Below are 55,081 nucleotides of genomic sequence, written 5' to 3' on the forward strand. Positions count from 1 at the left end.
GGGCGCGGACTTCGACCTGGCCGTACGGGACGTCGTCGCGATGGGCCGTGCTCCGCACAAGCGACTGCTCGACGGCGACACGGCCGAGGACGCGCTTCTCATCGAGTCGGCTCTCGCCTCGGTCGACGCGGCGCACCTCGCGGAACGCCCCTTCGACCGCCTCTCCGGCGGTGAACGCCAGCGGGTGCTCATCGCCCGCGCCCTCGCCCAGCAGCCCTCACTCCTGGTGCTCGACGAGCCCACCAACCACCTCGACATACGCCACCAGCTGGACGTCCTCGGCATCCTGCGGGAGCTCCCCGCCACGGTCCTGGTGGCCCTCCACGACCTCAACCTCGCCGCCTACTACTGCGATCGCCTCTACGTCCTGCGCGACGGCGAGGTGACCGCGTCAGGACCTCCGGCCGAGGTGCTCACGCCGAAGCTGCTGGAGGACGTGTACGGCGTGGCGAGCGAGGTGGTCGTCCATCCGCGCACCGGCGCGCCCCAGGTGACCTTCCTGCCCGAGCGTCACTCGGGCTCGTGATCGTGGGGCGCCGTCACGGGCCGCTCGGGCGCCGGGCGTGTCCGGCCGCCGTCATGGCCGGTCACCACCACGGCGAGGATGCCGACGACCACGGCGGCGGCGGCGAGCCTGCCGAGGGCCCGGACGGTCCAGCTCGGTGCCGTCCGTCCACCCGGTCCGCCGGGCGCACCCAGGCGCTCGGCCCGACGGGCGGGGCGCAGCAGCCGTAGCAGAAGCAGGGCGGCGACGGGCAGTTGCAGCAGCCACAGCACGGTCCGGGGCCATTCGCCGTACCAGACGTTGGTCCCGTACAGCAGCGTGTGCCAGACGCTCAGCACGTACACGACGATGACGAACCGGTGCAGTCGGCGCCAGGTCGTCGGGCCGATGCGGTGCCGGACGTAGAACAACAGACCGAGCGGAATGGCCAGGTACAGGGCGCCCTGACCGATCGGGATGGCCAGCTTCCCCGTCCCCGAGTCGTACCAGCCGGGCACGAAGCTGTCCGCGAAGGCCGCCCACAACCGCTCCGCCCACGCCAACCCGGTCTCGTACCGGACCAGTTCAGCGGCGAACATCAGCGCGTGCGCGCACATCAACGCCATCGTGGTCAAGCTGGTGGTGCGGTGCCACCGCTCCAGCACGGTCCGGGAAACGTGCAGGCGTCCGGGCCCCGGCCCCGACAGCAGGAGCCCGAGCATGACCGTGCCCCAGGCCCACAGCAGCCCCGACCAGCCGAACGCCTGGCTGAGGAGATACATCCAGTACGTGTTCGGGTCGTCCATGAACGGCATGACCGCGACCGTGGACGAGGCCCCGGAGCTCATCCGCGCGTACAGGAACGCGAACACGGCCGCCGTGACGCCCAGCGCGGCGGCGGCATCGGGAACGGCGGCTCGTAGGTCGGCCCGCAGCGGGACGCGACCACCGTTGCGGCGCGGCGCTTGTGTTGCGGGTCGTACACCCTCGGGGTCCGACGTGACTTCAGGCTGCATCCGCCGGCCTTTCGGGCGATGGTCACGAGCAAGATCCTGCGCCCCTCCAAGTGTGGCGGGAGGGACGGGAGTTGCCGAGGGGTGAATCGGCCAGAACGACCATCCGAGAACCTGGGCGCCGCCCGACCCGGGGACCACTCCACGTGATCCCTCGGCCGCCGGCGTCGCCCTCCTCGTGTGCATGCCCTGCTCGACGCCGCGTTCCTCGGTACGGATGTGTCACCATCGCTCCGGGCGCCTCGACCAGGTCCTGTCCTCCATGGTCGAAGGTTCCCCGTGCCGTTCAGACGGCATCCGGCCGGCAAGGACGCGCGTGCAGCGTCCCCTTACCCGTCACGCGGATGCCGACCAGCCCACCCGGGCGGACCTGAAGCGGGCCGGCGGCGCGGATGTCGACTGGTTCGTCCAGGCCGTCGACGGCGACCGCGACCATGGAGTCGTGGCCGAAGAAGCGGACGTCGGTCACGCGGCCTTGGGCCGTTGCCGCGGCCGGGTCGTCGACGAGGCGTAGTTGCTCGGGGCGCAGGAGGACAAGACCCTCGCTCAGGCCGGACGGGGCGGCCAGCGGAATGCGGCCGAGGGGCGTGGTGGCGGTCTCCCGGTCGGCCGTGCCGGGGACGAAGACGGTGTCGCCGACGAAGGCGGCCACCCAGGGGTCGGCGGGACGCCGGTAGAGGTCCTCAGGGGCGGCGCACTGCGCGACGCGGCCGTCGCGGACGACGGCGACGACATCGGCCGTGGACAGGGCTTCCTGCTGGTCGTGGGTGACGAGGAGGGCGGTCGCGCCGCTGGCCCGGAGCACGGCCCGCACCTCCGCCCGTACGGCTCCGCGCAGGCCGCTGTCGAGGGCGCTGAACGGTTCGTCCAGCAGGACGAGATGGGGCTCCGGCGCGAGGGCGCGGGCCAGGGCGACGCGCTGCTGCTGGCCGCCCGACAGCTCGTGCGGCATGCGGTCGCCGTAGCCACTCAGGCCGACGAGATCCAGCATCTCCTCCACGCGTCGGCCACGTGTCTTCCGGTCGGTGCCCGTGAGGCCGAAGGCCACGTTGCGGGCCACGTTCACGTGCGGGAAGAGCGCGCCCTCCTGGGGGACGATGCCGATGCGGCGGCGCTCGGGCGGGAGGTGGACGCCGGGTCCCGCGAGGGTGTTGCCTGCGACGGTGACGGTGCCCGCGTCGGCACGCAGGAAGCCGGCGATCACCCGGAGCAGTGTGGTCTTGCCGCAGCCGGAGGGGCCGAGGACCGCGGCGAGGGAGCCGCCGGGGACGGTGAGGTCGAGGCCGTCGAGGACGGTGGCTCCGGGGCCGTACGCCTTGACCACTCCGCTGACCTGGAGGTCGTTCGGGTCCGGGTCGCTCATGTGCGGTGCCTTCCGAGCAGGTACGAGGGGATGGCGGCGAGCAGGATGAGGGCGGCGGCGTACGGGGCCGCGGCGGCGAAGGAGCCGCTGCCCGTCTCCGTCCACAGTCGGGTGGCCAGGGTGTCCATGCCGGTGGGGCGCAGGAGGAGGGTGGCGGGGAGTTCCTTCATGCAGACGACGAAGGTGAGGGCGGCGCCCGCGGCGACGCCGGGCGCGGCGAGCGGGACGGTGACCTCGCGCAGCACGCCGAAGGGGGTGCGTCCGAGGGAGCGGGCGACGTCGTCCAGGACGGGTGGGGCCTGGAGGACGGCGGCACGGGTGGCGGCGACCGCGACCGGCAGGAAGAGCACGGCGTACGCGCAGATCAGCAGCGGGGTCTCCTGGTAGAGCGGCCGCACGTATCTGACCGCGAAGAAGACGAGGGCCAGGGCGACGGTGATGCCGGGGACGGCGTGGCCCGCGTACGCGGCCTGTTCGAGGAGGTGCGCGAGCCGGCCCTTGTGGCGGGCGGCGATGACGCCGACCGGGAGGGCGAGCAGGGTGGTGAGCGCGGCGCCCGCGGCGGCGACGCCGAGGGTGGTGAGCGCGGTGGTGGTGAGGGTGGCGGGGTCCCAGGTCGCGGAGGAGCCGACGGCGAGCCAGTAGCCGAGGGTGGCGAGCGGGAAGCCGACGGCCGCCGCGACGACGGCCGCGCACCAGGCGAGCGCGGGCGTCCGCAGTCGGCCGAGGGCGGCCGGGACCGCCCGGCGTGCGGTGCCCGTGCCTGTACGGGCGTAGCCGGCGCGGCCTCGGGTGCGGGTCTCGGCGGCGACGAGGAGGACCGTCATGAGGACGAGTACGGCGCTGAGTGCGGCGGCGGGGGTGCGGTCGAAGCTGGCCCGGTAGGACGTGTAGATGCCGCGGGTGAAGGTGTCGTACCGCATGAGGGACACGGCCCCGAAGTCGGAGAGCACGTACAGCGCGACGAGGAGTCCGCCACCGGCGGCGGCGGGGCGCAGCTGGGGCAGGGTCACGCTGAGGAACGTACGGAAGGGGCCGCGGCCGAGGGAACGGGCGACCTCCTCGTGTCCGGGGTCGGTGCCGCGCAGCGCGGCGGCGACCGGCAGGTACACGTACGGGAAGGTCGCGAGCGTCAGGGCGAGGGCGGAGCCGGTGAAGCCGGCGAGCGAGGGCGCGGCGGACAGCCAGGTGAACGCGGTGACGTAACTGGGAACGGCCAGCGGCAGTGTGACGAGCACGGACCAGGCGCGGGCGCCGGGCAGGGCCGTGCGGACGGTCAGCCAGGCCAGCGAGATGCCGAGTACCAGACAGGCGGCGACGACAGTCGCGGTCAGGCCGAGGCTGCGCAGGAGGAGTTGTCCGGTCCGCTCGTCGGCGATGACGTCCCAGGCGAACGCCGGGCCGCGTTCGAGGGCACGTACGGCGAGGTAGCCGAGCGGCAGGACCGCGACGGCGGCGGCGAGGCAGGCCGGGACGACGAGGACCCACGGCGGCCGGGCGGTGACGGCCTTCCGCCCGGCGGGCACGGGGGCACCTGCCGGGCGGGGTTCACGACGCGTCCGGACGGGGGCATCCGGTGAGGTCACGTCAGACCAGTCCGACGTCCTGGAGCATGGCCAGCGTCTCCTTGAGCGAGTCCAGCTTGCCGAGGTCGATCTTCGGCGGCTGGAGGGACTCCAGCGGCGGCACGCCCTCGGCCGGCTTCACCCCGGCGGCCAGCGGGTACTCCTTGGTCTCCTCGGCGAAGTACGTCTGCGCCTCGGTGGAGAGCAGGTAGTCGACGGCCTTCTGGGCGTACGCGGCCTGCTTGTCGTCCGTGCCCTTGAGGATGCCGGCGCCGGCGACGTTGACCAGGCCGCCGGGGTCGCCCTTGGGCAGGTAGTGCACCTTGGCCTTGAGCTTGTCGGCGCCCTTCTCGGCGGCTTGCTCGTACCAGTAGTAGTGGTTCACCAGGCCGAGCGAGACCTCGCCCTTGTCGACGGCCTCCAGCACCTTGAGGTTGCCCTCGTACACCTTGGGCTCGTTGGCCTTCAGACCCTTGAGCCAGGCGCGGGTGGCCTCGTCGCCCTCCAGGACGCGCATGCCCGTGACGAACGCCTGGAAGGAGGCGTTCGTCGGCACGAAGCCGATCTTGCCCTTCCACTCCGGCTTGACCAGCTCGTGGACGCTGTTCGGGGGCGCGGGGACCTGCTCGGGGTGGTACGCGAGCACCCGGACGCGGCCGCTGACGCCGGTCCAGTCGCCGGCCGAACCGCGGTGGGCGGGGGCGACCTTGTCGAGCGTGGCCTTCGGGAGCGGGGCCAGGCGCTGCTCCTTGGAGAGCGCGCCGAGGGCGCCCGCGTCCTGGGAGAGGAAGAGCCCGGCCTCGGTCTTGTCGCCTTCCTCCAGGAGCTGGGCGGAGAGCTCGGCGCTGTCGCCGTAGCGGACCTCGACATTGGTGCCGAGGTGCTTCTCCAGCTTCTCGATCAGCGGCTTCACGAGGTTCTCGTTACGCCCGGAGTAGATGACGAGCCCTGCCGGTTCGTCACTTCCACAACCAGCGAGCGGAAGGATCATGGCGGCCGCGGCGAGCGCGGTCAGGGTGCGGGCCAAGGGGCGGCGCATAGGGAGTGATGCCTTCCTTGCCGTGCCCGTGACCGCCGCGAGGGGGAAGCGCGCGAGGGGGACGGGCGACGAAGATCTACCGGGGAAACCCGTGAATATGGCATTGATAAGGTAAAGCTAACCTAATGGTCAAGCCGGACTTTGATAACGACTCGGCTGCGACATGGCAACCGGAGGCACCCCTCCCTCTTTCCGGTGAGGGAAGGCTTACCTACGATGCGCCGCGTGACACTCCTCCCCGCCCCGCCCACCGGCGGCCACGTACTCCCCTTCGCCCAGGACCTCGCGCAGCACGGCGACCGCACCGCCTTCGTGACCGCCGCGGGGGAGCTGTCCTACCGCGAACTGGCCGACCTGGTCGCGGCCACCATCCACCGGCTGGGCCCGGGGCGCCGCCTGGTGCTCCTGCCCGGCGCCAACACGGTCGACGCGCTCGTCGTCCATCTGGCCGCGCTCGCAGCCGGCCATCCCGTGCTGCTCGTCCCCGGCGACCATCCGGAGGCGGTGGAGAGCCTGATCGACGCGTACGACCCGGATGTCGTCGCACGTCCGGCCGAGGGCGACTGGGTGATCGAGGAGCGCCGGACCGGCTCCGCCCACGTCTTCCATCCCGACCTGGCGCTGCTCCTGAGCACCTCGGGCTCGACCGGCTCGCCGAAGCTGGTCCGGCTCTCGTACGAGAACCTCCAGGCGAACGCCGAGGCCATCGCCACGTACCTCGGGATCCGTGAAACCGACCGGGCTGCCACGACCCTGCCGATGCACTACTGCTACGGCCTCTCCGTCGTCCACAGCCACCTCGCGCGCGGCGCCGGCCTCGTGCTCACCGGTCTGTCGGTGGCGGACGCCTGCTTCTGGGACCTGTTCCGCTCGGCCCGCGGCACCGCCCTGGCCGGGGTGCCGTACACCTTCGACCTGCTCGACCGGGTCGGCTTCGCCGAGATGGACCTGCCTCATCTGCGGTACGTCACCCAGGCGGGCGGCCGCCTCGCGCCCGAGCGGGTCCGGCACTACGCCGAGCTGGGGATACGACGCGGCTGGGACCTGTTCGTCATGTACGGGCAGACGGAGGCGACCGCCCGGATGGCCTACCTGCCCCCGGAGCTCGCGGCCTCCCGCCCGGACGCCATCGGCATACCGGTTCCCGGCGGGTCGTTCTCCCTCGCACCGGTCGAAGAGGCCGTGGACGAGGGTGTCGGCGAACTCGTCTACACGGGGCCCAACGTCATGCTCGGCTACGCCGACTCCCCCGACGACCTCGCCCTCGGCCGGACCGTCGACGCCCTGCGCACCGGCGATCTCGCCCGGCGCACCGACGACGGTCTCTACGAGATCGTCGGCCGGCGCAGCCGCTTCCTGAAGATCCTCGGACTCCGCATCGATCCGCAGCGGGTGGAGTCGATGCTTCAAGGGCACGGGCTGAGTGCCCTGTGCGCCGGGGACGACAGTGTGCTCAGCGTCGCGGTCGAACGAAGACCCGGCTGGGACGTGCGGCGCATCCGGCGACGCGTGGTCGACGAATGCGCCCTGCCCCCGCGCGCGGTACGCGTCCACGTCGTTCCCGAACTCCCCCGGCTGCCTTCCGGCAAACCCGACTACCCCGCCGTCCGCGCCCTGGGCGAAAGACCGGTCGAGACCCCGGACGAAGGTGGCTCCGGCCCCCACGACCTGTGCGCCCTCTACGCGCGCGTGCTGGACCGGCCGGGCGTGACGCCGGACGACAGCTTCGTGGGCCTCGGCGGCGACTCCCTGTCGTACGTGGAGGTCTCCCTCCAGCTCGAACAACGCCTCGGCCGGCTGCCGGCGAACTGGCACGTGACCCCGATCGGGGAGCTGGCCGCCCCCGACGGCGTCTCCCCCAGCCGGCGCCGGGCCCGCCTGGAGACCAGCGTCGCCCTGCGCGCGGTGGCGATCGTGTGCGTCGTCGGCTCCCACGTCCGGCTCTTCGAGATCAGGGGCGGGGCCCATCTCCTGCTTGCCGTCGCCGGCTTCAACTTCGCCCGCTTCCTCCTCACGTCCGCCGAGCGCCGTGAGCGCGTCCGCCGTACGGCCCGGAGCATCGGGCGCATCGCGCTGCCGACCGTGGCCTGGACCGCGTTCGCGCTCCTGATCTCCGACGCCTACGACTGGACCAACCTCCTGCTGCTGCACAACGCGCTGGCCCCGGAGGTCATGGGGCCGGGCATCCACCTGTGGTTCGTCGAAGCCTTGGTCTACATCCTCCTTGTGACGCTCGCGCTGCTGGCCGTGCCCGCTGTCGACCGGGTGGAGCGGCGATACCCGTACGGGCTTCCGGCCGCCCTCGCCGTACTCGGTCTGCTCATGCGCTACGAGCTGATCGGCCTTCCCGAGCGATCGCAGATCACCGACGCGGTCACGGTCTTCTGGCTGTTCGCCCTCGGCTGGGCGGCCGCCACGTCCCGAACGGTGCCGCAGCGACTCCTGGTCACCCTGGCCGCCCTGGCCGCCCTGCCCGGCTTCTTCCCCGGAGAGCCGCTGCGTGAGGCGTTCGTCGCGATCGGCTTCGTCCTCCTGGTCTGGCTTGCGGCGCTTCCGAGCCACCGCCGTGTCAACCAGGCGGCGGGCGCCCTGGCCGCCGCCTCCCTCTCCATCTACCTGACCCACTGGCAGATCTACCCGATCCTCGACGACGTCTCCGAGCCCCTCTCCCTCCTCACCGCACTGCTCTTCGGCATCGGCTACTCGACGGCCGTCACACGCCTGACGCGGTGGGCCGGACAGCGCTTCAAGGCAGTTCGACACGCGGGGTGACACCGACCACAAGCCGTGCCACCCCGCGGGCGAACGACTCCTACGGCATCCCGCGCAGCCGACCGTCGGCCTGATGAGTGAGGACCGGCACTTCCCGTGCCACGCACCCGAGGAGACGCCTGGCCGCAGAGTGGCAACGCAGCTCAGCGCACCCTGCCCCGTGGTGTCAGCGCCACCGGCGGAAGCTCAGGAACAGGCAGCCGGCCCCCGGCGTAGCCGGAAGTCGCCAGGTACCAGGTCGCCTGACCGGCACGGCGCCGCACCACAGCGCGTCGCCGGGCGACGCCCCTGAAAATCGCCGGTCAGGAGCCCTTCGCGGCCGGTTCAGGATGGCGACACACTCCACGTGATGGGTCATGGAAAAACAGGTCACGGCGGGCCGAATTGCGAGAACCGCAGTTCAGGAGCGGTTTTTCGGTTCTGGAAGCAGGCCGTCACGTGCTCGAAGCGCCAAATGAGCGTCACGGGCGGATAAGCGGTAACGCCGCACGGCGGACGGCTACAAAGCAGTCCACCACCTGCCGCGCTCGCAGGCCAGGGGACAGTCCGAGGCACCCATACGTGGAACGAGCACGCGTCGTGGCCCGCCGCCTCACCGGAGAGAACACCATCTCCTGGCGCGACCCCGCAAAGCCGCATCAACCACAGATTCCGAAATGAAACAACGGGAGTAGACGACCTCTGAGAGGCCGCCCGGTGAGAAGCGTCCGCGTTACCCTGCCGGATATGAGTGAACAAGACTTCGCGGTGGCGGCGTGGGAGCGTATCGAGGGGTGGCTTGTCGAGCGCGCTCCGGCGTCGGCGGCGCTGTTGCGTCCACCGGCCAGCGATGCGGACGTCGATGCCGTGCAAGAGGCGATCGGGGTGGTGTTTCCGCCTGCTTTGCGGGCATGGTACAAGCTGCACGACGGTATAGATGATCCGGGGGCCGGCAAGAGTTGGTGGCCTGCCGGGTTTTTGCCGGGCGCTCAGGGCTGGTACCCGCTGGAGACACTGCGGGATGCCTATACGGTGCAGGTCCGGGACCAGGAGCGCGAGCCAGGACGTATTCCATTCTCCTGTGTGGTGGGCGATATGTGGCACGGGCTCTATGTCGACGCCCGGTTGGGGGAGCCGTCTTACGGAAGTGTTGGCCAGTGGTTCGTGGACCGTGAGCCGGAGCTTCTAGCGGATCCGGTTGCGGGGTGGCCGCTTCACGCGTGGCTTTCCCGGATCGCGGATGCGCTTGAGCAGGGCCGCTGCCTCGTCGGTCCGGATGGAAATCCTGACGAGGACACCTGGCCGGCCCTGACCGAATGCGGCGGCCTGGTGTGGGTGGCCCCTGATGAGGAGCCTCACTCGCCGCCGGGACGAGTGCTTCTGGGCGGCGGTCCCCTGTCGTAGGGAACGCGAGACGGCCCGGCAAGATGATGCTCTCGCCGGGCCGTCTCGCGTTCCCTACGCCTTGGGGACGGTGCAGGTCACCGTCGCCTTGCTGGCGTCGCAGTGTCCGAATTCGGGGAAGGACACCCAGTAGGGGTCCTTGTCGAGGAGCCGGTACTTACCGGAGAAGCCGGAGCTGAACGCGCCGCCCATCGAGGTGGAGTTGATCCACCCGGACATGGAGGACCGGCCGCAGACCTCGTTCCAGGTGGGGCCTGCGAGGCGCTCGTCGTCGTAGAGGCGCCATTCGCCCTGGGTGACGCGGGTGGCGTAGGTCTGTACGCAGGCGTCGCCCGAGGCGACCGGGTTCATGCCGCCGACGACGCCGCCGGGCATACCGCCGGAGTTGTAGCTGGAGGCGTAGGCGAACTCGTCGCACGACGGCTTGTCGCCGGCACTGATCTCCGGGACGGTCGTGGTCCGCGGGTTTCCGTACTTGGACGCCCAGCTTGTTCCGTCGCTGTTCTTCGGGCAGATGACGTCACGGTTCTTGTTCGGGTCGCGGCCGGGGGCGTTCTTGTCCGCCGAGGGCAGGAAGAACATCGGCTTGTTCGCGGACCGGCTGCCGGGGTGGTTGGGCAGCTTGGACTGGATCAGCCATGCGTGCGCGACCGCCTGCGGCGTCTCCTTGAAGTTCATCACCCAGGTGGGGACGTACTTGTGGAACGCGCAGCCCGGGGTGGTGGAGGAGATCTTGTCGCAGCGGATCTGCGCGTCGGCGGTCTCCCAGCGCGAAGCGGCCGGGTTCGCCACGGGCGAGTAGGCGGTGATCTTCGTGGACAGGTCGAGGGTGTCGGCCTTGTTCACAGCGTTCCAGGTGTGGTCGTTCTTCCCGATGGCCGTGTGCGAGAACGGGTCGGCCCCCAGCCACTCCAGGGCGCCGTCCCACGACTGCGGACCGTTCGAGCAGCGGTCTGGCATCATGCAGTCGAAGCGAACGTTCAGCGTCACCGATATGAACTTGGCATCGACCCGGATCGGGACGAGAACGAGTTGCTGAGTGAACGTCGCCGAGGTTCCCGACAGCTTCACTTCCTGGCCGACGGCCCAGGATGCGTTCAGGATCTCACCGGTGGGCTTGCCGTCCTTGACGACGATTCCCTCGTACTCGTAGGTGAATCCGCTGATGCACGCCTCGTAGCGCTTGATGTCCAGGTTGCGTGTGTCGCACCAGTCGACCAGGTGCGGAAGCCCTGCCGTAACCCCGAACCCTTTCTTTTTGAGGGCGTCGCGAGTCTTCTTGCTGTTGTCCGGGACCAGACGCGAACACGGCTGAATGTTCGTCTTCTTGTTCACCTGCCCGCAACTCCAGCCGTCCTTCTCGCTGTAGCCCTGCGGCCGGGTGACATTCTCGGGTGCGCTGTACCCGGTGGGCGGCACCTCCGGCGGCACCGGGTACACGTTGGGCTTGCCGATGGGCTGCGGTTCCTGGAAGTCGTCCGCGTTCAGCACGGGGGCGTTCTTGTCAGGCTCGGGGACCTTGATGTCGACCGCACGGCCACGGGTCTTGAACTTGCCCCACGCGGACCACTCCGTTTCGTACAGGCTTCCGTCATAGGCGGATGTACGGAACGCGTAGGTGGTGCCCGGCTTCAGGTTCCCATCCGGGACGGTGACCTTCGCTGTGCCACCGGAGTTGACGTAGCCCGAGACGAGGACGCCGTACGGCTGGTCCTTGATCATGATCTGTTTGTCGGGGTTGCCGAAAGCGTCCGTCGTGTAGACGGCGAAGGTCAGGTTGGCCTTGTCACCGTCCGGGTCCGTCACAGTATTGCTCAAGGTGGGCATGGTCCGATTGACCTGCCACACCCCGCCCGATTGCGTGGACGGCGGCCCCGGCCACCAGATTCTTCCCCGACACGGGCCGCCCTCCGGCCAGCGCGAGACTGGTCGTCTCCGGTCCGTGGACCTTCGGTGGCGCTCCCAGCGGATCAGGTTCCTTCGGTAAGCCGACAGCGGAAGCGGGTCCCACCCCGGCCAGAACGGTAAGGACGGCGCCGACTGCCATGCAGCGCAGCGCCATCCTTATGCGTGTGCGTCGCAACGATTCTCCTTGAAGGGTACGAATGTTCGACGCAAGCCCACCACGTGCAACTGCCGTGGAATAGCGGAAGGTTCGCCAGTCTGGACACGCCGCGCTTGTGCAGTCACACGACTCGTCTTTGACCGACCAGAGGGCGGTGTCCATGTTTCGTCGTCGACCGCATGAGCGTGTGCTGAGGCGCCACGGGGTGGAGGTCATGACGACCGACCCCTATCCCGACGTCCCGGATTCGGACGGGGTGGACGGGGTGGACGGGGTGTTGATGGTGCGTCTCGCGGAGGACCAGGAAACCGGCATCCACGTCTGGCTGTTGGCCTGCCCCTGGCTAGACGCAGGCCGGCGGGAGTAGCTGTGTGGGTGCGCGTGGTCGAGGCTGGACCGGCTGATCGAGCACGGGCCGGATCCGGACGGCTGGGGCCGGCGTAGCGATGGCGGGCTCCAGCTGGTGGAGGTGCCCACCTTCGACGGCTGAGCTTGGCTGAACTCCTCCCGGCCCTGAAGCGCCGGGGTTCCATCGGCCCGCCTGGCGCGGGCCCTGGTGGGTTCCTGTTTCATCTTCGCCCGCCCCGCCCACCCCGTGACGGCGGCGCTGCTCGGAGCCGTACCGGTCGAATGACCGTACGGAGCGTGGCCCGGCCCCGCGCCGGTAAGGCCGGGGTGGGGCCACGCCTTCCGTCAGACGACGTCGACGCGTGCCCTGGTGACGGCGGCGGCGAGGTCGTCGAGGACCTTGGTGAAGCGCTGGTAGGTGAAGGGCGTCTCGGTCTGCCAGTCGGTGACCTGGCCGGCCTTGACGGCGGCAGCTCCCTTCCAGGTGGGGTAGGTGTTCATCTGCTGGTGGGTGAGGCCGCCTTCGGGCCGGGCGTCCTCCAGCACGAGGTCGGCCTTGTAGCGGCCGGCCTGCTCCCAGCTGAGGGACTCGAAGCCGGCCTCGGGCTTGGCGGGCTTGACGATGTCCAGGCCGAGCTGCTGGAAGTACTTCACGTCGCCGTGGAAGGCGGGGTCGGCGACGAAGAAGTTCTCCTTGGTTCCCGAGACGACGGCCACGGTCAGGCCCTTCTTCGCCTCGGCGGCCTTCTTGACCTTGTCCGCCGCCGCTTCGAAGTCCGCCTTGGCCTTCTTGATCTCGGCGCTGTCGGGGTCCGCGCCGAGGGCGACGGCCAGTTCGCCGAAGCGCTTGACGGCGTCGGGCACGGAGACGCCCATGAGCTGGATGACCGCGACGGGGGCGACTTCCTCGACCTTCTTCATGATGTCTTCGGGGATGTACCAGACCATGGGGCCGTACGCGACGGTGACGACGAGCTCCGGCTGCAGGGAGATGAACTTCTCCATTTGGAACTCGCCGAAGGCGGTGCCGACCGAGGTGGTCCTGGACAGGTCGACGTTGCCGATCTGCGGACTCGGCTTGCCGTCCGGGGTCTTCTGGGGACCGAAGAGGCCGACGGGCTGGATGCCGAAGTCCCACAGTGCCGCGGCCGGATGGGACTGGGCGACGATTCTCTCCGGCCGCTTGGGCAGATCGATCTTCTTGCCCCGGTCGTCGGTGAAGGTCCACGGACCGCTCGGGGCGGGCTTGTTCCCGGGGGCCTTGGCGTCGCTCCCGGGCTTGTCGGCACCGCCGCACGCGGCCAGCAGGGGCGCTGCGGCCGCGATACCGGCGAGGGAGAGAAAACGGCGGCGGTCGACGAGAGACATGGGTGGGCCTTCCAGGTGAGGTGCAGCCGCGGTGGTCCGCGGAGAACGGGGTACGGGGACGGGGTACGGGGAGAACGGGGTACGGGAAGCGGGCTGCCGACGGTCTCGTCAGCCGGATGCCGCCGCCGGTTCCGCGTCACGGCCGAGCGTGTGGTGCCTGCCGAAGGGGATGACGTGCGGGCCGCCGCCGGCCGGATCCTCGACGACCGTGCAGGCGAGCCCGAACACGTCGTTCACCAGTTCCTCGGTGATGACGTCGGCGGGCGCTCCTTCGGCGACGATTCGCCCCTGTTTGAGGGCGATGACGTGGTCGGCGTACCGGCAGGCGTGGTTGAGGTCGTGCAGGACCAGGACGATGGTGCGGCCCTGGTCGCGGTTGAGGTCGACCACGAGGTCGAGGATCTCGATCTGGTGCGCGAGGTCCAGGTGGTTGGTGGGCTCGTCGAGAAGAAGCACGGGGGTCGCCTGGGCGAGGGCCATGGCGATCCAGGCGCGCTGCCGCTGGCCGCCGGAGAGTTCGTCGACGCCCTGGTCGGCCTGCTCCGTCAGGCCCGTCGCTCCGAGGGCCGCGTGGACCGCGTCCTCGTCCTCCGGCGACCACTGACGCCACCACGACTGGTACGGGCTGCGCCCTCGCTTGACGAGGTCGAGAACGGTGATGCCTTCGGGGGCGACCGGGGACTGCGGCAGCATGCCGAGCCGGCGTGCCAGCTCCTTGCCGCGCAGGGAGTGGATGAGGTCGCCGTCGAGGTACACGGAACCCCGCTCGGGTGTCAGGAGGCGGGCGAGTCCCTTGAGGAGCGTGGACTTGCCGCAGGCGTTGGCTCCGATGACGGCCGTGATCCTGGAGGCCGGGATCGTCACGTCGAGGCCGTCGACGACGCGTCGGCCGTCGTAGGCGAGGGTCAGGCCCTCGGCCGCCAGGCCCCGGGCGGTGGGCTCCTGGGGTCTTGTGTCCATCGTCAGCCTCCTGAGCCGGTGCGGTTGGACCTGCCGAGCAGCCAGAGCAGGCACGGCGCTCCGAGGGCGCCGCACACGACACCCACGGGAAGTTCGGTGCCCTCGATCAGCTGCCGGCCGACGACGTCACCGAGGAGGGTGACCAGGGATCCCACCAGAGCGGACGGGACGAGGGCGGGGCCGGGCGACTTCACCAGGCGCAGCGCGATCTGCGGGGCGATCAGTGCGACGAAGGCGATCGGTCCGGCGGCGGCGCAGCCGAACGACACCAGTGCCGCACCGGCGAGGAGCAGTGCGATACGAGCGGTCTGGACGGGCAGTCCCAGGGCCTTGGCGGTTTCGTCGCCGAGCTGGAGGCCCTTGAGCCAGGGCCCCAGCAGCAGCACGCACGGGAGGAGGACCGCGAGGGCGAGGGCGAGCGGCCCCACATGGGTCCAGTCGCGGGCGTTGAGGCTTCCGGTGAGCCACATCAGGGCCTGCTGCGCCTGGTAGACGCCCGCCTTCAGCAGCAGATAGCTCGTGGCGCTGGTGCAGAGGGCGGCGACGCCGATGCCCACGAGCACGATGCGGTAGCCGGTGGTGCCGCCCTTCCAGGCCAGTGCGTAGATGACGGCCGTGGCGCCGAGTCCGCCGGCGAGTGCGAACGTCTGCAGTCCGATCCCCGAGCCCACGCCGATCAGCAGGCCGGCGGTGGCCGCCGTTCCGGCGCCTGCGGAGATGCCGATGACGTCCGGGCTGGCGAGCGGGTTACGGGTCAGGGTCTGGAAGACGGCCCCGGCCAGGCCGAAGGCAGCCCCACACATCAGGCCGACCAGTGCCCTGGGCAGGCGGAGACTGTGGACGACCATGTGCGTGGGCCCCTCGCCTCCTCCGGTCAGGGCGGCGACCACGTCGGCGAGCGGGAGGTCGAGCTCTCCGGAGGCGACTTCCACGACGAAGGCGAAGGCGACCGCCACGGCGAGCAGCAGCGTGACGAGGAGCGACCGGGGCCGGATGATCCAGGAGGCCCGGGTCCGCGGCACGCGGACGACCACGCCGCCGGCCGGCCGGTGACGCTTGCGCTCCGGCGTCGCGGTGAGGACGGTGGGCATGGCTACAGCTCCCGCAGTCGGCGACGGCGCACGGACAGGATGAAGAACGGGGCGCCGACGGCGGTGACGACGATGCCGACGTGGAGTTCGTCGGGCCGGGCGACGAGCCGGCCGGCGAGGTCCGCGGCGAGCAGCAGGCAGGGGCCCGTCAACGCGGAGTAGACCGCGATCCAGCGGTGGTCGGGTCCGGTGATGCGGCGGGCGAGGTGCGGGATGACCAGCCCCACGAATGCGATGGGCCCGCACAGAGCGACGGCGCCGCCGGCGAGCAGGGTGACGGCCGCCGCACCACGCAGTCGCACCATGCCGATGTTCTGGCCGAGGGAGGTGGCGATGCCGTCGCCCAGCGCCAGCTTGTTGAGGGCGGGAGCGGTGAGGCCGGCCAGGACGGCGCCCGCGGCGATGAACGGGGCGATGTCGGCGAGTACTTCGGTGGGCTGGCCGGTGAGCGAACCGACGGCCCAGAACCGGAAGTCGCCCAGCGCCGCCGCGTCGAACAGCAGGACGGCGTTCACGAGCGACAGCAGGAGGGCGGAGACCGCGGCGCCGGCGAGGGCGAGTTTGGCCGGGGTGGCGCCGCCCTTGCCCGATGAGCCGAGCGCGTACACGACGGCGATGGTCGACAGGGCACCGAGGAAGGCGAACCACACGTAGCCGTGGGCGGCGGTGATGCCGAGCAGACCGGTTCCCACGACGACGCCGAGGGAGGCCCCGGCGCTCACCCCGAGGAGCCCGGGATCGGCGAGGGGATTACGGGTGAGGCCCTGCATGAGGGCGCCGGACACACCGAGGGCGGCTCCCGCGACCAGCCCGAAAGCGGTTCTGGGCAGGCGCATTTGGTGGATGATCCCGGCTTCTTCGCTGCCGTCGGGGCTGAACAGCAGCCCGAGCACACGATCGGGAGCGATCGAGGTGGTGCCGAGCGCGAAGGATGCCGCACTCAGCAGCGCGAGGACCCCGAGGCAGACCGGGACGGCGACCACGTGGGTGGCCTTCCGACGCCGGGCCGTCGCGATCTGTGAAGGGCGCGCCGCGTTCCGGCTCGGCGAATCGGGATGCACGAACAAAGTTAGCCATACCTAAGTAGTCATCTTCAAGACATGGCCGGGTGCCGTTGCCTCTCCGTGACCATGGGTCATGAACGCGACGAGCTGCGCTCATACGGGACGCGTATCCGGGATCTCGACGGGGAGCGTGCCACGCGTGGGGCCGGGGATGGCGGGCGGGGACCTGCCGGGACGCATCGGTGCGTACACCCTGGAGCGGGAACCGGGTGCGGGCGGTATGGGGACGGTGCACCTGGCGCGCTCCCGCCGTCGGCGGCGCACCGCTGCTCGGTGAGGGCGCGGACACGGGAGCTGGCAGCTGCGCCGCCGACCACGATCGCGGCGATCTGGGAGGCCACGCGTCCGCCTTAACCGCGTGCAGGCCGACAAGGCGTACGCCTCCCGCAGAAACCGCGCCTACCTGCGCCGCCGCGGGATCCGCTGCACCTTCCCGGACAGGGCCAACCAGGCCCGCAACCGCCGGAAGCTCGGTTCCCACGGCGGCCGGCCGCCGCGCTTCGACCCGATCGACTACCGCGAGCGCCACGCGGTCGAGTGAGGGATCAACCGCCTCAGCGCCATCGCGCTGTCGGCACGCGATACGACGGCTCTCCATCCGCTCATGATGCGGACCTCCTTCGGGCCTCGACCATGAGAAGAAAACCCCAGGTCAACGCACCCGACCTCGCGCCTTCAGAGGGGTGGCGGGGACCTCCGGGGCGTCCAGCCGGTCGCCGTCGTAGCCCTTGACCTCGCCGAAGCGGTCGCCCGTCATCCAGTCCTCGCGGGCCTGGCGGATCTCCTCGTCCGTGCGGGCGACGAAGTTCCACCACATGACGAGCTCCTCCTCGAACGGCTCACCGCCCAGCAGCATCACGGCCGCGTCCGATTCGGCGCGCAGGGGGAGGGAGGTGCGGCCGCAGCCGAGGTAGAGCATGGAGCCGGGGAGGACCGGTACGCCGTCGACGTGGGTCTCGCCCGACATGGCGAGGACCGCGTACTCGAAGTCCGGCTCAAGCGGCAGATTCGTTTCGGCGCCGCGCGTCAGGGCCAGGTCCGCGCCGATCAGGGGGGTGTACGTGGTGCCGGGCGAGCGGGTGCCGTCGAGTTCGCCGAGCATCACCGTGGCGGTGAGGCCGGGGGCGGTGACGAGGGGCAGGTCGGCGTGGTGCTGGAAGTGGGGTTCCACGTGCCGGTGCGCCTCGGGCAGGGCCACCCACAGCTGGGCACCGTGCAGGAAGCGGGCGTGGGGCCGGGGGCTCTCCTCGGAGTGCGAGATGGCGCGCCCCGAGGTCATCAGGCCCAGCTCGCGCGGGCGGATCGTCTGCAGGCTGCCGGTGCTGTCGCGGTGCAGCACCTCGCCCTCGTGGAGCCAGCTGACGGTCTGGAGACCCATGTGGGGGTGCGGGGGCACCTGCATGCCGGGTTCGTCGGCGATGTCGTCCGGGCCGTAGTGGTCCACGAAGGCCCAGGCGCCGACCATGCGGCGGCCGAGGTTGGGAAGCAGTCGTCGCACTTCGGTGGATTCGCCGAGTGGGACCGTGCGGGGGCTCAGGAGTTCCCGTACCGGCTCCGCGACGACGAATCCCCGGCCGCCGCAGAGCGAGGGAGCGGCCTGACGATCAAGATTGCTCATACCGCTCAACCTAGCGAACCCGTCGGTCGCCGAGCAGCGTTATGAGCGGTGACCATACGTCAGGTGGAGGGCGGTCAACGGCACGGACCGCACACCACCCGGATGGGCAGGGCAATAACGATGATGGACCGGGCATATGACGCACCATATGAGAAATCACCTGCCCGAGCTCCGGGCCGCCGCCCAGCGCATCGGCCGCCGCCGGTTCCTCACCGTCGCGGGGGCAGCCGCCGCGTTGGCCTTCACCACCCATCTGCCCGCCGCCGGTGCCGCGGGCGCCGCCGAGCTGGACGCCAGGAAGATCACCAAGGATCCCTTCACCCTGGGTGTCGCCTCCGGTGATCCGCTGCCGGGCTCCGTCCTGCTGTGGACGCGCCTGGCGCCGGCTCCGTACGAAGCGGACGGCGGCCTGCCCGCCGAGCGGGTGGAGGTGGAGTGGGAGGTGGCCTACGACGAGGGCTTCGCCTTCGTCGTCGAACGCGGGACCGCCACCGCGCATCCGGAGTTCGCCCACAGTGTGCACGTGGAGGTGCCGGGCCTGATGTCGGACCGGCACTACTACTACCGCTTCCGGGCCGGCACCTGGATCAGCCCGGTGGGCCGTACGCGTACGGCGCCGGGGGACTTCGACTTCGGCTCCCAGCTGTCGTTCGCGGCCGTCGCGTGCCAGGCGTACTTCGACGGCTACTACACGGCGTACCGGCACCTCGCGCGCGAGGAGGTGGACTTCGTGGTCCACCTGGGGGACTACATCTACGAGTACCCCGTCGACGCGGCCGGCGGCCACCGCCGCTACACCGACCGGCAGCTGCCCGCGCACTTCAACCGGGAGACGGTCACCCTGGAGGACTACCGCCTGCGGTACGCCCTCTACAAGACCGACCCGGACCTGACGGCCGCGCACGCCGCACACCCCTTCGTCGTCACCTGGGATGACCACGAGACCGAGAACAACTACGCGGGCGCCATCCCCGAGAACGACGTACCGCCCGCCGAGTTCCTGCTGCGCCGGGCCGCCGCCTACCGCGCGTACTGGGAACACCAGCCCCTCCGGGCCCCGCAGCAGCCGACCGGGGCCGACATGCGGCTCTACCGGCGCCTGCACTTCGGCGACCTCGCCCAGTTCGACATCCTCGACACCCGCCAGTACCGCTCCAACCAGGCCTACGGCGACGGCTGGCAGACCCCCGGCCCCGAGTCCGAGGACCCCGCCCGCACCATGACCGGCGCGGAGCAGGAACGCTGGCTCCTCGACGGCTGGAAGGACTCCGGCGCCATCTGGAACGTCGTACCGCAGCAGGTCACCTTCGCCCAGCGGCGCAACGTCCCCGGACCTGGCTACAAGCTGTCCATGGACACCTGGGACGGCTACCCCGCCTCCCGCAAGCGCATCCTCGACGGGGCCCAGGCCGCCGGGGTGAAGAACCTGATGGTGCTGTCCGGCGACGCGCACGACGCGTACGCCTTCGACCTCAAGGCCGACTTCAACACCCCCACCTCGCGCACGGTCGGTACGGAGATCGGCACGACGTCCCTCACCAGTGGACGGGATGGCGTCGACAGGCCGTCCAACTGGGCCGCCCTCACCCAGGCCAACCCGCACATGAAGTTCTACAACGGCCGCCGCGGCTACACGCTGATCACGCTCGGGCCCTACGACGCCCGGATCAGCTTCAAGACCGTCTCGGCGGTCACCACGCCCACCGGGACGCTCGCCACGGCCGGCTCCTTCGTCACCCTGCGGGACAGCCCCGGCCTGCTGCCGGCCTGAGGCCGGCGGCGTTCGCCCGTTCGGACGCATCCGCGGGGCGGGGCGCCCCGCCCGGCCGTGCAATGGGGGCATGGGCGTCCACCTCCACTCGTACCGCGCCGCGGCGCGTTCCGCCGCGCTCCTGCTGTGCGCGGCCGGCGCCCTCGCCCTCTCCGGATGCGCGGGCGTGCGCATGACCCCCGCGGAGGAGGAACGCGCCGCCACCGACACGCTGTGCGAGGACCTCGGCGGGCTCCGCATGGACGCCGGGAAGCTTGCCGACCTCGGTCTGACGACGACGCGGCTCGACGACGTCAGGGACCTGAGGGACGACGTGGCGTACGCCCTCGACACCGTCACGCACAGCGCGCAACGGGTCGGGAAGGCGAAGGCCGACGCGGTGACGGAGGCGTACGACGGCCTCGCCCGGGCCATCGACGCCCTGCCGCGCGACACCACCGGCGCCCAGGCCGCCGAGCGGATCAGGCCGCAGCTGGAGGCGCTGGACCAGGCGATCGCCGCCTCGCAGGCCTCCGTCAAGTGCTGAGCGTGTACGACGCCACCGCACGGGCAGGGGGAATAGCGCAGGCCCCGGGCACCGTTGTGCGGGGACAGCCATACCGACGGATACCGGGAAGAGGTAGGCACATGAGCACGGTGGAGCTCACCAAGGACAACTTCGACCAGGTCGTCAGTGACAACGATTTCGTTCTGATCGACTTCTGGGCGGAGTGGTGCGGGCCGTGCCGGCAGTTCGCCCCGGTGTTCGAGAAGGCGTCCGAGCGCCACCCGGACCTGGTGTTCGCCAAGGTGGACACGGAGGCGCAGACGGAGCTGGCGGCGGCGTTCGAGATCCGGTCGATCCCGACGCTGATGATCGTCCGGGACAACGTCGCGGTCTTCGCCCAGCCCGGGGCGCTGCCCGAGGCCGCCCTGGAGGACGTGATCGGGCAGGCCCGCAACCTGGACATGGACAAGGTGCGCGCGTCGATCGAGGAGGCCAAGGCGAAGGGGCAGGGCTGACCCCCTGACGTCCCCGACCCGCAAGGCTGACCCGCCCCTCCCCCGGGCCTGCCGCGCCGCCCCGCGTTCCTAGCGTTCCAGTACGAGGGCGAGGCCCTGGCCCACTCCGATGCACAGGGCCGCCAGACCGGTGCCGGAGCCCGCGGCGGCGAGCTGGTGCGCGACGGCCCCGGCCAGGCGGGCGCCGGAGGCGCCCAGGGGGTGGCCGATGGCGATGGCGCCCCCGCGCGGGTTGACGACGGCCGGATCGAGGTCCGGCCACTCGGCGAGGCAGCCGAGCGACTGCGCGGCGAACGCCTCGTTCAGCTCGAACGTGGTGAGGTCGGCGAAGGTCCGGCCGGCCTTGGTGAGCGCCCGCTGCACCGCCTCCACCGGGCCGAGCCCGAAGAGCTGCGGTTCGATGCCGGTGACGGCGGAGGTACGGATACGGGCCAGCGGTTCGCGCCCGCAGGCGCGCAGGCCCTCCTCGTCGACCAGCAGCAGGGCGGCGGCGCCGTCGTTGAGCGGCGAGGCGTTGCCCGCCGTGACCGTGCCGTCGGGACGGAACGACGGCTTCAGCTTGGCCAGTGCCTCCATGGACGTGGTGTCGCGGATGCACTCGTCGCGGGTCAGGTCGACGCCGTCGTACGGGACGACCTCCCCGTCGTACAGGCCCTTCGCCCAGGCCTCGGCGGCCTTCTGGTGGCTGGCGAGGGCGAAGGCGTCCTGCTGTTCGCGGGTGAGGGCGTGCTTGTCGGCGATCAGCTCGGCTCCCTCGCCGAGGGAGACGGTCCACTCGGCGGGCATCCTCGGGTTGGTCATGCGCCAGCCGAGGGTGGTCGAGTGGAGCTGCTGGTGCCCCGCGGGGAAGGCGCGCTCCGGCTTCTGCAGCACCCAGGGCGCGCGGGACATCGACTCGACGCCGCCCGCGAGGACCACGGAGGCGTCGCCGAGCGCGATGGCGCGGGCGGCCTGGATGACGGCTTCGAGGCCGGAGCCGCACAGGCGGTTGACGGTCACGCCGGGCACGGAGACGGGCAGTCCGGCCAGGAGCACGGCCATGCGGGCGACGTCACGGTTGTCCTCGCCCGCGCCGTTGGCGTCACCGACGTACACGTCGTCGATCCGGGCCGGGTCGAGGGCGGGCGTACGGTCCACGAGCGCCTTGACGACGTGGGCGGCGAGGTCGTCCGGTCGTACGGAGGAGAGGGCACCCCCGAACTTGCCGATCGGCGTGCGGACGGCGTCGACGATGTAGACGTCGCGGATGCTCATCGGGTTTCTCCCACGTCACCTCGGGCGTTCGCCAGGTGAAGTTCTCTTCAACGCTGGCCTCAGCCGAGTCTCCGTTCCGGACCGCCGCCGTGTCAACGCCGACCGCTCAAAAGTCCGTACGGGCGGACACGCGCGCCGAGAGCCCGTAGTCCAGCTCCGCGCCGTCCACGAGCAGGCCCTCGACCGTGCGGGTTTCCGGGTCGATGTCCGCCTCCATCCCCTCGCCGACGTAGTGCGGGTAGCCGGACACGCCCACCTCACCGGTGGCGCGCACCACGGCCGAGCGGAGGGCGACCTCTTCGAGGTGCGCCGCGTCACGGCCCTCGGCGTGCTCGGGGACCAGAAGGATCTCGAAGCGCTGCGGAACGGTGCTCATGCAGGCGACGCTAGAGACGTTCGGCGCCGCCCGCACGTCAGCCGTCGGCGGGGGCGGACGATGTTCCCGACCGGGCGCGGTTCAGGTGGACTCGCGAGGGATCAGCCGGGCCGCCATCAGGTCGTGCCGCTCGGGGGCGGCGTCCGGGTCGCGGACGATCCGGTCGACGAGCCCGGCCAGGCGCTGGCCGGTCTCCATGGCGATCCTGACCGTCGACAGCCGGGGCCGCAGCAGCTTGCCGAGGAGGAGGTCGTCGGCGCCGACGAGCGCCGCGTCGCCGGGGATCGCGACGCCCGCGTCCTGGAGGGCGCGCATCAGGAGCATGGCGTACTCGTCGTTGTACGCGAAGACGGCGTCGAGCCCCAGCTCGGGCCAGCGGGCGGCGAGGGCGGCGGCGGACTCCTCGGTGTAGGCGAGCGGGAGTGTGCGGACCTCGGCGCCGGCGCCCGCCACCGCGGCACGCACACCGTCGAGGCGCGGCCCGGAGAACATCTCCAGACCCGGCTCCTCGGGCACCACCACGCCGATGCGCCGGTAGCCGCGCTCCAGCAGGTGGGCACCCGCGCACGCGCCCACCTCCCGTTGGTCCATGGCCAGGGTGTGGGCGCCCTCGACGGATTCGGGACCCAGCGTGATGACGGCCCGGGCGCCCGAGCGCTTGAGGACGTCGACGCCGTACGGGGTCAGGGCTACCTCACCGAACGACACCACGGCGACCGGGCGCAGCTCCGCCCAGGCGCGGGCCGCCTCGTCACCGTCCAGGCCGGTGCTGCCGTACTGCACGACGGTGTAGTCCAGGCGGCGCAGGGCGGCCTGGAGCTCACTGAGGAAGCGGCTGTAGAGCGGGCCGACGGGGACGTGCGCGGTGGGCAGCAGCACGATCCGGGTATGGCCGGCGCGCAGGCTGCGGGCGGCGGCGTGCGGGACGTAGCCGAGTTCCTCGGCCGCCTGGCGCACGCGCAGGCGGGTCGGTTCGCTGATGCGGACCGCCGAGGTGTTGTTGAGCACGTACGAGACGGTGGCCCGGGAGACACCGGCCAGCCGCGCGACATCGGCGCTGGTCGGGACCGGGCGTTCGGCGGGCTGTCGGGGTGTCTGGCTCATCGCTCGCGTCATCTTTCCAGACCGGTCGGCGCGCGGGTCTGGCGGTTGGCCGGAAGAGGGTGCTAAACAGTGGGCCACACATCACTGACACGTGTCACCACGTCGATGTCATCAGGATAAATCCCCATCCTCTGGAGGGCATTGTGGCCCTTTCCCCGCCCCCGTCCCCGCCCCCGTCTTCCTCGCCGCCCCCCTCGTCGCCGTCTCCGTCTCCGTCTCCGTCCGCGGACGGCGTGCGCCGGGCGACACGCGGACTGCTGCCGCTGCTGCTCGTCGGGAACGCCGCGATGTACGCGCTGTACATCGGGGTGCCGGGCGTGCTGCTCGCCCTGCACATCGAGGCCATCGACCCCGCCGGGAAGGTGGCCAGCTTCGGCCTGGTGTCCGGCGTCTCGGCGGTCTTCGCGACCGTTTTCAACCCGGTCGCCGGGGCGCTGTCGGACCGCTCCGGCCGCCGCAACCCGTGGATCCTGGCCGGCGGGCTGCTGGCGGTGCCCGTGATGCTGCTGCTCGGCAGCGTCGACACGGTCCTGCTGGTGGCGATCGCCTGGTGTCTCGGCCAGGCGGTGATGAACGTCTACCAGGCCGCCCTCACCTCCGTCGTCCCCGACCGGGTGCCGCTGACCGCGCGGGGCCGGGCGTCGGCCGCCGTCGGGCTGGGACTGCCGGTCGGGACGACCGCCGGCGCCCTGCTCGGCGCGGCGTTCGCCGACGACCACCGCACCGGCTACCTGGTGTTCGGCGTGATCGTCGCGGCGGCGGCCGTGCTCTTCAGCGGGCTGGCGCGGGAGGAGCGGCTGCCCGCGCGTGCGCCGGTGCCGGTGCGGGCGCAGATCGCCGCGTTCGGCGGTGCGTTGCGGGCGCACGACTTCCGGTGGGCGTTCATCGGGCGGGCGCTGCTGATCCTCGGCTACTTCTCGGTCGCCGGTTTCCAGCTCTACATCCTCAAGGACCACACCGTCCTGCCGGCCGGGATGGCGGCGGAGGAGGCGGTGGCGGTCCTGATGCCGGTCAACGCCGTGGCGATGGCCGTCTCGACCGTCGTGGGCGGCTGGCTGTCGGACCGGTTCGACCGGCGCAAGCTGTTCGTGGGCGCCTCCGCGCTGCTGGCGTCGATCGCCCTGCTGATCCCGGCCGTGTCGACGAGCTGGACCGCGATGCTGGTCTTCTCCGTGGTCAACGGCCTCGGCTTCGGCTGCTACATGGCGGTCGACACGGCGCTCGTCACGATGGTGCTCCCGAAGGCGGAGGACGCCGCCCGTGACATGGGTGTGCTCAACGTCGCCAACGCCGGGCCGCAGATCGTCGCGCCGTTCCTCGCCTCGGTGCTCGTCTCCATAGGCGGCGGATACACGCTGCTCTTCCTCGTCGCCGCCGGGTTGTCGGTGCTGGGAGCGCTTGCCGTGCGGCCCATCCGTACCGTGTCCTGATCCCTCTCCTGTTGTGTTCCTCCACCCCCGACTCACCGCGAACGAAAGGCTTCATCGTGCGGCTGCACACCACCACGTGGGGCGAGGGCGACCGGGTCGCCCTGCTGATCCACGGCATCATGGCGGACCACCGGACCTGGCGTCGGGTGGGGCCCGCCCTGGCCGACAAGGGATACCGGGTCGTCGCCGTCGACCTGCGGGGGCACGGCGCCAGCGCCCGCGCGGGGTCGTACACCGCGCGGGAGTTCGCCGACGACGTCGTCGAGACCCTGCCGACCGGGGCCGAGCTGGCGATAGGCCACTCGCTGGGCGGGCTGACCCTGTCGCTCGCCGTCGAGCGGCTCGCGCCGCGGCGCGCGGTCTACTCGGACCCCGCCTGGCACCTGCCGGCCGGTGACGACGGCTACCGGGGCGAGCTCTTCGCCCAGGCCAAGGCCGCGACGGCGGAACAGGTCGCCGCGATGAACCCGCGTTGGGAGGCGGTGGACGTCGACATCGAGCTGGAGACCCTGAAGGTGTGGGACGAGGCCACGGCCTACGGGCTGGAGGCGGTCGCCGGCACCGACCTGCTCCCGGCACGGCCGGTCGTGCCGTCGCTGGTGACGCTCGCCGACCCGAGCATGCTCGTGTCGGCGGAGCGCGCCGCGCTGCTGGTGGAGCGCGGCTTCGAGGTGCGTACGGTCGCGGGCGCGGGCCACACCATCCACCGGGACGACTTCGACGCCTTCATGGCGGCGCTGGACGGCTGGGTCTGAGCACGCTCGGCCCCTGGGCCACGGTCGGGGCATCGGCCAGAGCCAGGTCATCGGCCAGGGTCAGGTCATGGTCGGGTCTCCCTTGATCAGGGCGAACGGCGCGCCGGCAGGATCCGTCAGCATGGCGATCCGGCCGACGCCCGGCACGGTGACCGGCGGCACCAGGGTCGTGGCGCCGAGGCCGGTGGCCGCGCCGTACACGGCGTCGCAGTCGGCCACGCCGAAGTACGGATGCCATTCGGAGGTCGATCCGGCCAGGATGTTCTCCTTCCCCAGGCGCATGAGCCCGCCCTGGCCCGTATCACCGTCCTTGCCGCCGCCCGGCGCGGAGATGATGCTGTAGACCACGTCGTCGCCCATGTCCATGTCCTGGTACTCCCAGGAGAAGACGGCGCGGTAGAAGTCCTTCGCGGCGTCCGAGTCGGTCGTGTAGAGCTCGGTCCAGCACAGGGCCTTCGGCTCCATGACCACGTCCATGCCCGTGATGTCGCCCGGCTGCCACACCGCGAAGTCGGCGCCCGTGGGGTCGGTGAAAGCGGCCATCCGGCCCGCTGTGAAGACGTCCATCGGCTCGACGCGCACGGAGCCGCCGGCCTGCCGCACCGCGTCCATCGTCGCGTCGGCGTCGCGTGTCGTGAAGTACGTCGTCCAGGCGGAGGACGCGCCCTCCTCCGTCAGGGGCCCGACGCCGCCCACCGTCCGGCCGTCGAGCTGGAAGAAGCCGTAGCCCCCGGAGTCCGGGCCGGCCGACTGGACGGTCCAGCCGAACACCGCGGAGTAGAAGGCGACGGCGGCGTCGACGTCCGGGGCGCCGAGATCGATCCAGTTGGGGGTGCCGGGCGCGTAATCGGTCGTCAGCATGGTGATCCTCCGATGCACGGGTCGTGACGCCACCCGGTCTCCTGCCAGGCCGGGTTCCACGCCGTGATCCAGCATGGCAGGGGGCACTGACAGTCGCCCTCCCACAGCGCCACGCCGGGGTGTCCGCGCAGGCCGGAGCCAGGCCGTGGCCAGGCCGTGGTCCAACCGTGGTCCGACCGCGGTCCGCCCGGCGCCGCTCAGCGGCGGGCCGCGAGGCCCGCGAACACGTCCCGGAACGCCCCCAGCGTGGCGCCCTGCGCCGTCCGGTCCAGCACCGCGAAGACGACCTCCTCGAAGTGGCCCGCGAACCGCCCGTCGCCCACCAGCAGGGCCCGGAACGCCTCCGCCACCGCGGCCGGGTCGTTGCGGAACACGCCGCAGCCCCACGCGCCCAGCACCAGGCGCCGGTAGCCGCCCGCCACCGCCGTCTCCAGCACCCTCTCCGCCCGGGAGGCGAGCGCCGCCGGTACGTGCCCGGCCCGCTCGGGGGTACGGCTGAGGATGACGCCCGCGTTCGGCGCCGGCGAGGTGAGGAACCCGACGGTGAACGGGGCGTCCAGCAGGCGGCCGCGGTCGTCGCGGAAGACCGGGACACCCGGGGAGTGGATCACCCGGTCGGTGTAGAACGGGCTGCGGTCGGCCCGGTGGTGGTCGTAGTACTCCGGGACGCGCAGCAGCGTGGCGTGGAGCGCGGAGGCGCGGCAGAGCGCCTCCTCCTGCGCCTGCGCGCCGTTGAGGTAGCCGCCCCCGGGGTTGCGCGCGGAGGCGAAGTTCAGGACGGCGACCGGGCGGTCCGGGCCGGCGCCGACGAGACGGTGCGCGGCCTCCAGACTGGACTCGCCGGTGACCTCGAACCGCGTCGTACGGTCCGAGTCGGGGCGGACGGGGACGGGCTCGGGGCCGTACAACCGGGTGCCGGCCAGGGCGGCGGCCAGCGCGGGTTCGAGGGTCACCTCGCGGCCTCCGGGGGCGCGGTACCGGCCCGCCGCGACGATCTCCTCGGTCTGCTTCGCGATCCCGCGCAAACGTGCACTCATACCCCCGATCCTCACGGGCCAATCAGGGGTGCGGCAAACGATTTACCGCGCCCCGCGACCACCCCGGGGCACTCTTGTGCGAACGGACAGCGGTGGCTTAGGTGGAACGGAGCCCTTCGACAGGAGGAGTCCCATGCCACCGCGCGACCTGCCGGAGAGCGGCACCCCGCTCTCCGAGGACGAAGCCGAGGACCTGTTGCGATGCATCTGCTTCAAGACGGGCCCTCCGCGTACCACAGGGGTCGAACTGGAATGGTTCGTCCATGAACCGCACGTCCCGCAACTCACCGTCTCCGCCGACCGGTTGCGCGCCGCCTTCACCCGGCTGCGCACCCTGCCCCTGAGGTCGGCGCTCACCTTCGAACCAGGCGGGCAGCTGGAGCTCAGCTCGCCGCCCGCGGCCTCCCTCATGGAGTGCGTCACCACCGTCTCGGCCGATCTGGCCGCCGTACGCGCCGCGCTCGGCGGTCTCGGCCTCACCCTCGCCGGTTTCGGCACCGATCCCTGGCAGCCGCCGCGCGCCCGGCTGCTGCGCGAGCCGCGGTACGACGCCATGGAGGCGTACCTCGACCGGTCCGGGCCGGCCGGACGGGCCATGATGCGCGACTCGGCCTCCGTACAGGTCTGTCTGGACGCGGGGCACGAGGAACCCGGGCCGCTCGGGTTCGAGCGGCGCTGGCGGCTGGCGCACGCGCTCGGGCCGGTCCTGGTCGCCGCGTTCGCCAACTCGCCGTCCCTGCACGGCACCCGCACCGGGTGGCGTTCGACGCGGCAGTCGCTGTGGTCGGCGCTCGATCCGGTACGGGGCATGGCGCCGCCCCTCGCCACCGAGCCGCGCGCGGCGTGGGCCGCGCACGTGCTGGACGCGCCGGTGATGTGCGTGCGGGGCGACGAGGGGCCGTGGGCGGTCCCGGACGGCCTGACGTTCCGGCAGTGGCTGCGCGACCGGAGCCCCAGGGCCGCCACCCGCGCCGACCTCGACTACCACCTGACCACCCTCTTCCCGCCCGTACGGCCGCGCGGCCACCTCGAACTACGCATGATCGACGCCCAGTCCGGCGAGGACGGCTGGATCGTCCCGCTCGCCGTCACGGCCGCGCTGTTCGACGACCCGGAGGCCGCCGACGCGGCGTACCGCACCGTCGGCCCCCTGCTGGACGACACCGGGCCCGTCGGTCCGCCGCGCGACGCGCTGTGGACCACCGCCGCCCGGGACGGGCTCACACATCCGGCGCTGCACGCCGCCGCCGTCTCGTGCTTCGCGCTCGCCCTGGAGGCACTGCCCCGCCTGGGGGCCGGCCCGGCCGTACGGGACGCGGTGGCCGCCTTCCACGAGCACTACGTCGTACGGGGCCGGTGCCCCGCAGACGACCACCTCTCCCCCATGACCGGCACCGGGACCGGCTCCGGCACCCCCGGGAAGGACGTCCGTACATGACCGACCCCGACACGCTCCGGCGGCGGGCGCTCGACGCGCTGACCACCGCCCGGGCGCGCACCGCGCTGCTCACCGACTGCGTGGACGACGCCGAACTGACCGCGCAGCACTCCCCCTTGATGTCCCCTCTGGTGTGGGACCTGGCGCACATCTCCAACCAGGAGGAGCAGTGGCTGCTGCGGGCCGTCGCCGGCCGCGAGGCGCTGCGTCCTGAGATCGACTCGCTGTACGACGCCTTCGAGCACCCCAGGGCCACCCGCCCCGCACTGCCGCTGCTCGCCCCGGCGGAGGCACGCGCGTACGCCGCCGACGTACGCGGCCGGGCACTGGACGTCCTCGAACGCACCCCGCTGGAGGGGCGGCCGCTCGTGGACGCCGCCTTCGCCTTCGGGATGATCGCCCAGCACGAACAGCAGCACGACGAGACCATGCTCATCACGCACCAGCTGCGGCGCGGCCCGGCCGCGCTGGACGCCCCCGCGCCGCCGCCGGCGACGGACACGCGCGGACTGCCGGCCGAAGTGCTGGTGCCGGGCGGGCCGTTCACCATGGGGACCTCGGCCGAGCCCTGGGCGCTGGACAACGAACGCCCCGCCCACGCGCGCGTGGTGCCGGATTTCCTCATCGACACGGTGCCCGTCACCAACGGCGCGTACCTGGCCTTCATCGAGGACGGCGGCTACCGCGACGAGCGCTGGTGGGCCCCCGAGGGCTGGGCGCAGATCCGTACCCACGGCATCGGCGCGCCGCTGTTCTGGCGCCGTGAGGGAGGGCAGTGGCTGCGGCGGCGCTTCGGGGTCGTCGAGCCGGTGCCCGAGGAGGAGCCGGTGGTGCACGTCAGCTGGTACGAGGCCGACGCCTACGCCCGCTGGGCGGGCCGGCGGCTGCCGACCGAGGCGGAGTGGGAGAAGGCCGCCCGCCACGACCCGGTCACGGGCCGCTCCCGCCGCTACCCGTGGGGAGACGAGGACCCCACCCCGGCGCACGCCAACCTGGGCCAGCGGCATCTGCGCCCCGCGCCGGCCGGCAGCTACCCGGCGGGGCGGTCGCCGCTGGGCGTACGGCAGTTGATCGGCGACGTGTGGGAGTGGACGTCGAGCGACTTCCTGCCGTACCCGGGCTTCGTCGCCTTCCCCTACCGCGAATATTCGGAGGTGTTCTTCGGCCCGGCGCACAAGGTGCTGCGCGGCGGTTCCTTCGCCGTCGATCCGGTGGCGTGCCGGGGCACCTTCCGCAACTGGGACCTGCCCGTGCGGCGCCAGATCTTCGCCGGGTTCCGTACGGCGCGGGACGCGGAGGTCGCCTGATGTGCCGCCACCTCGCCTACCTCGGCCCCGAGGTGCCGCTCGGGGACGTGCTCGTGGAGCCGGCGCACGGCCTGTACCGGCAGTCCTGGGAGCCGCGACGGCAGCGGCACGGGACGGTCAACGCGGACGGTTTCGGCATCGGCTGGTACGCGGACGGGGGCGCGGACCCGGTGCCCGCCCGCTACCGGCGCGCCGGGCCCATCTGGGCGGACCTGTCGTTCGCCGACCTGGCCAGGGTGGTGCGCAGCGGTGCCCTGCTGGCCGCCGTGCGGGACGCCACCCTGTCGGGCGCCGACGCGGAGGCCGCCGCCGCACCGTACACGGCCGGGCGGTGGCTGTTCAGCCACAACGGCGCGGTGCGGGGCTGGCCGGGCTCCCTCGCGCCCCTGGCCCGGCAGCTGCCGGGGGACGCGCTGCTGTCCCTGGAGGCCCGGAACGACTCGGCGCTCGTGTGGGCGCTGGTCCTGCACCGGCTGCGCTCCGGCGACGAGCCGTCCGACGCGCTGGCGGCCACGGTGTACGAGGTCGCCGCCGCGGCCCCCGGGTCGCGGCTGAACCTGCTGCTCACGGACGGCGAGACCATCACCGCGACCGCCTGGGGGGACACCCTCTGGTACCTGACCGGCCCCGGCCGTCGCGTGGTCGTGGCCTCGGAGCCGTACGACGACGATCCCCGGTGGCACGAGGTGCCCGACGGCACCGTGCTGACCGCCACCCGTACCGACGTATCGACGAACCCGCTCAAGGAGCCGCCCGCGTGAGCCCGTTCCTGCTGACCCGCACCCTGCCCGAGGACGCCACCGGGGCGGATCTGCGCGCCGACGTCCTGCACGGTCTGACCCGTACGCCGAAGGAGCTGCCGCCGAAGTGGTTCTACGACGCGCGGGGCAGTGAGCTGTTCGAGGAGATCACCCGGCTGCCCGAGTACTACCCCACCCGCGCGGAGCGGGAGATCCTGATCGCCCGGGCCGGTGAGATCGCCGCCGCCACCCGGGCCCGCACCCTGGTGGAGCTCGGTTCCGGTTCGTCCGAGAAGACCCGCCACCTCATCGACGCGCTGCTGCCGGCCCTGGAGGGCTACGTTCCGGTGGACGTCAGCGAGAGCGCGCTGCGCGGCGCCGCCGAGGCGCTGAGCGCGGAGCGGCCCGGGCTCCAGGTGCACGCCCTGGTCGCCGACTTCACCCGGGGGCTCGCCCTGCCGGGCACGCCCGGTCCGCGTCTGGTCGCCTTCCTCGGCGGCACGATCGGCAACCTGCTGCCGGAGGAGCGGGCCGTCTTCCTGCGCTCCGTACGGACGCTGCTCCAGCCCGGCGACGGGCTGCTCCTGGGCACCGATCTGGTCAAGGACGAAGGGACGCTGGTCGCGGCGTACGACGACGAGGCCGGGGTGACGGCCGACTTCAACAAGAACGTGCTGTCCGTACTGGCCCGGGAACTGGGCGCGGACGTCGATCCGGACGACTTCGACCACGTGGCCGTGTGGGACCGGGAGCGGGAGTGGATCGAGATGCGGCTGCGCGCGCGTGAGGCGGTGACCGTGAAGATCCCGGAGCTGGATCTGGCGGTGCCGTTCGAGGCCGGCGAGGAGCTGCGTACGGAGGTGTCGGCGAAGTTCCGTCAGGAGGGCGTACGCCGGGAGCTGGCGGGCGCGGGGCTGGAGCTGACGCACTGGTGGACGGACGCGGAGGGGAGGTTCGCGCTCTCGCTGGCGACGCCGGCGACGCCCGGGACGGCTGCCACGGCGCTCTGAGCGGCGCGCGCCAGGGAGCGGCGGTCGGGGTGGCGGCCGGCGGGGATCGGGGGCAGGATCCGGATCTCCGCCGTCAGCCCCCGGGCCGCCGCGACCCGCCACAGCGAGGCGATGAGCGGGTCGTCGCCGACGAACGCGGCCGGACCGGCCGGCGCGTAGGCGATGCGTACGGGCTGGACACCGGCGCCCGCGTCAAGCGCCGCCTGGAAGGCGGCCGGGCGGAAGCGCCCTCCGGCGCGGCCGCACCAGGTCGAGCCCTCGGGAAACACGACCACGCGCGCGCCGCCGCTCAGCGCCCCGGCGAGCTCACGGACGGTGGCGGGCAGGGCGCGCAGCCGGTCGCGTTCGAGGAAGAGGGTGCCGCCCCGGGCGGCGAGCGGACCGAGCAGGGGCCAGCGCCGCACTTCGCTCTTGGCCAGCATGCGGCCGGGCAGGACGGCGGCGACGAGCGGGATGTCCAGCCAGGAGATGTGGTTGGCGACCACGAGCCGCGCGCCCGCCCCTTCCGGGGGCGTACCGGTGATCCGTACGCGCACGCCGAAGGCGCGGAGCACCGCCCGGCACCACAGCCGCGTCAGGCGCCCTCGTACGACCCGCCCGAGCGGCACGGTCAGCGGCGCGCACACCACCCCGGCGAGCACGGCCAGGACCCCCGCGGCCAGCCGGAGGACGGCCCGCGGGAACGGGGCGGGCGGTCCGGGGTGGCGGGTGCAGTGGTCCGGGGTGCAGGGGGAGGCGGGCAGCCAGGCGCTCATCAGGCGGGGGCGAGGGAGAGGAAGTGCCGCAGGTAGCGGGGGTTGGTGCGGCGCAGCGACAGCAGGACGTAGAGGTCCGCGACGCCGAACTCGGGGTCGTGGGCCGGGGCCCCGCACACCCAGGCGCCGAGGCGGAGGTATCCGCGCAGCAGGGGCGGGAGTTCGGTGCGGGCCGCGTGGCGGGGCGCGCCGTCGGCGGACCAGAGCTTGTGCGGGGTGACCCAGTACTCCTCGGGCGCGAGGTGGCGGGCCCTGACCGTGTCCCAGGTGGCGGCGGCGAGGGCGCCGCCGTCGGCGAGCGGGACCGAGCAGCAGCCTGCGAGCCAGTCGTGTCCGGTGCGGGTCATGTAGCGGGCTATGCCGGCCCAGATGAGGGAGATGACGGCGCCGTTGCGGTGGGCGGGGTGCACGCAGGAGCGGCCGACCTCGACCAGGTCGTCGCGGATGGGGGCGAGCCGGGAGAGGTCGAACTCGCCCTCGGAGTAGAGCCGCCCGGCGACGCGGGCCCGGTCGGGCGGCAGCAGCCGGTAGGTGCCGACGACCTCGCCCGTCGCCTCCTCCCGTACCAGCAGGTGGTCGCAGTACGCGTCGAACGCGTCGCCGTCCAGGCCGGGTTCCGGCCCGTCGAGGCAGGCCCCCATCTCCCCCGCGAACACCAGGTGGCGCAGCCGCTGCGCCGCCCGTACCTCGTCCTGTTCGCGGGCGAGGGAGACGGCGTACCGGGGGCGGGGTCCCGCGTGTGCCGGCGCTTGGGCGGGCCCCGGCGCGGGGGCGGCCGTGGGAACCGGGAGGGGGGCGGCTGTCGGGGATGCGGTCATGACGGTCTCCTCTGCCGGAGGGAAGGCGGCGGGCCACGACTGCGCCGGCCCGGCCCCCTACTTCTCCCGCGGCAGGCTGGATTCGACATGACCGTCCGGCGGAGCGCGGATGTGCGCCTGCTGAATCCCGGGTACGCGCGGGGGTGGCGGCTCTGGGCTCCGGCGACCGCGTACGCGCGGGCCGGCGGCAGCGGCTCCGGCAACCGCGTACGCGCGGGCTCACGGCACCGGCTCCGGCAACCGGGTACGCACGCGGGCCAGTCGCACCGGCCTCCGGCGCGCGGCCACGGACGTGGGTCGGCTGCACAGGGGCTCCGCACGCGGGCACGGGCGCGTGCCCCGCGCCGGGCCCCGGCCGCGCGCGGGGCGGTCAGTGGGCGAGCGCCCGGGTGATCCGGTCCGACGCCTCTTTCGCCGCCCGCTTCGGGTCCCGGCCCTCCAGGACGGCCGTCATGTAGGGCTTGATGGGGTTGGCCTCCTCGACCGCCGCCCACTGGGGCGCATTGGGCGTGGCCCGGCCCCGCGCCGCGCCCGCGGCCATGGCGGCGGTGGCCTCCTGGCCCTCGACGACGCGGGCCAGGGACGTCTTGTTGGGCACGTAACTCATGGTCCGGGCGAGGTCGGTCTGCCACTTCTCGCCCGCCAGCGCCGTGACGACCTCGATGGCGGCGTCCCGCTCCCTCGCCTTCTCCGGGACGATCAGGTCCGAGCCTCCGGTGAAGACGGCGCAGGGCGCGTCGGCGGTCTTGCCGGGGATGGGGAAGAAGCCCAGCTTGCCCTTGAGCGCCGGGTTGCGCTCCTCGATGGCGGCGGCGACGCTCGGCGGCGCGATGATCTGGGCCACATCGCCCTCGGCGAAGACGCCGGCCTGGGGCGGGGTCTCCTCGTCCGCGTCCTTCGGGCCCGGGCCGAGTGCCTGGAGGCGCTGGTAGAAGGCCATGCCGCGCAGGGCGGCGGGGGTGTCGAGTGCGCCGGTCCACTCGCCGCCCTTCTCGACCGCCAGGTCGCCGCCCTCGTCCCAGATGAACCCGGCGAGGGTGTACCAGTCCTGCCCCGCCAGGTAGATGCCGTGCCGTCCGCCGCCGCCGAGCTTCTCGGTGACCTCGATCCACTCGTCGCGGGTCTTCGGGGGCGTGGCGATGCCGGCCTCCGCGAAGAGGTCCTTGTGGTAGATGACCACCCGGTTGGCCGCGTACCAGGGGATGCCGTACTGGACGCCGTTGATGCTGCCGGGCTCCTTCAGGCCGGGCAGCCAGTCCGCCTGCCCCAGGTCGCGGACCGACTCGAGCGTGAGGTCGTACAGCAGGCCGGTCGCGGCGTACCGGGCCACCTGGGTGTTGCCGACCTCGATGACGTCGGGGGCGTCGCCGCTGTGCAGGGCGGCGGTGACCTTCTTGCCGATGCCGGTCCACTCCTGGAGGGTGATCTCGAGGTCCACGGCGTGTTCGTCCTCGTACGCGCGGGTGAACCGCTCCAGGAAGTCGTCGGAGACGCTGCCCTTCATCAGCCAGACGCGGACGGTCGGCGTGCCGGCTTCGTCACCGGCGAGAGCGCCGCAACCGGTCACCGCCATGGTCATGATCATGGCCGACGTCAGCGCGGCGGCGCGGGCGAGGATGCGCTTCTTCACGTAGGGCACCTTTTGCGTGAACAGGAAGTGGACCCGGCGTGGGGGGAAGCGAAGGAATTCGCCACGGGCGTGATGGCTGGATTTTGGTATGGACCAGTGGACGGGTCAACCCCCGTGCGCATCCCGGTGCGCACTCCGTGAGCCGTCGACGCCTCGCGGACCCCGGCGCCGTGGGGCACCGTGGAAGGAGGCACCACCGGGCGACGGCTCCGGCCGAAGGCACCGGGCGAACGAGGAGACCTTCATGTCGCACCACACCTACCGCGTCACCGAGATCGTCGGCACCTCGCACGAGGGCGTGGACGACGCCCTGCGCAACGGCATCGCGCGCGCGGCGGAGACGCTGCGCAATCTCGACTGGTTCGAGGTGACACAGGTCAGGGGCCACATCAAGGACGGCCGGATCGCGCACTACCAGGTCGGAATGAAGGTCGGCTTCCGCCTGGAGGAGCCGTCGGAGCACGGCGCCTGAGCCCACCGCTCAGGGCCGGCGGCCCTCCGGCTCAGGTACGGCCCTCCCTCTCCTGGGCCTGCTTCAGCTCGTCCGAGCTCTCCGCCCAGCGGGCCCGTACGACCGGGAAGCCCGCCTGTTCGGCCGCGTCGCAGACCAGCTCGTCGTCGTCGACGAGCATGCGCACCTCCCGGCGCTGCGCCAGCCTGCGCAGCGTCTCGAGCTTGGTGTGGCGCGCCGGCCGCCGGTCGTCGTTGCGCCGCATGTGGACGCGGCCCTCGGGCAGGCCGTGCTCCGCCAGCCACGCCAGGGTGTCCGCCCGGCACCGCTCGGGCCGGCCGGTGAGGTACACGACCTCGCACGTGTCGGCCGCCTCCCGGCACATGGCCACGCCCCGCGCGAGCGGCGGGTCCTGCGGCGCCGCGGCGAAGAAGGCGTCCCAGTCGCGGGGCCTGCGCTCCAGGAAACGCTGCCGGTGGCGGGCGTCGGACAGGGTGTTGTCCAGGTCGAAGACGGCCAGGGGCCTGCTGTTTCGCGTCACGCGCCCCAGCGTAGGCACGTCCCCGGTCACGTGGGGAATCCTCGCGCGCGCCAGGCGTTGAAAGGGGCGTGAGCTCATTGATCGCTTCGGCCAGGTTCTCCGTGCTGGACCGTTCCCGCACCCGCGAGGGGCAGGACGGTCCCCAGGCGCTGCGCGACACGGTGCGCCTCGCCCAGGAGGTGGAGGCGCTCGGGTACCACCGGTTCTGGGTGTCGGAGCACCACGGGGTGCCGGGGGTGGCGGGTTCGGCGCCGACCGTGCTGGCGGCCGCCGTCGCCGCCGCGACGCGGACGATTCGGGTCGGTACGGGCGGGGTGATGCTGCCGAACCACCAGCCGCTGGTGGTGGCGGAGCAGTTCGGGGTGTTGGAGTCGCTCTTCCCGGGCCGGATCGACATGGGGCTGGGCCGTTCGGTGGGCTTCACGGACGGGATACGGCGGGCCCTCGGCCGGGACAAGGAGGACGCCGACGACTTCGCCGCCCAGCTGGTGGAGCTGCTGGGCTGGTTCGACGGTACGCAGTCGGCGCACCCCCGGGTGCGCGCGCGTCCCGCCGAGGGTCTGCGGGTCCCACCGTTCGTCCTGGCCACCGGTGAGGGCGCGGAGATCGCCGCGGCGGCCGGCCTGCCGCTGGTGATAGGCGATCTGAAGGGGCGGCCGAAGGTGGTGGCCGCGATCGAGCGGTACCGGGCCGCCTTCCGCCCGTCCGCGTGGGCCGAGGAGCCGTACGTCGTCGTGGCCGGCACGGTGGTGGTCGCGGAAAGCGAGGAGCAGGCGGCGCGGCTGCTGACGCCGGAGGCGTGGTCTCTGGCGTACTCCCGTACGAAGGGCGACTTCCCGCCGCTCGCGCCGCCGGAGCGGGTCGCGGGCCTGGCGATGTCGCCGAAACAGCGGGAGTTCTACGAGGCGGGGCTGCGGGGGCACATCCACGGCACCGAGGAGCAGGTGCGGGATGCGCTGGAGGAGGCGGTGAAGGAGACCGGCGCCGACGAGGTGCTGGTGACGACGAGTACGTACGACGGCGCGGCGCTGGTGGACTCCTACCGCCGCCTCGCCCGCCTCGCGGGCCTGACCCCGCGCTGAAACCGGCCCCCTCCCCCCTCCCCCCGCCTCGCGGGCCTGGCTCCACACCGACGCCGGGTCCGCGAGGGGGTTGTGGCGGCTCAGGCCGCCGTGTCGTAGGTGTAGTGGCGGGTGTGGTCCAGCATGTCCGCCGGGGTCACGTCGTTCCAGGGGCGCATGGTGTCGCGCAGGTCCACGACGTTCGGGGTGCCGGCGGCCGGGAGGTAGCCGGATCCGGGGTGGCGGGCCTGCCAGTCGGCCCACAGCTTGTCGATGAACGCGTGGTGCAGCCAGAACACGGGGTCGTTCGGCGAGGCCCCGGTGGCCATGTGGCCGCCGACCCAGACGTGGACGCGGTTGTGCAGGTTGACGCCGCGCCAGCCTTCGAGGTGGTTGCGGAAGCCGTCGGAGGAGCTGTTCCACGGCGCCATGTCGTACGTCGCCATGGCCAGGACCGAGTCGGCCTCGGCGCGCGTGGGCAGCTGGCGGCCGCTCGCGCCGAGCGCGCGGCGCAGGTAGTCACGGCCGTCCACGCGGACGGTGATGGTCCAGCGGCCGGCGGAGGCGGCGAACGGCCCGTCCATGACCTGGCCGTCGCGGGCGCGGCCGGTGCCGCCCATGAAGTCGGGCGCCCAGAGGGAGGAGGACGCCGTGCGGTCGGCGGTCCAGTCCCAGTAGGGCAGGGCGACGGCCGGGTCGACGGCCTGGAGTGCCTGCTCGAACTGGAGCAGGAACCTGCGGTGCCAGGGCAGGAAGGACGGCGAGCGGTGGCCGACGCGGTCGCCGCTGTCGGTGTCGCTCATGATGAAGTCGTTGTGGGTGGAGACGAAGGAGTCGTACCGGCCACTGCGCTTGAGTTCGAGCACCGCGTCGACGAAACGCTTCTTCTCGGCGGCGGTGAGCTGGGACTGGTTCTTGCGTACGGTCATGGTGCTGTGGCTCCGGTTCAGGACGTGGCGAGGGGGACGAGCGAGGCGCCCTGGAGTTCGCGGACGGCGGCGCGGGCCACGGCGCGGGGCGTGGCGACCGGCTCGTAGTGGTTGATCACGCTGATCCAGGTGCCGTCGGCGTTCTGCATGACGTGCAGTTCCTCGCCGTCGATGCGGACGGAGTAGCCGGAGCCGTGGCCGCCTCCGTGGTGGCCCCCGTGGTGTCCGCCGCCGCTCTGCGCGGGGCCGCCCTGGATGCGGCGGCCCAGGAATATCTCGTCGAAGGGCGCGGGTGCGGTGCCGTGCGCCGATGCCGCGGCGGACGGGGCGGTGGCGGCCGTACCGGAAGACGCCCTGCCGGCGGCGGTGGTGTCGGGCGCGGCCGTGGCACGCCCCGCGGCGGCGAGGCCGAGCGCCGCGCCGGCGGTGACGCTCATGGCCTGGCGGCGGGTGATTCTGGACATGGAAAACCCCCTGATGGTGCGGTGGTGCGGTGATGTGCTGCCACCGGGGGTTTGGTCATGTTCCCCCGGCACATGCCATGCCTATCGGGGGTTCTCGGAGCCTGGAATTCCGCAGGGGCGGGTTGGCCTCGATACGGACATCACGCCACGATTAGTACGGGGTTGAACGGAGTTGATCTTGCTGTTCCCAGGCACGGAAACGCCCCGGAACGGAAGACTTGCGGAGAGTGTGGCGAACTCGTGGAGAATCTTCCGTTCCGAGGCTCCGGACGTGTCCCGGGTCACGCCCGGGAAGTGGCTTGAATCATGCCTGCGTCAGCTGCGGCGCACCTTGCGCGTGGCCCGCAGCCACTCCTTGTTCATGGCGGCGATCGACGGCAGCGGAATGCCCTTCGGGCAGGCCGTCGCGCACTCACCGGTCAGCGTGCAGCCGCCGAAGCCCTCGGAGTCCATCTGGGCCACCATGTCGAGCACCCGCGTCTCGCGCTCCGGCGCGCCCTGCGGCAGCACGTTGAGGTGGTTGACCTTCGCCGAGGTGAAGAGCATCGCCGAGCCGTTCGGGCAGGCCGCCACGCACGCCCCGCAGCCGATGCACTCGGCGTGCTCGAAGGCGAAGTCCGCGTCCGCCTTGGGCACGGGCGTGGCATGGGCCTCCGGCGCGGAGCCGGTGGGGGCGCTGATGTAGCCGCCGGCCTGGATGATCCGGTCGAAGGCGGACCGGTCCACCACCAGGTCCTTGACCACCGGGAAGGCGGCGGCGCGCCACGGCTCGACGTCGATGGTGTCGCCGTCGCGGAAGGACCGCATGTGCAGCTGGCAGGTGGTGGTGCGCTCCGGCCCGTGGGCGTCGCCGTTGATGACGAGCGAGCAGGCGCCGCAGATGCCCTCGCGGCAGTCGTGGTCGAAGGCGACCGGTTCCTCGCCGCGGAGGATGAGCTCCTCGTTGAGGGTGTCGAGCATCTCCAGGAAGGACATGTCGGACGAGATGTTGTCCACCTCGTAGGTGGTCATGGCGCCGGGGGCGTCGGCGTTCTTCTGGCGCCAGACGCGCAACTTGAGCTTCATGCGTAGCTCCGCTGGGTGGGGTGGACGTACTCGAAGACGAGGTCTTCCTTGTGCAGGACGGGCGGCTCGCCGGTGCCGCCGAACTCCCAGGCGGCGGCGTACGAGAACTCCTCGTCCTTGCGGGCCGCCTCGCCGTCCGGCGTCTGCGACTCCTCGCGGAAGTGGCCGCCGCAGGACTCGGTGCGGTGCAGCGCGTCGAGGCACATGAGCTCGGCGAGCTCCAGGTAGTCGACGATGCGGTTGGCCTTCTCCAGCGACTGGTTGAGCTCCTCGCCGGTGCCCGGCACCTTGATCCGGCGCCAGAACTCCTCGCGGATGGCGGGGATCCGCTCCAGCGCCTTGCGCAGGCCCTCGTCGGAGCGGGCCATGCCGCAGAACTCCCACATGAGCTCGCCCAGTTCGCGGTGGAACGAGTCGGGGGTGCGGTCGCCGTCGACGGCGAGCAGCCGGGCGAGCCGGTCCTCGGTCTCCCCGACCACGTCCCGTACCACCGGGTGGTCGGCCGTCACCGGGTCCGTCAGCGGGTTACGGGCCAGGTAGTCGTTGATGGTGGACGGCAGGACGAAGTAGCCGTCCGCGAGGCCCTGCATCAGCGCGGAGGCGCCGAGGCGGTTCGCGCCGTGGTCGGAGAAGTTCGCCTCGCCGATGGCGAAGAGACCCGGGACGGTGGTCTGGAGGTCGTAGTCGACCCACAGGCCGCCCATCGTGTAGTGCACGGCGGGGTAGATCCGCATCGGCACCTCGTACGGATCCTCGTCGGTGATCCGCTGGTACATGTCGAAGAGGTTGCCGTACTTCGCCTCGACGGCAGCCCGTCCCATCCGCTGGATGGCGTCCGCGAAGTCCAAGTAAACGCCCTGGCCGCCGGGGCCGACGCCGCGGCCCTCGTCGCAGACGTTCTTGGCGGCGCGGGAGGCGATGTCACGCGGAACGAGGTTGCCGAAGGAGGGGTAGATGCGCTCCAGGTAGTAGTCGCGCTCCTCCTCGGGGATCTCGTGCGGCGGACGGGTGTCGCCCTTCGCCTTCGGCACCCAGATGCGGCCGTCGTTGCGCAGCGACTCGCTCATCAGGGTCAGCTTGGACTGGTGGTCGCCGGTGCGCGGGATGCAGGTGGGGTGGATCTGGGTGAAGCAGGGGTTGGCGAAGTACGCGCCGCGCCGGTGCGCCCGCCACACGGCGGTGGCGTTGGAGTTCATGGCGTTCGTCGACAGGTAGAAGACGTTGCCGTAGCCGCCCGAGGCCAGCACCACCGCGTCCGCGAAGTGCGTGGTGACCTCGCCGGTGATCAGATTGCGGGCGACGATGCCGCGCGCCCGCCCGTCGACCACGATCAGGTCGAGCATCTCGGTGCGCGGGTGCAGCTCGACGTTCCCGGCCGCGATCTGCCGGGACAGCGCCTGGTACGCGCCGAGGAGCAGCTGCTGGCCCGTCTGGCCGCGGGCGTAGAAGGTGCGGGAGACCTGGACGCCGCCGAAGGAGCGGGTGTCGAGGAGGCCGCCGTACTCGCGGGCGAAGGGCACGCCCTGGGCGACGCACTGGTCGATGATCTCCACCGATATCTGCGCGAGGCGGTGGACGTTGGACTCGCGGGCGCGGAAGTCGCCGCCCTTGACGGTGTCGTAGAACAGGCGGTGGACGGAGTCGCCGTCGTTGCGGTAGTTCTTCGCGGCGTTGATGCCGCCCTGCGCGGCGATGGAGTGGGCGCGGCGCGGCGAGTCCTGGTAGCAGAACTGGACGACGTGGTAGCCCTGCTCGGCCAGCGTCGCACCGGCGGAGCCGCCCGCGAGGCCGGTGCCGACGACGATGATCGTGTGCTTGCGGCGGTTGGCGGGGTTCACCAGCTTCGCCTCGAAGCGACGCTTGTCCCAGCGCTCGGCGATGGGGCCGCTGGGGGCCTTTTCGTCGACGACCGGCGCGCCGGTCGTGTAGTCGAGGAAGCTCATGTCAGCTCACCACTCCGGTCATGACGGCGACGGGTACGGAGACGAAGCCCGCGGTCAGCACCAGCGCCAGCCCGTTGGCGAGGGTCTTCAGCGCGCGGTCGCGGGTGGCGTTGCCCACGCCGAGGGTCTGGGCGGCCGACCAGAAACCGTGCCGGATGTGCAGCCCGACGGCGAGCATCGCGACGATGTAGATGACGTTGCCGTACCAGGTGGAGAAGGTCGCCACGACGTTCTCGTACGGATGGCCGGCCTGGGCGTTCGGGTTCACGGTGAGCGTCGTCAGGTCCAGGATGTGCCAGACGATGAAGAGCGCCACGATCACCCCGCCCCAGCGCATGGTGCGGGTCGCGTAGCTCGCGCGGCGGCGCTTGTGCGCGTACGCGGTCGGGCGCGCCTTGATGTCGCGCCGGCTCAGCTGGTACGCCGAGACGCCGTGGGCGATGACGGCGGTGAGCAGCACCACGCGGGCGATCCACAGGCCCCACTCGTGGTGCAGCACCGGCGCGCCCATGGTCCGCAGCCAGTGGCCGTACGCGTTGAACTCGCCGGGGCCGAAGAAGACCTTCAGGTTGCCCATCACGTGCGCGACGAGGTAGCCGATCATGATCAGCCCGCTGACGGCCATGACCGTCTTCTTGCCGACGGTGGATCGCCAGAAGGTGCGCGTGAGGGACGGTTGTCGATCCGTCCGGGTTGCCAGAGCCATACACGCGACGCTAGGCGGGGCAGGGGTAAGAGGTCCAAGACATGGTGCCGCTGATCTCCATAGGAAGCGGCTATCGAACGGGCCTATCGTGGAGATATGCAGTTCCAGCAGCTCGTCTATTTCGTGGCGGTCGCCGAGACCCGGCACTTCACGCACGCCGCCGAGCGCGTGCACGTCTCCCAGCCTTCGCTGTCGCAGCAGATCAGGGCGCTGGAGAAGGAGCTGGGTGCGGAGCTGTTCAGCCGGGCCCGGGGCAACATCGCGCTCACGGACGCGGGCGAGGCGCTGCTGCCGCTGGCCCGCCGCATCCTCGCCGACACCGACACCGCGCGCCACGAGGTGCAGGAGGTGGCGCAGCTGCGGCGCGGGCGGGTGCGGCTGGGCGCGACGCCGAGCCTGTGCACCGGCCTGCTCCCCGATGTGCTGCGCACCTTCCACGACCTGCACCCGGGGATCCAGCTGCTGATCGAGGAGAGCGGCTCGCACGATCTCGTACGGGAGCTGGCGCGCGGCGCGCTCGACCTGGCGCTGGTGGTGCTGCCGCTGCCGACCCCCTCCCCCGCGCTCACCACCATCGAGCTGCTCCAGGAGGACCTGGTGGTGGTGTCGTCCGCGGCCTCGCCGCCACCGCGCCGCCCGGTACGGATCGCCGATCTGCGCGACGAGCCGCTGGTGATGTTCCGGCACGGCTACGACCTGCGGGAGCTGACGGTCGCGGCGTGCCGGGCCGCGGGCTTCGAGCCGTCGTTCACGGTCGAGGGCGGCGAGATGGACGCGGTGCTCGGCTTCGTACGGGCGGGGCTCGGGGTGGCCGTCGTACCGAGCATGGTGGCGGCCAGGGCGGGCCGCGACCTGCGGGTCACGGCCCTGGCGCGGCCCGGGCTGCGCCGGACGATCGCGCTCGCGCACCGCAGCGACGTGGCACCGCCGCGGGCGGCGCGCGAGCTCCAGAAGGTCCTGCTGCGGTCTCAGACCGCGTCGGCCAGCACCAGCGAGTGGATCCGGTCGGGGGCGCCCGGGCGGGCGTAGTACCAGCCCTGGGCGGTGTCGCAGCCCAGCTCCCGCAGCTGCTCCGCCTGGACGCCGGTCTCCACGCCCTCCACCGTCACCGCGAGGTCCAGGCTGTGGGCGAGGGAGACGATCCCCTCGACGATCTTGAGGTCGACGGGGTCGGCCGGGTGCCGCTGCATGCCCTGGGTGAAGGAGCGGTCCAGCTTCAGCACGCTCACCGGCAGGCGGCGCAGGTTGGCCAGGTTGGAGTAGCCGGTGCCGAAGTCGTCCAGGGCTATGTCCACGCCCATCTCGGCCAGCTGCCGCAGCGGCTTGAGCAGGTCCTCGTCGGCGCCGATCAGGGCCGACTCGGTCACCTCCAGGCACAGCGCCCCGGGCTCCAGCCCGAAGCGGTCCAGTACGTCGGTGATGTCGGCGACCAGGCCGGTGTGGTGCAGCTGCGTCGGCGACAGGTTGACGTTGATCCGCAGCGGCCCGCCGTCGGAGTGGCGCCGGTTCCAGAACCTGGCCTGGCGGACCGCCTCCTGGAGCACCCAGCGCCCGAGCGGCACGATGAGCCCGGTGTGCTCGGCGAGCGGGATGAACCGGTCGGGGCCGAGCACCCCGTGCTGCGGGTGGCACCAGCGCACCAGTGCCTCGGCGCCGTGCACGCTGCCGTCGCCGAGGTGGACGAGCGGCTGGTACTCGATGAAGAACTCCTCGCGCTCCAGCGCCGCCGGCAGCGCGGTGGTCAGCCCGTGCCGGGTGATGGCGCGGGCGTCGGCCTCCGGGTCGGCCCGCTCGAAGCGGTTGCCGCCCGCCGACTTGGCCCGGTACATGGTGATGTCGGCGCTGCGCAGCACCTCCGCGGAGCCGCGTTCCCCCGCCGGCCCCTCGACGATGCCGACGCTGCCGCGCACGGTGAGCTCCCGGCCGTCCAGCCGGATGGGCGTGGCGAGGGCGGCGAGGATGCGGTGGGCGAGCTCGTCGGCCTGCCGCTCGGTGTCCGTGCCGGTGGTCAGCGCCACGAACTCGTCGCCGCCGAGGCGGGCGACCATCTCCCCCGGCCGGGTCGCGACCGACTGGAGCCGGTCGGCGACCTCCACGAGCAGCCGGTCGCCGGCCGCGTGGCCGAGGCTGTCGTTGATGGCCTTGAAGCCGTCCAGGTCGAGGTAGCAGAGCCCGAAGCGGGCGCCGTCCCCGGCCGAGAGGGCCTTGTCGAGCCGCTCGAAGAACAGCGTCCGGTTGGGCAGCCCGGTGAGCGCGTCATGGGTCGCCTCGTACCGCAGCCGCAGGTTCAGCAGGCGGCGTTCGGTGGTGTCCTCCATCAGCGCCAGGGTGTACTGCGGGTTGCCCTCGGTGTCCCGCAGCAGGGAGACCGTGAGGTTGGTCCACAGGACGGTGCCGTCGCCCCGGTAGAAGGGCTTCTCGACGCGGAAGTGGTCGCGTTCGCCGCGTATGAGCTCGCCGTAGAGGTTCCAGACGTGCGGGGCGTCCTCGGGGTGGACCCACTCGGACACCTTGCGGCCGCGCACATGGTGCTCCAGGCCGCCGAACATGCGGGTGAGGGCCCCGTTGACCTCCAGTACGTTGCCGTCGAGGTCGGCGATGCCGATGCCGATGGCCGCGCCCTCGAAGACGGCCCGGAAGCGGGCCTCGGTGGCGTGCAGCGCCCGTTCGGCGAAGCTGCGCGCCGAGAGCGCCGAGCGGGCGATGGACTCCTGCTCGGTGCGGGTGCGCTCGCGCAGCGCCTGGGCGAAACCGGCGGCCAGGGCGTGCTGGAGCCGGGCGCAGCGGGCCCGGAGTTCCTCGGCGGGGAGGTCGGGCGGCCCGGGCGGGCCCGGCGGCGCTTCGGCGTCCCGGCAGTACAGCACCAGGTACGAGTCGACCACGCCGAGGGTGCGGCTGAGCGCGTCGGGGTCGGTGCAGTGGGCGGCCACCAGGGCGGCGCCGACGCCGTGCGCGGGCGCCGGGTCGAACGGCCGGGCGTGCAGAGCGCCGCTCAGCTCCCGGGCGAGCGGCAGCAGGTGCCGTTCGAATTCGGGGCGGGTCAGCGACGTGGCGGTGACCGGGAAGATCGCCCGGCTCCAGATCGTCGCGAACCGCCGGAGTCTGTCCTCGAGGCCGTCCGGCTCTGCGCCGGAGCCGGCCCCGGGTTCCTGCGGCGGCACGCTCACGCCTTGCGCCCCACCCCTGCGAAGCCCGCGAAGGCGTATGGATCCTCCTGCTCGACCGGGCTGTCGGGCTCGGGCCGCCAGTGCGGCATCGACACGACACCGGGCTCGACGAGCTCGAACCCGTCGAAGAACCGCGTGACCTCCTCCCGCGAGCGCATGACCAGCGGGTTGCGGATGTCGCGGTAGACGCCCACCGCGCCGCCCGCCCGCTCCTGGGGCACGGGGACGCCCTCGTACGAGGCGTGGGTGACGATCAGCAGGCTGCCGGGCGCCAGGGCGTCGCGCAGCTCGGCCACGGAGCGCTGCGGGTCGTCGGCGTCCTCCAGGAAGTGCAGGACGGCCACGAGCAGCAGTGCGACCGGGCGGTCCAGGTCGAGCAGCGCGGTCGTCTCGGGGGCGGTGAGGATGTCCTGGGGCTTGCGCAGGTCGGCGGCGACGACGGCGGCGTGCTCGTTGCCCTCCAGGACGGCCTTGCTGTGGGCGACGGCGACGGGATCGTGGTCGACGTACACCACGCGGGCGTCGGGGCGGGCACCTTGGGCGATCTCGTGGACGTTGCCGAAGGTGGGGATGCCGGAGCCTATGTCGAGGAACTGGGTGATGCCCTCGCTCACGGCGTACCGCACCGCGCGGCGCATAAACGCCCTGTTCGACTGCATGATCTTGGGCAGGCCAGGCATGAACTCCATGGCCCTGCGGGCGGCTTCCCGGTCTACTTCGAAATTGTGCGAGCCGCCCAGGTAGTAGTCGTAGATGCGGGACACGCTCGGCACCGAAATGTCGATACCCGGCGGGACCCAGGCGGGACGCTCCATCGATGTCTCCAACAAGTAGCCACGGGGGTTGCGGCCGTGTTCATGGCCGGTGTTCGAGCCGAGGCTACTGATCGCCCGCCAGGAGGGCGAGAGGAAACGGAAAATAGCGGTCCGTTCTTGGTCACACGCCTTTGGCACGTGCGGAGTTCGAGCAGCGTACGAGCGGTGTGGGAGGGGGTGCACGAGCGGGCGGGGGGGGGGGGGTGGGGGGGGGGGGGGGGGGGGGGGGGGGGGGGGGAGGGGGGGGGGGGAAGGGGGGGGGGGGGGGGGGGGGGGCGCCCGCCGGGCCGACGGGGTGTCCGGCCGGTGGGAGACCGGCCACCCGGGGCCGGAGGCGCGTGGGGACTGCGCTGGGCGCTCCGGCCGGCTGTGGGGGGAATGGGGTGGTTTCGGCGGGCTACTTGACCAGCTTGCCGTCGGGGGAGACGGCGAACCAGGTGCCGCCAACGCCCTGGCCGTTGGTGTCGCCGGGCTTCTTGTCGCCCGCGAAGGTGTAGATCGGCCAGCAGTCGATGGTCTGCTGCTTGATGCCGTCGGGCCGGTTGAAGGTCACGAAGCCCTTGAGCTTGACGCCCTCGGTGTCGTTCTTGTCGACGGGGGCGACCACCGGCCACTTCTTGAGGCAGTCGCCGGTGCAGGCGGTCTTCATCGGCCAGGCGGAGTCCTTCTGGAACCGGTAGACCGTCATGCCGTTCTTGTCGACGACGATCTCGCCCAGCTTGGGGTCCTTGCGGACCGACAGGCCGGCCGGGTCGGCCGGGGTGCCGGCGTCCTCGCCGCCGCCCTCGCCGGTCGCGGGCTCCTCCGGCTCCTCCGGCTTCTCCGGCTTCTCCGCGTCGCCGGAGCCGCCCGCACCGCCGGAGCCGCCGTTGCCGGGGGCCGCCTTCTTGCCGTCGGGGGACGCCGCGTACCAGGTGCCGCCGACGCCCTGGCCCTTGGCCTCGCCGGGCTTGGTGTCCTTGGCGTACCGGTACATCGGCCAGCCGTCGACGGTGAGTTGCTTGGTCCCGTCGGCGCGCGTCACCGTGCCCATCAGGGAGGCGTCGACACCGGCCGGCGGCTTGGCGCCGTCGGCGGAGACGACCGGCCAGGTCTTGGCGCACTCGCCCTCGCAGTTCGACTTGGGCGGGCTCGCCGTGTCCTTGTCGAAGCGGTAGAGCGTGAAGCCCTCACTGTCGGTGAGGACCTTGCCGAACTCCTTGCTGTCCCAGACGGCGAGTTGACCGGCCGGCTTGGCCGCGGCGGCGCCGCCCTGGGCCGCGGCGCCGGCGCCGTAACCGCCGTCGGAGCCGTAGCCGCCCGCGTTCTCGGCGGGAGCTCCGGCGGGTGCGGCGGCGCCGACGGACTGGCCGTTGGGGCTCTGCGTGCCCTTCTCCTGACCGCACGCCGTCGTCAGCGCCAGCACGGCCGCCGCGGTCACCGCGAGCGAGGCGTTCCGCCAGGTCTTCATGTCAACTCCCGTTGGGTTCTAGCCGATTGTCGGCGCCGCGTGTGCGCCGTTCACGGTCCTAGGTACGGGCGGGGAGGCTGCCGGTGTTCAACGCGGCGAGCGAAAATTTCTCCGCCGGGCAAACACAGGTCGCCGCAGAACCGCTCCTTCAGGGGAAATCACCCTGGTTCGCGCCCTGTCGCGCCACCGGTCTGATCATGCTGTTCGGCGTGTACGGAATGATCGTCTCGCGGCTGGTTCCCGCCGCCACCCTCGCCTGGCTGCTGGTGGCCCCGCTGCCCGCCGCCGCCGACAGCTGCGCCCACGCCGTCATCGGGCCCTCGGGACCGGAGAACGCGGTGGCGATCGCGGGGAGCGACACCTGCACCCCGTCGCCGTCCCCTTCCCCGACGCCCACTCCCACGCCGACGCCCCCTCCCCCGCCGCCACCGGAGCCCGTACCGCCCCCCGAACCGAAACCGACGCCGAAGCCCAAGCCGAAGCCGAAACCGAAACCCAAGCCGCCACCGCCGGCTCCCGTAGGGCTCGCGCCGGTGCCCCCGCCCCCTCCCCCGCCGCCGCCGCCGGCGCCGAAACCGGCGCCGCCGTCCGTGCGGCCGCCGAAACCGCCGGCCCCGGCGCCGCCACCGTCCCCCGTACCGCTGCCCGCCTACCAGCGCATCGCGCCGCCGGAGCCGGACGGCGGCCCGTCCCCAGTGTCCGTGATGCTCCTGGTCACGGCGCCCGCGGTGCTCGCCGCCGCCGCGCTGCGCGGCCGCTCGTCCCGCTGATCAGCGCTCACCCGCGCTCCCCCGCACTCACACTCGCACTCACACTCACCGACGGAGAGACGCCTTGTCGGAATGGCTTGTTCTGTCCATCGCGATGGCCGCCGCGTGCGCCGTCGTCCTCACCATCGTCGTCATCAACCACCGGCGGGTCGGCGATGACGACGACCCGAGCGAGACCCCGGACGTCATCGAGTACATGACGATGATGATCGGCGTGGTGTACGCCATCGTCCTCGGCCTCGCGATCGCCGGCGTCTGGGAGGGCCGCGGCGCCGCCCAGGACACCGTCCGCCAGGAGGCCCAGGCCCTCTACCAGGTGGACCGGCGCGTCGAGGTGTGGCCCGAGGCCGTGCGCGAGGGCGTGCGCGACGACGTACGGGCGTACGTGTCCCACGTCGTCGACACCGAGTGGCCGCACATGGCCGAGCGGGGCGAGCTGACCGAGAAGGGCACCGAGCTGCTGGAGCGGCTGCGGCGGAGCGTCACCGACTACCGGCCCGCCGACGCGCACGAGGGCGAGGCGTACCAGCCGCTGGTGGACCAGGTGGCGCTCGTGGACGACGCCCGCGCGGCGCGCGCCGAGAGTGCGGGCGCCACCATGCCGGGGGTGGTGTGGTTCGGCCTGATCATCGGGGCCCTGGTCACCGTCGGCATGATCTTCATGCTCCAGATCCGGCGTACGTTCCGCGAACTGCTGCTGGCCGGTCTCTTCAGCGCGCTTATCGCGTTTCTGCTGTTCCTGATCTGGGCGTTCGACGCGCCGTTCGGCCGCGGGGTGTCCGCGACACCCGACCCGCTCCTCGCCCTGTTCCCGCACCTGGGGAGCTGAGGGCATCCGCCGTCCGGGGGACTCCGGTGCCCCATTCGCCCGTCTGGGATCGCGGGTGTGGTACGGGGCTCCTAGCGTGTCGGGCATCGAGGTGCATATCAGACCCTTTGTGGAAATCCGTTCCGCAGCTGCCCCTCGGGACCCGGAGGATCGACCATGCGCGCGATACGTGCCGCGTCCGCCGCTCTGCTGGGAGCGGCCGCTCTCGCCCTCACCACTCCCGCCGCCGCGCAGCAGGGCGACTTCCTCATCAGCCCGACGACCGTGCAGCCGGGCGGCAGGATCACGCTCTCCGCCCCCGGCTGTCCGGGTACGGCCATGGCGTCGGCGGGCGTCTTCGACACGGTGACCATCCCGGCCGGCGGGTCGGCGACGGCCACCGTCGACTGGGACGCCAAGCGCGGCGCCGTCTACACGGTGAACTTCACCTGCGCGGGGGGCAGTCCCGGCTCCGTGGACCTCAGGATCGCCATGGCCACCTCCACCCCGACGACCAAGTCCACCGCCGTTCCGACCGTCACCAGGACGGCCACCGCGACGGTCGCACCCACCCGTGGCGCCCGTGGCGGCCTCGGCGGCAGCATCGGCGGCTGGCACACCGGCCAGCTCGCCCTCGGTACGGGCCTGGTGGTGGCCGCGGCGACCGGCGTCATCTTCGTGGTGCGCCGCCGGGCCGACCACCGCCGCCACTGACCGAAAGCACCGAAGCACCGAAGCACCGAAGGAAAGCCGGAAGCACCCGCGGGAAGCCCGTCGCCCCGAGCCCTCAGCGAGGACTCGGGGCGACGGGCGTATTCGGCCGACCGGGAGGTTCGGCCGGTCAGACCTTTCCGCCGCTCAGGCGGCGGCGCCGGCTGATGAACAGCCCGCCGCCGAGGGCCGCCGTGCCGACGAGCGCGGCGCCGATGGCCATCTCGGTGGAGCTTGGGGCCATGGAGCCGCCGAGGCCGCCCTGCGCGCCGCGGCCGGCGATGACCGTGAAGGTGCGGGTGACGACCAGGGGGCTGTCGTTGCACTTGACGGCCAGGTTGTACTGGCCGGGCGTGGCGTGGTCGTAGATCCGGGGGGTGGCGGCGGAGTTGCCCGAACGGTTCAGGGTCAGTGCGGTGGGAGGGAAGGCGTTGGACGTGACGCTGCCGCCGCGGTTGCACCCCGAGGCGCTCACCGCGAGCTGACCGCCCTGGTGCACCTGCGTGGGACGGACGGTGACGTTGGTGGGACCGTTGCCGCCGGTACCACCACCGGTGGCGACGGCCGCCGGAGCGCAGACTCCGACGGCCGCGAACGCGGTGGCGGCCACCGCGAGAGCGCGTGAAGCACGCATGGTTGAACCTCCAGTGGAAGACGCCCCGAAGCGGCGCTCCGGGAAATTCGACGAGTACGTCTCTCCACGTCGAACCATCACAAGCCAGTCGGATCACCGCATTTTGGGCATTGGTCCACACCGGTGAGGCGACACGCCGGCGCCGCGCCGACGAAGCTGACGGAGCCGCAGGTCACAGACCGTCAGGCCGGTGGTGGACTACTACTCGTATGGGTCATCACCCGTCCGGCAGCCCCGCCACCCGTTCGCGCCTCACTGATCGCCCGCCCCTTGCGCCGCCCTTACCGTGCGTACAGACGCCTCGAAGGGAGAACCATGGGTCTGGACCACACCGGCTTCGACTGGCGGAGACGCTCGCCGTGGGGCGCACTGGCCCTCGTCATGCTCACCGGTCTCGCGATGGTGCGGAACGGCGTTGACGACCAGCTCGGTCCGCCGCAGCCCGCGGCCCTCGCGACGCCTTCGGAGCGCGGTGTCGCCGCGGCCCCCACGCCGCCGGCCTCGCTGCAGACACTGGCATACGCGCCCGCGTCGCGCATCCGGATCGAGGCGGTCAACGTCGACGCCCCGATCATGGACGTGGGGCTGGACAAGGAGGGCTGGATCGACGCCCCGCCGGCCCAGGACCCGAACCTGGCGGGCTGGTACCAGAACGGCATCTCGCCGGGCCAGCGCGGTACGGCGGTCGTCGTGGGCCACGTCGACAACGAGTCGGGGCCCGCCGTCTTCTACCGGCTCGGCTCGGTCAAGCGCGGCCAGCTGGTGGAGGTGACGCGCTACGACGGCCGGGTGGCGGTCTTCGAGGTGTACGGCATCGAGGTGTTCTCCAAGCAGGACTTCCCCGGCGTGCGCGTCTACGGCGACACCGGCCACGCGGAGCTGCGCGTGATCACCTGCGGCGGCGGCTACTCGAAGGCCGGCGGGTACGACGGCAACGTGGTGGTCTTCGCGCGGATGGTGCAGGCCCGCTAGGGGGTGTCTTGTCGATCAGGCCGGATCAGGGAGCGGCGTCTGGTGCCGTGCATCGCAAGGCGGAGGAGAGAGCCACTGCGGAGCATTGGCGACCGACGACAACGCGGCGTGGGGGCACCCCCAGGCGAAGCTCTGGGGGAGCGGCACCAGACGCCGCGAGCCCGGCAAGATCGGCAAGACACCCCCTAGCTCCGCCGCGCCCGCACCGGCCGCCGGGGTACGCGCCCCGGCGGCCGGTGCCGTACGCAGCCGTCATCTGCGCGGCACGGTCACGTGGTAGCCGGCCGCCAACAGCCGGGGCAGATAGGTCTTCAGCGCCGCGACGCTCTGCGAGCGGTCGCCGCCCGCGTCGTGGGAGAGCACCACGACGCCCGGCCCCGCCCCGTCGAGGACCCGGCTGACGATGCTCGCGGTCCCGGGCTCGGTCCAGTCCAGGGTGTCGACGGTCCAGGCGAGCGGCTCCATGCCGAGCTCGGCGCCGATCTCGAACGAGTGCCGGTTCCAGGCGCCGTACGGGGCCCGGTACCACAGGGGCGGGGAGCCGGTGACGCGCGCGATCACGTCGCTGGTGGAGCCGAGCTCGTCGCGGATGCGCGAGGGGGGCAGCTTGGTGACGTTCGGGTGCGACCAGGAGTGGTTGCCCACGACATGGCCGTCGGCGGTCATCTCGCGCAGCAGGTCGGGGTGTGCGGCGGCCAGTTCGCCGCAGACGAAGAACATCGCGCGCACGTCGTACGCACGCAGGGTGCGCAGCACGGCGGGGGTGTAGCGGGGGTCGGGCCCGTCGTCGAAGGAGAGGACCATCGTGCGGCCGGTGCCGGACATCCGCAGGAAGGGCCGCTGCCGCACCGGCGGCAGGGCGCGCCGGAAGCGGGCCGGGCTGTCCGCGGCCATGGGCTGGAGGCGGTACGCGGAGGGGGCGAGGCGCGCGCGGGCCTGTGCCTGGGGCCCGGCGGCCGCGGGCGGCGCGACGGCGGCCCGCCCCGGGGCGCCGGCGGCGCCGGGGACACCGGGGGCGCCGGGACCGCCCGGGAGGCCCGGGGCGAGGGGGGACATGGACGGGGCGGGCGGGGCGGCGGTGCGCCCGGGCGACCCGAACCGGTCCGATGCGAAGAGCCCGACGGTGGTGGTGGCCCCGAGCGCGGCGGCGATGCGCAGCACCATCCGCCGCCCCGTAGGCATCTGATCGTTTTTCATGATTAATAACTCGCATGGCGGATGCCCTCTGCCCCTGACCCACACCGGCCGGGGCCTCCGATTGCACTCGTTGGGACGAGCGGCGCAATCGAGTCCCCTGCTGTGTGGTGTCTTCCGCCCGGGCCGCGGCTGAGCCATCATGATCGGCCGTCAGCCGATGCCGTATGCAAAGAGGTGACGCCCATGGCCGGACTCCGCGCGGGGCAGGGGATTCTGCGCCGCAAACCGATCGAGCACATCGAAGAGGGCGAGGCGGAGGAACGCCTCACCAGGACACTGGGCCTGTGGCAGCTCACCGCCATCGGCGTGGGCGGCATCATCGGCGCGGGCATCTTCACCCTCGCCGGCACCGTCGCCAACGGCACGGCCGGTCCGGCGGTGCTGATCTCGTTCCTCATCGCGGGGGTGGCGAGCGCGGCCGCCGCGTTCAGCTACGCCGAGTTCGCCGGGCTCATCCCGAAGGCCGGGTCGGCGTACACGTACGGCTACGCGGTCCTCGGCGAGATCGCCGGCTGGTTCATCGGCTGGGACCTGCTGCTGGAGTACACCGCGATCGTGTCGGTCGTCGCGATCGGCATCTCGGGCTACTTCACCTTCCTGCTCGGCGAGGTGGGCGCGGAGCTGCCCGCGTGGATGCTGGGCGCCCCGGGCACGGGCGAAGGCCACAAGGTGGACCTGTTCGCCGCCCTGCTCTGCCTGCTGATCGCGTACCTGCTCACGCTCGGCATCAAGAACGCGGCCCGCGTCGAGACGGTCGTCGTGGTGCTGAAGGTGCTCGTGGTGCTGCTGGTGATCGTGGTCGGTTTCTTCCACGTCACGACCACCCACTACAGCCCGTTCTTCCCGTTCGGGGTGAGCGGGGCGTTCACCGGGGCGGCGACCGTCTTCTTCGCGGTCTTCGGCTACGACGCGATGTCGACGGCGGCGGAGGAGTCCAAGGACGCGCAGCGCCACATGCCGAAGGCGATCATGTACTCGCTCGCCATCTCGATGGTGCTGTACGTGCTGGCCTGCCTGGTGCTGACCGGCATGCAGAAGTACACGGAGATCGACAAGGAGAGCGGCTTCTCCACCGCGTTCAAGTCGGTGGGCCTGGACGCGCTCGCCGACGTCATCGCGGTGGGGGCGATCATCGGCATCCTCACCGTGATGTTCACGTTCATGCTGGGATGCACCCGCGTCTGGTTCAGCATGAGCCGGGACGGGCTGCTGCCGCAGTGGTTCGCCAAGACCCACCCGACGCGCCACGTACCGGTCCGTGTGACATGGATCGTGGGCGTCGCGTCCGCGCTGATCGCCGGCTTCCTGCCGATCAGCGAGGCGGCCGAGCTGACCAACATCGGGATCCTGCTGGCCTTCGTGGTCGTGTGCATCGCCGTCATCGTGCTGCGCTACAAGCGGCCGGAGCTGCCGCGCACCTTCCGTACGCCCGGGATGCCGTTCGTGCCGGCGCTCGGTGTGGTCTTCTCGCTCTGGCTGATCACGTTCCTGCAATGGCAGACCTGGGCGCGGTTCGCCGTCTGGTTCCTGCTGGGGCTGGTGGTGTACTTCGCCTACTCCTACCGCCGGTCCCACCTGGCCGGGAGCGAGGCCCGGACGGGGCAGGCGCCGCCGCCCGGACCGGAGGCGTAACCGCCGCCCTCCCGCTCACCGCCTCACTGCCCCATCAGCAGGCCGTCCTTGTCCGCGCCGCGGCTGAGGACGGCCTGCCGGATCTCGTCGCGTACGGCGGTGAGGCTCTTCTCGCCCCGCTCGATCGCGGCGTTGACGTTGATCACCCGGCCCGTGGCGGTCTTGAACCAGTGCGGGAGGTACTCGGCCTTCTGGACCTCCCACCGGCCGCCGGGCTTCGCGGGCGGCGCGAAGGTGAAGCGGCCGATGGTGCCCTGGTTGCCGCGCGGGTCGAAAGCGCCCTGGTTGTTGATCATGTCACCGGCGATCTGGTCGCCCATGCCGTAGACGACCCACGTGCCGTT

General features: G+C 72.1%; 52 protein-coding genes and 1 pseudogene (2 of these 53 only partly in view). 23 read left to right on the forward strand and 30 right to left on the reverse strand.

All coding sequences use genetic code 11. From position 1 onward, the window contains the following. On the forward strand, window positions 1-526 hold the 3' portion of the coding sequence (locus tag ACZ42X_RS01235; protein ID WP_468282856.1) for an ABC transporter ATP-binding protein. Its footprint begins 293 nt before the window's first position; only the last 526 of its 819 coding nucleotides appear in the window; the start codon falls outside the window, past its left edge; it ends in the stop codon at window positions 524-526. On the opposite strand, the gene ACZ42X_RS01240 is transcribed toward ACZ42X_RS01235, so the two are convergent. The 4 genes from ACZ42X_RS01240 to ACZ42X_RS01255 form a co-directional block, all read right to left on the reverse strand. Then, complete coding sequence (locus tag ACZ42X_RS01240) at window positions 511-1,500, reverse strand: ferric reductase-like transmembrane domain-containing protein (protein WP_468282859.1); 990 nt, start codon at window positions 1,498-1,500, stop codon at window positions 511-513. The two genes, ACZ42X_RS01235 and ACZ42X_RS01240, sit on opposite strands and share 16 nt — an antisense overlap. A 283-nt stretch (window positions 1,501-1,783) precedes the next feature. Continuing rightward, window positions 1,784-2,860 carry an ABC transporter ATP-binding protein gene (locus ACZ42X_RS01245; protein WP_468282862.1) on the reverse strand — a complete coding sequence of 359 codons (1,077 nt, stop codon included), beginning with the start codon at window positions 2,858-2,860 and terminating at the stop codon, window positions 1,784-1,786. Beyond that, entirely contained in the window at window positions 2,857-4,446 is a 1,590-nt protein-coding gene (locus tag ACZ42X_RS01250) for an ABC transporter permease (protein ID WP_468282865.1), read from the reverse strand. The genes ACZ42X_RS01245 and ACZ42X_RS01250 overlap by 4 nt, the downstream gene beginning before the upstream one ends. A 1-nt stretch (window position 4,447) precedes the next feature. Beyond that, window positions 4,448-5,464 carry an iron ABC transporter substrate-binding protein gene (locus tag ACZ42X_RS01255; protein WP_468282868.1) on the reverse strand — a complete coding sequence of 339 codons (1,017 nt, stop codon included), beginning with the start codon at window positions 5,462-5,464 and terminating at the stop codon, window positions 4,448-4,450. Between the two features lie 225 nt (window positions 5,465-5,689). Between ACZ42X_RS01255 and ACZ42X_RS01260 the strand changes: the two genes are divergently transcribed. Continuing rightward, the gene (locus ACZ42X_RS01260) at window positions 5,690-8,236 is read left to right on the forward strand and encodes an AMP-binding protein (protein WP_468282870.1); all 2,547 of its coding nucleotides are present in this window, start codon (window positions 5,690-5,692) and stop codon (window positions 8,234-8,236) included. A gap of 726 nt (window positions 8,237-8,962) precedes the next feature. Continuing rightward, window positions 8,963-9,619 carry an SMI1/KNR4 family protein gene (locus ACZ42X_RS01265; protein WP_468282873.1) on the forward strand — a complete coding sequence of 219 codons (657 nt, stop codon included), beginning with the start codon at window positions 8,963-8,965 and terminating at the stop codon, window positions 9,617-9,619. A 54-nt stretch (window positions 9,620-9,673) separates the two neighbouring features. Here the strand turns inward: ACZ42X_RS01265 and ACZ42X_RS01270 are convergent, their stop codons facing one another. After that, on the reverse strand, window positions 9,674-11,437 hold the full coding sequence (locus tag ACZ42X_RS01270; RefSeq protein WP_468282876.1) for a hypothetical protein: 1,764 nt from the start codon (window positions 11,435-11,437) through the stop codon (window positions 9,674-9,676). A gap of 461 nt (window positions 11,438-11,898) precedes the next feature. On the opposite strand from ACZ42X_RS01270, the gene ACZ42X_RS01275 reads away from it, so the two are divergent. Continuing rightward, window positions 11,899-12,051: a hypothetical protein gene (locus ACZ42X_RS01275; RefSeq protein ID WP_468282879.1), complete on the forward strand. Its 153-nt coding sequence runs from the start codon at window positions 11,899-11,901 to the stop codon at window positions 12,049-12,051. 326 nt (window positions 12,052-12,377) lie between these two features. Here the strand turns inward: ACZ42X_RS01275 and ACZ42X_RS01280 are convergent, their stop codons facing one another. The 4 genes from ACZ42X_RS01280 to ACZ42X_RS01295 all read right to left on the reverse strand — a co-directional run bounded on the left by ACZ42X_RS01280 (window position 12,378) and on the right by ACZ42X_RS01295 (window position 16,434). Next, complete coding sequence (locus ACZ42X_RS01280; protein WP_468282881.1) at window positions 12,378-13,400, reverse strand: ABC transporter substrate-binding protein; 1,023 nt, start codon at window positions 13,398-13,400, stop codon at window positions 12,378-12,380. Window positions 13,401-13,508: 108 nt separating this feature from the next. Next, window positions 13,509-14,360 (reverse strand): ABC transporter ATP-binding protein, encoded by an 852-nt coding sequence (locus ACZ42X_RS01285; RefSeq protein ID WP_468282884.1) that lies wholly within the window; start codon window positions 14,358-14,360, stop codon window positions 13,509-13,511. 2 nt (window positions 14,361-14,362) lie between these two features. Continuing rightward, complete coding sequence (locus tag ACZ42X_RS01290) at window positions 14,363-15,451, reverse strand: FecCD family ABC transporter permease (RefSeq protein WP_468282887.1); 1,089 nt, start codon at window positions 15,449-15,451, stop codon at window positions 14,363-14,365. A 2-nt stretch (window positions 15,452-15,453) separates the two neighbouring features. Then, window positions 15,454-16,434, reverse strand: a complete 981-nt coding sequence (locus tag ACZ42X_RS01295; RefSeq protein ID WP_468282890.1) for a FecCD family ABC transporter permease — start codon at window positions 16,432-16,434, stop codon at window positions 15,454-15,456. A 439-nt stretch (window positions 16,435-16,873) separates the two neighbouring features. Between ACZ42X_RS01295 and ACZ42X_RS01300 the strand changes: the two genes are divergently transcribed. After that, window positions 16,874-17,056: a hypothetical protein gene (locus ACZ42X_RS01300; protein WP_468282893.1), complete on the forward strand. Its 183-nt coding sequence runs from the start codon at window positions 16,874-16,876 to the stop codon at window positions 17,054-17,056. Between the two features lie 111 nt (window positions 17,057-17,167). On the opposite strand, the gene ACZ42X_RS01305 is transcribed toward ACZ42X_RS01300, so the two are convergent. Continuing rightward, complete coding sequence (locus tag ACZ42X_RS01305; RefSeq protein ID WP_468282896.1) at window positions 17,168-18,133, reverse strand: pirin family protein; 966 nt, start codon at window positions 18,131-18,133, stop codon at window positions 17,168-17,170. 148 nt (window positions 18,134-18,281) lie between these two features. On the opposite strand from ACZ42X_RS01305, the gene ACZ42X_RS01310 reads away from it, so the two are divergent. The 3 genes from ACZ42X_RS01310 to trxA all read left to right on the forward strand — a co-directional run bounded on the left by ACZ42X_RS01310 (window position 18,282) and on the right by trxA (window position 20,906). Continuing rightward, window positions 18,282-19,904, forward strand: coding sequence for an alkaline phosphatase D family protein (locus ACZ42X_RS01310; protein WP_468282899.1), 1,623 nt, complete (start codon window positions 18,282-18,284; stop codon window positions 19,902-19,904). A gap of 70 nt (window positions 19,905-19,974) precedes the next feature. Further along, window positions 19,975-20,430 (forward strand): hypothetical protein, encoded by a 456-nt coding sequence (locus tag ACZ42X_RS01315; protein WP_468282902.1) that lies wholly within the window; start codon window positions 19,975-19,977, stop codon window positions 20,428-20,430. Between the two features lie 101 nt (window positions 20,431-20,531). Further along, window positions 20,532-20,906, forward strand: coding sequence for a thioredoxin (trxA, locus tag ACZ42X_RS01320; protein ID WP_468282905.1), 375 nt, complete (start codon window positions 20,532-20,534; stop codon window positions 20,904-20,906). 69 nt (window positions 20,907-20,975) lie between these two features. Here the strand turns inward: trxA and ACZ42X_RS01325 are convergent, their stop codons facing one another. The 3 genes from ACZ42X_RS01325 to ACZ42X_RS01335 form a co-directional block, all read right to left on the reverse strand. Then, the gene (locus ACZ42X_RS01325) at window positions 20,976-22,160 is read right to left on the reverse strand and encodes a thiolase family protein (RefSeq protein WP_468282908.1); all 1,185 of its coding nucleotides are present in this window, start codon (window positions 22,158-22,160) and stop codon (window positions 20,976-20,978) included. Window positions 22,161-22,266: 106 nt separating this feature from the next. Beyond that, on the reverse strand, window positions 22,267-22,536 hold the full coding sequence (locus ACZ42X_RS01330) for a hypothetical protein (protein WP_361426543.1): 270 nt from the start codon (window positions 22,534-22,536) through the stop codon (window positions 22,267-22,269). Window positions 22,537-22,617: 81 nt separating this feature from the next. After that, window positions 22,618-23,640: a LacI family DNA-binding transcriptional regulator gene (locus ACZ42X_RS01335; protein ID WP_468282911.1), complete on the reverse strand. Its 1,023-nt coding sequence runs from the start codon at window positions 23,638-23,640 to the stop codon at window positions 22,618-22,620. Between the two features lie 233 nt (window positions 23,641-23,873). On the opposite strand from ACZ42X_RS01335, the gene ACZ42X_RS01340 reads away from it, so the two are divergent. Together ACZ42X_RS01340 and ACZ42X_RS01345 are read left to right on the forward strand one after the other, a co-directional pair. Next, complete coding sequence (locus ACZ42X_RS01340; RefSeq protein WP_468282914.1) at window positions 23,874-25,070, forward strand: MFS transporter; 1,197 nt, start codon at window positions 23,874-23,876, stop codon at window positions 25,068-25,070. Window positions 25,071-25,126: 56 nt separating this feature from the next. Continuing rightward, complete coding sequence (locus tag ACZ42X_RS01345) at window positions 25,127-25,825, forward strand: alpha/beta fold hydrolase (protein WP_468282917.1); 699 nt, start codon at window positions 25,127-25,129, stop codon at window positions 25,823-25,825. A gap of 60 nt (window positions 25,826-25,885) precedes the next feature. Here the strand turns inward: ACZ42X_RS01345 and ACZ42X_RS01350 are convergent, their stop codons facing one another. Further along, window positions 25,886-26,686 (reverse strand): VOC family protein, encoded by an 801-nt coding sequence (locus ACZ42X_RS01350; RefSeq protein WP_468282920.1) that lies wholly within the window; start codon window positions 26,684-26,686, stop codon window positions 25,886-25,888. A gap of 197 nt (window positions 26,687-26,883) precedes the next feature. Beyond that, window positions 26,884-27,723 carry a TIGR02452 family protein gene (locus ACZ42X_RS01355; protein WP_468282923.1) on the reverse strand — a complete coding sequence of 280 codons (840 nt, stop codon included), beginning with the start codon at window positions 27,721-27,723 and terminating at the stop codon, window positions 26,884-26,886. Between the two features lie 133 nt (window positions 27,724-27,856). Between ACZ42X_RS01355 and egtA the strand changes: the two genes are divergently transcribed. Genes egtA through egtD form a run of 4 tightly spaced genes read left to right on the forward strand, consistent with a single transcriptional unit; the run spans window position 27,857 to window position 32,218 of the window. Further along, entirely contained in the window at window positions 27,857-29,161 is a 1,305-nt protein-coding gene (egtA, locus tag ACZ42X_RS01360) for an ergothioneine biosynthesis glutamate--cysteine ligase EgtA (protein ID WP_468282926.1), read from the forward strand. Beyond that, a complete protein-coding gene (gene egtB / locus ACZ42X_RS01365) occupies window positions 29,158-30,468 on the forward strand; it encodes an ergothioneine biosynthesis protein EgtB (RefSeq protein WP_468282929.1) in 1,311 nt (436 codons plus the stop codon). Before egtA ends, egtB begins: the two co-directional genes overlap by 4 nt. Next, entirely contained in the window at window positions 30,468-31,229 is a 762-nt protein-coding gene (egtC, locus tag ACZ42X_RS01370) for an ergothioneine biosynthesis protein EgtC (RefSeq protein ID WP_468282932.1), read from the forward strand. The genes egtB and egtC overlap by 1 nt, the downstream gene beginning before the upstream one ends. Continuing rightward, the gene (egtD, locus tag ACZ42X_RS01375; protein ID WP_361426570.1) at window positions 31,226-32,218 is read left to right on the forward strand and encodes an L-histidine N(alpha)-methyltransferase; all 993 of its coding nucleotides are present in this window, start codon (window positions 31,226-31,228) and stop codon (window positions 32,216-32,218) included. Before egtC ends, egtD begins: the two co-directional genes overlap by 4 nt. Window positions 32,219-32,391: 173 nt before the next feature. Here egtD and ACZ42X_RS01380 read toward each other — a convergent pair. From ACZ42X_RS01380 to ACZ42X_RS01390, 3 genes and pseudogenes are all read right to left on the reverse strand, one after another. Beyond that, window positions 32,392-32,973: pseudogene (locus ACZ42X_RS01380) on the reverse strand (lysophospholipid acyltransferase family protein); the annotation flags it as partial. Next, the gene (locus ACZ42X_RS01385; RefSeq protein WP_468282935.1) at window positions 32,973-33,791 is read right to left on the reverse strand and encodes a GNAT family N-acetyltransferase; all 819 of its coding nucleotides are present in this window, start codon (window positions 33,789-33,791) and stop codon (window positions 32,973-32,975) included. The pseudogene ACZ42X_RS01380 and the gene ACZ42X_RS01385, both read right to left, overlap by 1 nt. 370 nt (window positions 33,792-34,161) lie before the next feature. Continuing rightward, window positions 34,162-35,421, reverse strand: coding sequence for an extracellular solute-binding protein (locus ACZ42X_RS01390; protein WP_468282938.1), 1,260 nt, complete (start codon window positions 35,419-35,421; stop codon window positions 34,162-34,164). Window positions 35,422-35,665: 244 nt separating this feature from the next. Here ACZ42X_RS01390 and ACZ42X_RS01395 point away from each other — a divergent pair, with 244 nt between their 5' ends. Then, window positions 35,666-35,893, forward strand: a complete 228-nt coding sequence (locus tag ACZ42X_RS01395) for a dodecin (protein WP_361426579.1) — start codon at window positions 35,666-35,668, stop codon at window positions 35,891-35,893. A gap of 31 nt (window positions 35,894-35,924) precedes the next feature. Here ACZ42X_RS01395 and ACZ42X_RS01400 read toward each other — a convergent pair whose 3' ends face one another. Further along, a complete protein-coding gene (locus tag ACZ42X_RS01400) occupies window positions 35,925-36,413 on the reverse strand; it encodes a phosphatase domain-containing protein (RefSeq protein WP_468282941.1) in 489 nt (162 codons plus the stop codon). Window positions 36,414-36,490: 77 nt separating this feature from the next. Between ACZ42X_RS01400 and ACZ42X_RS01405 the strand changes: the two genes are divergently transcribed. Continuing rightward, window positions 36,491-37,495, forward strand: a complete 1,005-nt coding sequence (locus tag ACZ42X_RS01405) for an MsnO8 family LLM class oxidoreductase (RefSeq protein WP_468284086.1) — start codon at window positions 36,491-36,493, stop codon at window positions 37,493-37,495. A gap of 80 nt (window positions 37,496-37,575) precedes the next feature. Here ACZ42X_RS01405 and melC2 read toward each other — a convergent pair whose 3' ends face one another. From melC2 to ACZ42X_RS01430, 5 genes are all read right to left on the reverse strand, one after another. Continuing rightward, window positions 37,576-38,403 (reverse strand): tyrosinase MelC2, encoded by an 828-nt coding sequence (gene melC2, locus ACZ42X_RS01410; RefSeq protein WP_468282944.1) that lies wholly within the window; start codon window positions 38,401-38,403, stop codon window positions 37,576-37,578. A gap of 17 nt (window positions 38,404-38,420) precedes the next feature. Beyond that, window positions 38,421-38,867, reverse strand: coding sequence for an apotyrosinase chaperone MelC1 (gene melC1, locus ACZ42X_RS01415; RefSeq protein ID WP_468282947.1), 447 nt, complete (start codon window positions 38,865-38,867; stop codon window positions 38,421-38,423). A 315-nt stretch (window positions 38,868-39,182) separates the two neighbouring features. Continuing rightward, complete coding sequence (locus ACZ42X_RS01420) at window positions 39,183-39,932, reverse strand: succinate dehydrogenase/fumarate reductase iron-sulfur subunit (protein ID WP_468282950.1); 750 nt, start codon at window positions 39,930-39,932, stop codon at window positions 39,183-39,185. Then, window positions 39,929-41,875 carry a fumarate reductase/succinate dehydrogenase flavoprotein subunit gene (locus tag ACZ42X_RS01425; protein ID WP_468282953.1) on the reverse strand — a complete coding sequence of 649 codons (1,947 nt, stop codon included), beginning with the start codon at window positions 41,873-41,875 and terminating at the stop codon, window positions 39,929-39,931. Before ACZ42X_RS01425 ends, ACZ42X_RS01420 begins: the two co-directional genes overlap by 4 nt. 1 nt (window position 41,876) lies before the next feature. Further along, window positions 41,877-42,581 (reverse strand): succinate dehydrogenase cytochrome b subunit, encoded by a 705-nt coding sequence (locus ACZ42X_RS01430; RefSeq protein WP_468282956.1) that lies wholly within the window; start codon window positions 42,579-42,581, stop codon window positions 41,877-41,879. Window positions 42,582-42,677: 96 nt separating this feature from the next. Here ACZ42X_RS01430 and ACZ42X_RS01435 point away from each other — a divergent pair, with 96 nt between their 5' ends. Further along, the gene (locus ACZ42X_RS01435; RefSeq protein ID WP_468282959.1) at window positions 42,678-43,610 is read left to right on the forward strand and encodes a LysR family transcriptional regulator; all 933 of its coding nucleotides are present in this window, start codon (window positions 42,678-42,680) and stop codon (window positions 43,608-43,610) included. Here ACZ42X_RS01435 and ACZ42X_RS01440 read toward each other — a convergent pair. From ACZ42X_RS01440 to ACZ42X_RS01450, 3 genes are all read right to left on the reverse strand, one after another. Further along, on the reverse strand, window positions 43,550-45,748 hold the full coding sequence (locus ACZ42X_RS01440) for a putative bifunctional diguanylate cyclase/phosphodiesterase (protein ID WP_468282962.1): 2,199 nt from the start codon (window positions 45,746-45,748) through the stop codon (window positions 43,550-43,552). The genes ACZ42X_RS01435 and ACZ42X_RS01440 overlap by 61 nt on opposite strands. Beyond that, on the reverse strand, window positions 45,745-46,563 hold the full coding sequence (locus ACZ42X_RS01445) for an SAM-dependent methyltransferase (protein WP_468282965.1): 819 nt from the start codon (window positions 46,561-46,563) through the stop codon (window positions 45,745-45,747). The genes ACZ42X_RS01440 and ACZ42X_RS01445 overlap by 4 nt, the downstream gene beginning before the upstream one ends. Window positions 46,564-46,960: 397 nt before the next feature. Further along, a complete protein-coding gene (locus tag ACZ42X_RS01450) occupies window positions 46,961-48,013 on the reverse strand; it encodes an SCO0930 family lipoprotein (protein WP_468282968.1) in 1,053 nt (350 codons plus the stop codon). A 218-nt stretch (window positions 48,014-48,231) separates the two neighbouring features. Between ACZ42X_RS01450 and ACZ42X_RS01455 the strand changes: the two genes are divergently transcribed. From ACZ42X_RS01455 to ACZ42X_RS01465, 3 genes are all read left to right on the forward strand, one after another. Then, window positions 48,232-48,783: a hypothetical protein gene (locus ACZ42X_RS01455; protein WP_468284088.1), complete on the forward strand. Its 552-nt coding sequence runs from the start codon at window positions 48,232-48,234 to the stop codon at window positions 48,781-48,783. A 64-nt stretch (window positions 48,784-48,847) separates the two neighbouring features. Further along, the gene (locus tag ACZ42X_RS01460; protein ID WP_468282971.1) at window positions 48,848-49,612 is read left to right on the forward strand and encodes a bestrophin-like domain; all 765 of its coding nucleotides are present in this window, start codon (window positions 48,848-48,850) and stop codon (window positions 49,610-49,612) included. A gap of 156 nt (window positions 49,613-49,768) precedes the next feature. Next, window positions 49,769-50,305 carry a hypothetical protein gene (locus ACZ42X_RS01465; RefSeq protein ID WP_468282974.1) on the forward strand — a complete coding sequence of 179 codons (537 nt, stop codon included), beginning with the start codon at window positions 49,769-49,771 and terminating at the stop codon, window positions 50,303-50,305. A gap of 127 nt (window positions 50,306-50,432) precedes the next feature. Here the strand turns inward: ACZ42X_RS01465 and ACZ42X_RS01470 are convergent, their stop codons facing one another. Continuing rightward, window positions 50,433-50,936 carry a hypothetical protein gene (locus ACZ42X_RS01470; RefSeq protein WP_468282977.1) on the reverse strand — a complete coding sequence of 168 codons (504 nt, stop codon included), beginning with the start codon at window positions 50,934-50,936 and terminating at the stop codon, window positions 50,433-50,435. 315 nt (window positions 50,937-51,251) lie between these two features. Between ACZ42X_RS01470 and ACZ42X_RS01475 the strand changes: the two genes are divergently transcribed. Together ACZ42X_RS01475 and ACZ42X_RS01480 are read left to right on the forward strand one after the other, a co-directional pair. Further along, on the forward strand, window positions 51,252-51,908 hold the full coding sequence (locus ACZ42X_RS01475; RefSeq protein WP_468282980.1) for a class F sortase: 657 nt from the start codon (window positions 51,252-51,254) through the stop codon (window positions 51,906-51,908). An 85-nt stretch (window positions 51,909-51,993) separates the two neighbouring features. After that, complete coding sequence (locus tag ACZ42X_RS01480) at window positions 51,994-52,188, forward strand: hypothetical protein (protein WP_468282983.1); 195 nt, start codon at window positions 51,994-51,996, stop codon at window positions 52,186-52,188. On the opposite strand, the gene ACZ42X_RS01485 is transcribed toward ACZ42X_RS01480, so the two are convergent. Further along, window positions 52,161-53,105: a polysaccharide deacetylase family protein gene (locus tag ACZ42X_RS01485; RefSeq protein ID WP_468282986.1), complete on the reverse strand. Its 945-nt coding sequence runs from the start codon at window positions 53,103-53,105 to the stop codon at window positions 52,161-52,163. The genes ACZ42X_RS01480 and ACZ42X_RS01485 overlap by 28 nt on opposite strands. Before the next feature lie 183 nt (window positions 53,106-53,288). Between ACZ42X_RS01485 and ACZ42X_RS01490 the strand changes: the two genes are divergently transcribed. Then, window positions 53,289-54,737: an amino acid permease gene (locus ACZ42X_RS01490; protein WP_468282989.1), complete on the forward strand. Its 1,449-nt coding sequence runs from the start codon at window positions 53,289-53,291 to the stop codon at window positions 54,735-54,737. A gap of 23 nt (window positions 54,738-54,760) precedes the next feature. On the opposite strand, the gene ACZ42X_RS01495 is transcribed toward ACZ42X_RS01490, so the two are convergent. After that, window positions 54,761-55,081 carry the end of a CapA family protein gene (locus tag ACZ42X_RS01495; protein WP_468282992.1) on the reverse strand. Its footprint extends 951 nt past the window's final position, so 321 of the gene's 1,272 nt are visible here — the last part of the coding sequence; the start codon falls outside the window, past its right edge — the gene reads right to left on this strand; the stop codon is at window positions 54,761-54,763.

It is taken from the genome of Streptomyces sp. NPDC030862 (assembly GCF_055571835.1).

What these genes read in the sequence shown, in the direction of transcription:
- ACZ42X_RS01240 (WP_468282859.1), bottom strand. Translation starts at nt 1,500, where the DNA reads ATGCAGCCTGAAGTCACGTCGGACCCCGAGGGTGTACGACCCGCAACA.
- ACZ42X_RS01245 (WP_468282862.1), bottom strand. Translation starts at nt 2,860, where the DNA reads ATGAGCGACCCGGACCCGAACGACCTCCAGGTCAGCGGAGTGGTCAAG.
- ACZ42X_RS01255 (WP_468282868.1), bottom strand. Translation starts at nt 5,464, where the DNA reads ATGCGCCGCCCCTTGGCCCGCACCCTGACCGCGCTCGCCGCGGCCGCC.
- ACZ42X_RS01265 (WP_468282873.1), top strand. Translation starts at nt 8,963, where the DNA reads ATGAGTGAACAAGACTTCGCGGTGGCGGCGTGGGAGCGTATCGAGGGG.
- ACZ42X_RS01275 (WP_468282879.1), top strand. Translation starts at nt 11,899, where the DNA reads ATGACGACCGACCCCTATCCCGACGTCCCGGATTCGGACGGGGTGGAC.
- ACZ42X_RS01280 (WP_468282881.1), bottom strand. Translation starts at nt 13,400, where the DNA reads ATGTCTCTCGTCGACCGCCGCCGTTTTCTCTCCCTCGCCGGTATCGCG.
- ACZ42X_RS01285 (WP_468282884.1), bottom strand. Translation starts at nt 14,360, where the DNA reads ATGGACACAAGACCCCAGGAGCCCACCGCCCGGGGCCTGGCGGCCGAG.
- ACZ42X_RS01290 (WP_468282887.1), bottom strand. Translation starts at nt 15,451, where the DNA reads ATGCCCACCGTCCTCACCGCGACGCCGGAGCGCAAGCGTCACCGGCCG.
- ACZ42X_RS01305 (WP_468282896.1), bottom strand. Translation starts at nt 18,133, where the DNA reads ATGAGCAATCTTGATCGTCAGGCCGCTCCCTCGCTCTGCGGCGGCCGG.
- ACZ42X_RS01310 (WP_468282899.1), top strand. Translation starts at nt 18,282, where the DNA reads ATGAGAAATCACCTGCCCGAGCTCCGGGCCGCCGCCCAGCGCATCGGC.
- ACZ42X_RS01315 (WP_468282902.1), top strand. Translation starts at nt 19,975, where the DNA reads ATGGGCGTCCACCTCCACTCGTACCGCGCCGCGGCGCGTTCCGCCGCG.
- trxA (WP_468282905.1), top strand. Translation starts at nt 20,532, where the DNA reads ATGAGCACGGTGGAGCTCACCAAGGACAACTTCGACCAGGTCGTCAGT.
- ACZ42X_RS01325 (WP_468282908.1), bottom strand. Translation starts at nt 22,160, where the DNA reads ATGAGCATCCGCGACGTCTACATCGTCGACGCCGTCCGCACGCCGATC.
- ACZ42X_RS01330 (WP_361426543.1), bottom strand. Translation starts at nt 22,536, where the DNA reads ATGAGCACCGTTCCGCAGCGCTTCGAGATCCTTCTGGTCCCCGAGCAC.
- ACZ42X_RS01335 (WP_468282911.1), bottom strand. Translation starts at nt 23,640, where the DNA reads ATGAGCCAGACACCCCGACAGCCCGCCGAACGCCCGGTCCCGACCAGC.
- ACZ42X_RS01350 (WP_468282920.1), bottom strand. Translation starts at nt 26,686, where the DNA reads ATGCTGACGACCGATTACGCGCCCGGCACCCCCAACTGGATCGATCTC.
- ACZ42X_RS01355 (WP_468282923.1), bottom strand. Translation starts at nt 27,723, where the DNA reads ATGAGTGCACGTTTGCGCGGGATCGCGAAGCAGACCGAGGAGATCGTC.
- egtA (WP_468282926.1), top strand. Translation starts at nt 27,857, where the DNA reads ATGCCACCGCGCGACCTGCCGGAGAGCGGCACCCCGCTCTCCGAGGAC.
- egtB (WP_468282929.1), top strand. Translation starts at nt 29,158, where the DNA reads ATGACCGACCCCGACACGCTCCGGCGGCGGGCGCTCGACGCGCTGACC.
- egtC (WP_468282932.1), top strand. Translation starts at nt 30,468, where the DNA reads ATGTGCCGCCACCTCGCCTACCTCGGCCCCGAGGTGCCGCTCGGGGAC.
- ACZ42X_RS01385 (WP_468282935.1), bottom strand. Translation starts at nt 33,791, where the DNA reads ATGACCGCATCCCCGACAGCCGCCCCCCTCCCGGTTCCCACGGCCGCC.
- ACZ42X_RS01395 (WP_361426579.1), top strand. Translation starts at nt 35,666, where the DNA reads ATGTCGCACCACACCTACCGCGTCACCGAGATCGTCGGCACCTCGCAC.
- melC2 (WP_468282944.1), bottom strand. Translation starts at nt 38,403, where the DNA reads ATGACCGTACGCAAGAACCAGTCCCAGCTCACCGCCGCCGAGAAGAAG.
- melC1 (WP_468282947.1), bottom strand. Translation starts at nt 38,867, where the DNA reads ATGTCCAGAATCACCCGCCGCCAGGCCATGAGCGTCACCGCCGGCGCG.
- ACZ42X_RS01420 (WP_468282950.1), bottom strand. Translation starts at nt 39,932, where the DNA reads ATGAAGCTCAAGTTGCGCGTCTGGCGCCAGAAGAACGCCGACGCCCCC.
- ACZ42X_RS01425 (WP_468282953.1), bottom strand. Translation starts at nt 41,875, where the DNA reads ATGAGCTTCCTCGACTACACGACCGGCGCGCCGGTCGTCGACGAAAAG.
- ACZ42X_RS01430 (WP_468282956.1), bottom strand. Translation starts at nt 42,581, where the DNA reads ATGGCTCTGGCAACCCGGACGGATCGACAACCGTCCCTCACGCGCACC.
- ACZ42X_RS01435 (WP_468282959.1), top strand. Translation starts at nt 42,678, where the DNA reads ATGCAGTTCCAGCAGCTCGTCTATTTCGTGGCGGTCGCCGAGACCCGG.
- ACZ42X_RS01445 (WP_468282965.1), bottom strand. Translation starts at nt 46,563, where the DNA reads ATGGAGCGTCCCGCCTGGGTCCCGCCGGGTATCGACATTTCGGTGCCG.
- ACZ42X_RS01450 (WP_468282968.1), bottom strand. Translation starts at nt 48,013, where the DNA reads ATGAAGACCTGGCGGAACGCCTCGCTCGCGGTGACCGCGGCGGCCGTG.
- ACZ42X_RS01455 (WP_468284088.1), top strand. Translation starts at nt 48,232, where the DNA reads ATGATCGTCTCGCGGCTGGTTCCCGCCGCCACCCTCGCCTGGCTGCTG.
- ACZ42X_RS01465 (WP_468282974.1), top strand. Translation starts at nt 49,769, where the DNA reads ATGCGCGCGATACGTGCCGCGTCCGCCGCTCTGCTGGGAGCGGCCGCT.
- ACZ42X_RS01470 (WP_468282977.1), bottom strand. Translation starts at nt 50,936, where the DNA reads ATGCGTGCTTCACGCGCTCTCGCGGTGGCCGCCACCGCGTTCGCGGCC.
- ACZ42X_RS01475 (WP_468282980.1), top strand. Translation starts at nt 51,252, where the DNA reads ATGGGTCTGGACCACACCGGCTTCGACTGGCGGAGACGCTCGCCGTGG.
- ACZ42X_RS01485 (WP_468282986.1), bottom strand. Translation starts at nt 53,105, where the DNA reads ATGAAAAACGATCAGATGCCTACGGGGCGGCGGATGGTGCTGCGCATC.
- ACZ42X_RS01490 (WP_468282989.1), top strand. Translation starts at nt 53,289, where the DNA reads ATGGCCGGACTCCGCGCGGGGCAGGGGATTCTGCGCCGCAAACCGATC.